The organism is Ekhidna sp., from assembly GCF_040220215.1.
GTDB lineage: Bacteria > Bacteroidota > Bacteroidia > Cytophagales > Cyclobacteriaceae > Ekhidna.
Genome location: NZ_JAVJTR010000013.1, coordinates 1 through 57,671, shown reverse-complemented (window position 1 = coordinate 57,671; position 57,671 = coordinate 1). Strand labels below are relative to the sequence as shown.

At 40.3% G+C, this 57,671-nt stretch carries 56 protein-coding genes (1 of these 56 running past the window's edge); 41 read left to right on the top strand and 15 right to left on the bottom strand.

Going from position 1 to position 57,671, the window contains the following annotated elements; genetic code table 11:
* The 11 genes from RIC88_RS07795 to RIC88_RS07745 form a co-directional block, all read left to right on the top strand.
* Nucleotides 1–781, top strand: the 3' end of a protein-coding gene (locus tag RIC88_RS07795; protein WP_350216971.1) for a DUF8614 domain-containing protein. 857 nt of this gene lie to the left of the window's left edge; only the last 781 of its 1,638 coding nucleotides appear in the window; the start codon falls outside the window, past its left edge; its stop codon occupies nt 779–781.
* On the top strand, nt 781–1,461 hold the full coding sequence (locus RIC88_RS07790) for a nitroreductase family protein (RefSeq protein ID WP_350216970.1): 681 nt from the start codon (nt 781–783) through the stop codon (nt 1,459–1,461). Before RIC88_RS07795 ends, RIC88_RS07790 begins: the two co-directional genes overlap by 1 nt.
* Nucleotides 1,462–1,479: 18 nt before the next feature.
* Complete coding sequence (locus RIC88_RS07785) at nt 1,480–2,475, top strand: NAD(P)H-dependent amine dehydrogenase family protein (protein ID WP_350216969.1); 996 nt, start codon at nt 1,480–1,482, stop codon at nt 2,473–2,475.
* A gap of 171 nt (nt 2,476–2,646) precedes the next feature.
* Nucleotides 2,647–5,514, top strand: a complete 2,868-nt coding sequence (locus tag RIC88_RS07780) for a tetratricopeptide repeat protein (protein WP_350216968.1) — start codon at nt 2,647–2,649, stop codon at nt 5,512–5,514.
* A gap of 265 nt (nt 5,515–5,779) precedes the next feature.
* Nucleotides 5,780–5,968, top strand: coding sequence for a hypothetical protein (locus RIC88_RS07775; RefSeq protein ID WP_350216967.1), 189 nt, complete (start codon nt 5,780–5,782; stop codon nt 5,966–5,968).
* 95 nt (nt 5,969–6,063) lie between these two features.
* A complete protein-coding gene (locus RIC88_RS07770) occupies nt 6,064–6,678 on the top strand; it encodes a hypothetical protein (protein WP_350216966.1) in 615 nt (204 codons plus the stop codon).
* On the top strand, nt 6,679–6,936 hold the full coding sequence (locus RIC88_RS07765; RefSeq protein WP_350216965.1) for a DUF4160 domain-containing protein: 258 nt from the start codon (nt 6,679–6,681) through the stop codon (nt 6,934–6,936).
* Nucleotides 6,937–6,940: 4 nt separating this feature from the next.
* Nucleotides 6,941–7,186, top strand: coding sequence for a DUF2442 domain-containing protein (locus RIC88_RS07760; RefSeq protein ID WP_350216964.1), 246 nt, complete (start codon nt 6,941–6,943; stop codon nt 7,184–7,186).
* Nucleotides 7,187–7,189: 3 nt separating this feature from the next.
* A complete protein-coding gene (locus RIC88_RS07755; protein ID WP_350216963.1) occupies nt 7,190–7,564 on the top strand; it encodes a DUF423 domain-containing protein in 375 nt (124 codons plus the stop codon).
* Nucleotides 7,564–7,722 (top strand): zinc ribbon domain-containing protein, encoded by a 159-nt coding sequence (locus RIC88_RS07750; protein WP_350216962.1) that lies wholly within the window; start codon nt 7,564–7,566, stop codon nt 7,720–7,722. The genes RIC88_RS07755 and RIC88_RS07750 overlap by 1 nt, the downstream gene beginning before the upstream one ends.
* Before the next feature lie 90 nt (nt 7,723–7,812).
* Complete coding sequence (locus RIC88_RS07745) at nt 7,813–9,279, top strand: CRTAC1 family protein (RefSeq protein ID WP_350216961.1); 1,467 nt, start codon at nt 7,813–7,815, stop codon at nt 9,277–9,279.
* Between the two features lie 261 nt (nt 9,280–9,540).
* Here the strand turns inward: RIC88_RS07745 and RIC88_RS07740 are convergent, their stop codons facing one another.
* From RIC88_RS07740 to RIC88_RS07710, 7 genes are all read right to left on the bottom strand, one after another.
* Nucleotides 9,541–9,894, bottom strand: coding sequence for a type II toxin-antitoxin system PemK/MazF family toxin (locus RIC88_RS07740; protein WP_350216960.1), 354 nt, complete (start codon nt 9,892–9,894; stop codon nt 9,541–9,543).
* Between the two features lie 17 nt (nt 9,895–9,911).
* Nucleotides 9,912–10,244 (bottom strand): hypothetical protein, encoded by a 333-nt coding sequence (locus tag RIC88_RS07735; RefSeq protein ID WP_350216959.1) that lies wholly within the window; start codon nt 10,242–10,244, stop codon nt 9,912–9,914.
* On the bottom strand, nt 10,244–10,576 hold the full coding sequence (locus tag RIC88_RS07730; RefSeq protein ID WP_350216958.1) for a hypothetical protein: 333 nt from the start codon (nt 10,574–10,576) through the stop codon (nt 10,244–10,246). The genes RIC88_RS07735 and RIC88_RS07730 overlap by 1 nt, the downstream gene beginning before the upstream one ends.
* A gap of 259 nt (nt 10,577–10,835) precedes the next feature.
* On the bottom strand, nt 10,836–12,182 hold the full coding sequence (locus RIC88_RS07725; RefSeq protein ID WP_350216957.1) for a S41 family peptidase: 1,347 nt from the start codon (nt 12,180–12,182) through the stop codon (nt 10,836–10,838).
* Nucleotides 12,183–12,257: 75 nt separating this feature from the next.
* Nucleotides 12,258–13,028, bottom strand: a complete 771-nt coding sequence (locus tag RIC88_RS07720) for a TIGR02757 family protein (RefSeq protein ID WP_350216956.1) — start codon at nt 13,026–13,028, stop codon at nt 12,258–12,260.
* On the bottom strand, nt 13,025–14,059 hold the full coding sequence (locus RIC88_RS07715) for a LysM peptidoglycan-binding domain-containing protein (protein WP_350216955.1): 1,035 nt from the start codon (nt 14,057–14,059) through the stop codon (nt 13,025–13,027). Before RIC88_RS07715 ends, RIC88_RS07720 begins: the two co-directional genes overlap by 4 nt.
* Entirely contained in the window at nt 14,034–14,669 is a 636-nt protein-coding gene (locus tag RIC88_RS07710) for a DUF4905 domain-containing protein (protein WP_350216954.1), read from the bottom strand. Before RIC88_RS07710 ends, RIC88_RS07715 begins: the two co-directional genes overlap by 26 nt.
* A gap of 102 nt (nt 14,670–14,771) precedes the next feature.
* Here RIC88_RS07710 and RIC88_RS07705 point away from each other — a divergent pair, with 102 nt between their 5' ends.
* From RIC88_RS07705 to RIC88_RS07695, 3 genes are all read left to right on the top strand, one after another.
* A complete protein-coding gene (locus RIC88_RS07705; RefSeq protein ID WP_350216953.1) occupies nt 14,772–16,106 on the top strand; it encodes an NfeD family protein in 1,335 nt (444 codons plus the stop codon).
* Nucleotides 16,107–16,189: 83 nt separating this feature from the next.
* Nucleotides 16,190–16,366 (top strand): hypothetical protein, encoded by a 177-nt coding sequence (locus tag RIC88_RS07700; protein WP_350216952.1) that lies wholly within the window; start codon nt 16,190–16,192, stop codon nt 16,364–16,366.
* Entirely contained in the window at nt 16,344–17,312 is a 969-nt protein-coding gene (locus RIC88_RS07695) for a DUF3667 domain-containing protein (RefSeq protein ID WP_350216951.1), read from the top strand. The genes RIC88_RS07700 and RIC88_RS07695 overlap by 23 nt, the downstream gene beginning before the upstream one ends.
* Here RIC88_RS07695 and hemL read toward each other — a convergent pair.
* From hemL to guaA, 3 genes are read right to left on the bottom strand one after another with little or no spacing between them, the layout of a single operon-like run.
* The gene (gene hemL / locus RIC88_RS07690) at nt 17,298–18,584 is read right to left on the bottom strand and encodes a glutamate-1-semialdehyde 2,1-aminomutase (protein ID WP_350216950.1); all 1,287 of its coding nucleotides are present in this window, start codon (nt 18,582–18,584) and stop codon (nt 17,298–17,300) included. The two genes, RIC88_RS07695 and hemL, sit on opposite strands and share 15 nt — an antisense overlap.
* Nucleotides 18,565–20,403, bottom strand: a complete 1,839-nt coding sequence (locus RIC88_RS07685; protein WP_350216949.1) for an ABC transporter substrate-binding protein — start codon at nt 20,401–20,403, stop codon at nt 18,565–18,567. The genes hemL and RIC88_RS07685 overlap by 20 nt, the downstream gene beginning before the upstream one ends.
* A gap of 25 nt (nt 20,404–20,428) precedes the next feature.
* Nucleotides 20,429–21,952, bottom strand: a complete 1,524-nt coding sequence (gene guaA / locus RIC88_RS07680) for a glutamine-hydrolyzing GMP synthase (RefSeq protein ID WP_350216948.1) — start codon at nt 21,950–21,952, stop codon at nt 20,429–20,431.
* Nucleotides 21,953–22,084: 132 nt separating this feature from the next.
* On the opposite strand from guaA, the gene pafA reads away from it, so the two are divergent.
* Both pafA and RIC88_RS07670 read left to right on the top strand, forming a co-directional pair.
* Nucleotides 22,085–23,695, top strand: coding sequence for an alkaline phosphatase PafA (pafA, locus tag RIC88_RS07675; RefSeq protein ID WP_350216947.1), 1,611 nt, complete (start codon nt 22,085–22,087; stop codon nt 23,693–23,695).
* A gap of 32 nt (nt 23,696–23,727) precedes the next feature.
* Nucleotides 23,728–24,378 carry a DUF4159 domain-containing protein gene (locus RIC88_RS07670; RefSeq protein WP_350217057.1) on the top strand — a complete coding sequence of 217 codons (651 nt, stop codon included), beginning with the start codon at nt 23,728–23,730 and terminating at the stop codon, nt 24,376–24,378.
* Nucleotides 24,379–24,671: 293 nt separating this feature from the next.
* Here RIC88_RS07670 and RIC88_RS07665 read toward each other — a convergent pair whose 3' ends face one another.
* The gene (locus RIC88_RS07665; protein WP_350216946.1) at nt 24,672–25,502 is read right to left on the bottom strand and encodes a hypothetical protein; all 831 of its coding nucleotides are present in this window, start codon (nt 25,500–25,502) and stop codon (nt 24,672–24,674) included.
* 150 nt (nt 25,503–25,652) lie between these two features.
* Between RIC88_RS07665 and RIC88_RS07660 the strand changes: the two genes are divergently transcribed.
* The 4 genes from RIC88_RS07660 (at nt 25,653) to RIC88_RS07645 (ending at nt 30,167) form a co-directional block, all read left to right on the top strand.
* A complete protein-coding gene (locus RIC88_RS07660) occupies nt 25,653–26,603 on the top strand; it encodes a hypothetical protein (RefSeq protein WP_350216945.1) in 951 nt (316 codons plus the stop codon).
* Nucleotides 26,604–26,605: 2 nt separating this feature from the next.
* Nucleotides 26,606–29,290 carry a CHAT domain-containing protein gene (locus tag RIC88_RS07655; protein ID WP_350216944.1) on the top strand — a complete coding sequence of 895 codons (2,685 nt, stop codon included), beginning with the start codon at nt 26,606–26,608 and terminating at the stop codon, nt 29,288–29,290.
* Between the two features lie 30 nt (nt 29,291–29,320).
* Entirely contained in the window at nt 29,321–29,893 is a 573-nt protein-coding gene (locus tag RIC88_RS07650) for a hypothetical protein (protein WP_350216943.1), read from the top strand.
* 94 nt (nt 29,894–29,987) lie between these two features.
* A complete protein-coding gene (locus RIC88_RS07645; RefSeq protein WP_350216942.1) occupies nt 29,988–30,167 on the top strand; it encodes a hypothetical protein in 180 nt (59 codons plus the stop codon).
* A gap of 15 nt (nt 30,168–30,182) precedes the next feature.
* Here the strand turns inward: RIC88_RS07645 and RIC88_RS07640 are convergent, their stop codons facing one another.
* Nucleotides 30,183–31,385, bottom strand: coding sequence for a TlpA family protein disulfide reductase (locus RIC88_RS07640; RefSeq protein WP_350216941.1), 1,203 nt, complete (start codon nt 31,383–31,385; stop codon nt 30,183–30,185).
* 204 nt (nt 31,386–31,589) lie between these two features.
* Here RIC88_RS07640 and RIC88_RS07635 point away from each other — a divergent pair, with 204 nt between their 5' ends.
* The 10 genes from RIC88_RS07635 to RIC88_RS07590 all read left to right on the top strand — a co-directional run bounded on the left by RIC88_RS07635 (nt 31,590) and on the right by RIC88_RS07590 (nt 46,537).
* Nucleotides 31,590–31,895, top strand: a complete 306-nt coding sequence (locus RIC88_RS07635; RefSeq protein ID WP_350216940.1) for a hypothetical protein — start codon at nt 31,590–31,592, stop codon at nt 31,893–31,895.
* 41 nt (nt 31,896–31,936) lie between these two features.
* Entirely contained in the window at nt 31,937–33,094 is a 1,158-nt protein-coding gene (locus RIC88_RS07630) for a DEAD/DEAH box helicase (protein ID WP_350216938.1), read from the top strand.
* A 618-nt stretch (nt 33,095–33,712) separates the two neighbouring features.
* Nucleotides 33,713–34,396 carry a gamma-glutamylcyclotransferase family protein gene (locus RIC88_RS07625; RefSeq protein ID WP_350216937.1) on the top strand — a complete coding sequence of 228 codons (684 nt, stop codon included), beginning with the start codon at nt 33,713–33,715 and terminating at the stop codon, nt 34,394–34,396.
* A 401-nt stretch (nt 34,397–34,797) separates the two neighbouring features.
* Entirely contained in the window at nt 34,798–36,210 is a 1,413-nt protein-coding gene (locus RIC88_RS07620) for a hypothetical protein (protein ID WP_350216936.1), read from the top strand.
* A 1-nt stretch (nt 36,211) separates the two neighbouring features.
* Nucleotides 36,212–37,456, top strand: coding sequence for a hypothetical protein (locus tag RIC88_RS07615; protein WP_350216935.1), 1,245 nt, complete (start codon nt 36,212–36,214; stop codon nt 37,454–37,456).
* Nucleotides 37,449–40,577, top strand: coding sequence for an RHS repeat domain-containing protein (locus RIC88_RS07610; protein ID WP_350216934.1), 3,129 nt, complete (start codon nt 37,449–37,451; stop codon nt 40,575–40,577). The genes RIC88_RS07615 and RIC88_RS07610 overlap by 8 nt, the downstream gene beginning before the upstream one ends.
* A 13-nt stretch (nt 40,578–40,590) precedes the next feature.
* A complete protein-coding gene (locus RIC88_RS07605) occupies nt 40,591–44,814 on the top strand; it encodes a DUF6443 domain-containing protein (protein WP_350216932.1) in 4,224 nt (1,407 codons plus the stop codon).
* On the top strand, nt 44,811–45,374 hold the full coding sequence (locus tag RIC88_RS07600) for a hypothetical protein (RefSeq protein ID WP_350216931.1): 564 nt from the start codon (nt 44,811–44,813) through the stop codon (nt 45,372–45,374). The genes RIC88_RS07605 and RIC88_RS07600 overlap by 4 nt, the downstream gene beginning before the upstream one ends.
* 287 nt (nt 45,375–45,661) lie before the next feature.
* Nucleotides 45,662–46,027, top strand: a complete 366-nt coding sequence (locus RIC88_RS07595) for a hypothetical protein (RefSeq protein ID WP_350216930.1) — start codon at nt 45,662–45,664, stop codon at nt 46,025–46,027.
* A gap of 189 nt (nt 46,028–46,216) precedes the next feature.
* On the top strand, nt 46,217–46,537 hold the full coding sequence (locus RIC88_RS07590) for an HNH endonuclease signature motif containing protein (RefSeq protein WP_350216929.1): 321 nt from the start codon (nt 46,217–46,219) through the stop codon (nt 46,535–46,537).
* 52 nt (nt 46,538–46,589) lie between these two features.
* On the opposite strand, the gene RIC88_RS07585 is transcribed toward RIC88_RS07590, so the two are convergent.
* Entirely contained in the window at nt 46,590–46,952 is a 363-nt protein-coding gene (locus RIC88_RS07585; protein WP_350216928.1) for a helix-turn-helix domain-containing protein, read from the bottom strand.
* Nucleotides 46,953–47,077: 125 nt separating this feature from the next.
* Between RIC88_RS07585 and RIC88_RS07580 the strand changes: the two genes are divergently transcribed.
* From RIC88_RS07580 to RIC88_RS07570, 3 genes are all read left to right on the top strand, one after another.
* Entirely contained in the window at nt 47,078–48,628 is a 1,551-nt protein-coding gene (locus tag RIC88_RS07580) for an MTBMA_p00010-related P-loop-containing protein (RefSeq protein WP_350216927.1), read from the top strand.
* Between the two features lie 79 nt (nt 48,629–48,707).
* A complete protein-coding gene (locus tag RIC88_RS07575) occupies nt 48,708–49,721 on the top strand; it encodes a tyrosine-type recombinase/integrase (RefSeq protein ID WP_350216926.1) in 1,014 nt (337 codons plus the stop codon).
* Nucleotides 49,687–50,604, top strand: a complete 918-nt coding sequence (locus tag RIC88_RS07570; RefSeq protein WP_350216924.1) for a tyrosine-type recombinase/integrase — start codon at nt 49,687–49,689, stop codon at nt 50,602–50,604. The genes RIC88_RS07575 and RIC88_RS07570 overlap by 35 nt, the downstream gene beginning before the upstream one ends.
* On the opposite strand, the gene RIC88_RS07565 is transcribed toward RIC88_RS07570, so the two are convergent.
* On the bottom strand, nt 50,601–50,810 hold the full coding sequence (locus tag RIC88_RS07565; protein WP_350216923.1) for a hypothetical protein: 210 nt from the start codon (nt 50,808–50,810) through the stop codon (nt 50,601–50,603). The two genes, RIC88_RS07570 and RIC88_RS07565, sit on opposite strands and share 4 nt — an antisense overlap.
* 772 nt (nt 50,811–51,582) lie before the next feature.
* On the opposite strand from RIC88_RS07565, the gene RIC88_RS07560 reads away from it, so the two are divergent.
* From RIC88_RS07560 to RIC88_RS07550, 3 genes are all read left to right on the top strand, one after another.
* The gene (locus tag RIC88_RS07560; RefSeq protein ID WP_350216922.1) at nt 51,583–52,002 is read left to right on the top strand and encodes a hypothetical protein; all 420 of its coding nucleotides are present in this window, start codon (nt 51,583–51,585) and stop codon (nt 52,000–52,002) included.
* Nucleotides 52,003–52,108: 106 nt separating this feature from the next.
* Complete coding sequence (locus RIC88_RS07555) at nt 52,109–52,924, top strand: RHS repeat-associated core domain-containing protein (protein WP_350217056.1); 816 nt, start codon at nt 52,109–52,111, stop codon at nt 52,922–52,924.
* The gene (locus RIC88_RS07550; protein WP_350216921.1) at nt 52,921–53,523 is read left to right on the top strand and encodes a hypothetical protein; all 603 of its coding nucleotides are present in this window, start codon (nt 52,921–52,923) and stop codon (nt 53,521–53,523) included. The genes RIC88_RS07555 and RIC88_RS07550 overlap by 4 nt, the downstream gene beginning before the upstream one ends.
* A gap of 69 nt (nt 53,524–53,592) precedes the next feature.
* Here RIC88_RS07550 and RIC88_RS07545 read toward each other — a convergent pair whose 3' ends face one another.
* Entirely contained in the window at nt 53,593–53,808 is a 216-nt protein-coding gene (locus RIC88_RS07545) for a helix-turn-helix transcriptional regulator (RefSeq protein WP_350216920.1), read from the bottom strand.
* A 117-nt stretch (nt 53,809–53,925) separates the two neighbouring features.
* Here RIC88_RS07545 and RIC88_RS07540 point away from each other — a divergent pair, with 117 nt between their 5' ends.
* The 5 genes from RIC88_RS07540 (at nt 53,926) to RIC88_RS07520 (ending at nt 57,209) form a co-directional block, all read left to right on the top strand.
* Nucleotides 53,926–54,081, top strand: a complete 156-nt coding sequence (locus RIC88_RS07540; protein ID WP_350216919.1) for a hypothetical protein — start codon at nt 53,926–53,928, stop codon at nt 54,079–54,081.
* The gene (locus tag RIC88_RS07535; RefSeq protein WP_350216918.1) at nt 54,059–55,321 is read left to right on the top strand and encodes an RHS repeat-associated core domain-containing protein; all 1,263 of its coding nucleotides are present in this window, start codon (nt 54,059–54,061) and stop codon (nt 55,319–55,321) included. Before RIC88_RS07540 ends, RIC88_RS07535 begins: the two co-directional genes overlap by 23 nt.
* Before the next feature lie 7 nt (nt 55,322–55,328).
* Complete coding sequence (locus tag RIC88_RS07530; protein WP_350216917.1) at nt 55,329–55,763, top strand: hypothetical protein; 435 nt, start codon at nt 55,329–55,331, stop codon at nt 55,761–55,763.
* Nucleotides 55,764–56,347: 584 nt separating this feature from the next.
* Nucleotides 56,348–56,602, top strand: a complete 255-nt coding sequence (locus tag RIC88_RS07525) for a hypothetical protein (protein WP_350216916.1) — start codon at nt 56,348–56,350, stop codon at nt 56,600–56,602.
* Between the two features lie 55 nt (nt 56,603–56,657).
* Complete coding sequence (locus RIC88_RS07520; RefSeq protein WP_350216915.1) at nt 56,658–57,209, top strand: REP-associated tyrosine transposase; 552 nt, start codon at nt 56,658–56,660, stop codon at nt 57,207–57,209.
* The last annotated feature ends 462 nt before the right edge of the window (nt 57,210–57,671 follow it).

Sequence of the window (57,671 nt, the reverse complement as noted above, 5' to 3'; positions counted from 1 at the left end):
GGATGCCGATCTGAATGCATACGATGTTGTCTACTATGCCGGAGATTGCAATTCCGGATCGAAAACCATCGCCATCAACCTTCCGAATGATGAAGAAGTACAATTGGCAAAAGGATCCAGAAGGCTTCAGCTTAAAAATGCGATGCAGGCAAAGTTTGATCACATCCTAATTCCTATTGCGGATGAGCTCATCCACCCTGATCAGCGAAAGCATATCACTTTTGATGCCTTCTTCGGAAACACCATGTTTCATGAAGTGGCACATGGTTTAGGTATCAAGAATACTATTAATGGAAAAGGAACTGTTAGAAATGCACTAAAGGAACATTCTTCAGCATTGGAAGAAGGCAAAGCTGACATCCTTGGATTATATATGATCACCCAGCTTCATGAGAAAGGTGAAATTGAAGGTGAGTTGAATGACTACTATGTGACTTTCATGGCCGGCATTTTCCGCTCTGTTCGGTTTGGAGCGGCTAGCTCGCATGGCAAGGCAAACATGATCCGATTCAATTTCTTCAATGAATATGGCGCATTTGCTAAAGATGAAGCGACCGGAAAATATCGTGTGGATTTTGAAAAGATGCGTGAAGCGATGGATGCACTTTCTGAGAAAATCTTAACCCTCCAGGGCAATGGCGATTACGAAGGTGTCGCACAGTTGGTGGCAGAAAAAGGAAAGATTGGAGAAGTGCTGCAATCAGAGTTGGATCGTTTATCCGAGAAGAACATTCCGGTAGATATTGTATTTGAGCAAGGCGTAGAAGTTTTAGGATTATAATGGAGAAAAAAGAAATCAAGGGACATCTGCACGTCTCGTACGTGCGGGATGTCTATGATCTAAAAGAGGCAGAATCCCGAGCACAAGCCTACTATGAGTGGCTGGATACCCGACGAACAGTTCGGGATATTTCAGATAAGCCTGTCAGCAAAGAATTAATCGAAAGCCTGATTATGGCTGGATCAACGGCACCCTCCGGCGCACATAAGCAGCCATGGACTTTTTGTGCAATTTCGAATCAAGAAATAAAGAAGGCAATAAGAGAAGCAGCTGAGAAAGAAGAGTACGACAGCTACCATGGACGCATGAGTGAGCGATGGATCAAAGATCTGGAACCCATTGGTACAGACTGGAACAAACCTTTTTTAGAAGAGGCTCCCTGGCTGATAGTCATTTTCAAACGTGTATTTGAGATGGTTGATGGTGAAAAAAACAACAACTACTATGTGAATGAATCCGTCGGAATTGCTTGCGGAATGATCATCTCTGCTATTCACAAAGCTGGCTTGGTCACACTGACGCACACGCCATCACCCATGAATTTTCTCACCAAGATTTTGAACCGCCCGGATAATGAGCGGCCTTACCTTCTTCTGCCGATTGGCTACCCAAAAGATGAGGTATTCGTTCCTGACCTTCAAAGAAAGCCACTGGAAGAAGTTGCGGTGTTTTATGAGTAAAATTCAGACTAATGTCATATGAAAGAAATACAGATAGTTCAAATAGGTCTAGGTCCTCTTGGAATTAGGATCGCTGAGTTTATCCAATCAAGGGCTGGCGTTAAAACAATTGCAGCTGTTGATAAGAATCCTGCCCTCATTGGGAAAAAGCTGAATGAAATTAGTGACCAACTTCAGTCGACAATTGAAATTAAAAGCAGCATTGAAGAAGTTTTAAAAGATAAAAAGCCCGATGCTGTAATTCTGACAACTGTATCCGACATGAAAGTGATCGTGCCTCAGATAAAAGATATCATTAAACATGGTATACCTGTGGTGAGTACCTGTGAAGAACTCAGCTACCCTTGGGAAGCAAACCCGGAACTTGCCAAAGAACTAAACGAAGCAGCGATTAATCACAATGTTGCTGTATTAGGTACCGGTGTAAACCCCGGATTCCTGATGGATGCCTTACCTTCTTTCCTAACCGGCATTTGCCAACATGTAACTTCTGTACGGGTTTCAAGATTCCAAAATGCATCCTTTAGAAGAATTCCTTTTCAAAAGAAAATAGGAGCTGGTCTTTCTGTTGAAGAATTTGAAAACAAAAAAAAGGAAGGAACCTTAAAACATGTTGGTCTCACAGAATCCATTCAATTCATTGCAAATACTCTGGGGTGGAAACTTGATAAAGTGACGGATGAAATTTCACCGGTCATTGCTGAAACAGACTATGATAACAATGGTGCTTTCGTGCCAAAAGGAAATGCCAGAGGGGTTTATCAGATCGGTTCCGGTTATATCAACGGTACCCGAAAAATTGAACTCATTTTCCAGGCTACTATCGGGGAATCAGAATCCTATGATGAAGTCTGTATCGAAGGATCACCAGGCATTAAATCGAGGATTAGTGGCGGAGTGAATGGGGATATTGCTACATGCGCCATTACAATCAATGCCGTGCGAAGCTTGCTTAAGAGTAATCCTGGACTTAGAACAATGGCAGATATCCCAATGGTTTCCTTTTTTGGTTAATCGTATAACATTGGCAGGATATTGAAGTTTGTTGGCAGAAATAATAAAAGCACCTCTTCTACCTTCACTATCGAAATCCACCTAATCTCGAAAGCACCGTGGGTAGAAGTAAAGCTCCTTTGATCTATTCAGGGGAGCTTTTTTATATCTTTAGTCATCAACGATACCACCATGTCAAAAAATCTACTTCTTTTCCTGTTCACAGTCCTTTCCTCCCTGCAGGTTGATGCACAACCAAGAGATTTCCTTGATAGTCTTAAAAACGAGCTAAAAACGGTTACAGATGATTCGTTGCGTTTTCGCCTACTAGATGAGTTAGCCTGGACATATCGAAGGTTTGATACTGACTCGGCTTTAATTTATGGTCAAATGGGGTTGAAAGTTGCTGATAAACTGGATGAAAATTTGAAGGCTATCATTTTAGCAACTATTGCAGTGACTAAAACAGAAAACCGAATTGATGATCTGGGCATTACCGAACTCCAACAAGCAGTAGAACTCAACACCCGGTTGGGAAACGAAGGAAGACTTGGATCAAATTATCACAACATCGGAAATGCATATGAAATCAAAGGTCAACTTGAAAAAGCAACCGATTACTATCTCAAAGCGGTCAACATTCAGCGAAAGCTTGGAGACAAACGCCGACTTGCCAATGCGCTAAACGGACTTGGTTTGGTGTACGAGAAACTCCGTGATTTTGATAAAGCGGTTGAAATATTCAACGAAGCACTATCGAATTATGAAGGGAGTGAAAGTGGGAAAAACAGATTCTATAATAACCTTGGCATCACTTACATCGGCATGGGTGATTATGAAAAAGCAAAAATTCAGTTCCAAAAAATCCTCAAAGACTCATCACTTCGAGAACATGAAACAAGATATGCTTTAGTTACAGGTAACCTCGGAGAATGCTACTTCAGACTTGCTCAATATGATTCTGCAATATTCTTTTCTTCTCAATCGCTGGAAATAAAGCAAAGAACAAAACGTGTCGGCACAATCTCCTTCCCGGCCTTCACCCTGGCTAAAACCCATCGGGAGCTAAATGAATTTGATGAAGCTATCCTATTTGGGAATATTGCGCTACAGGATGCCATCACCACAGGTGATCTTGAGAATATGCAGGACGGATATGTGATTTTGGAAGAAACTTATTTCAAGAAAGGTGATTACAAACAAGCCTATGACCTGCTTACCAAAGCCTATGAACTCCAGGACTCCCTGGCCGGATCTAAAACCATTGAAGCCGTTAATGACGCACAAGTAAAATATGATACGGAGTTTAAAGTTTATGAAAATGAGTTGTTGAAGAAGGATTCCCAATTGCAGGCTCAGACCATTCAATCTCAGCAAAATATCATAATTGGTGTCGTTATTTCCATAGTACTAATTCTCATCATTGCCCTTTTGTTGCGCAAACAACTTCGTGAACGAAAGAAACTGGTACTAAAAATTGAAGGGCAGGCTGCCAAACTTAAAGAACTGGATCAGGCAAAGACCCGATTCTTTGCCAACATCTCTCATGATCTACGCTCGCCCCTTACGCTGATTCTGGGAGCTTTGGATAAAATCACCGAACGTGATTATGAAATACTGGATAAAGAGTCTAAAGAGCTGTTGGACATGGGGATCAAAAACGGGAAACGATTGCTCTACCTGGCTGATGAAATCATGGATCTGACCCGGCTGGAAGAAGGTAAGGTCAACCTGGAGCTTCAATATGTCAAGATTGTGCCCTACCTGCGACTACTCACCAAAATGTTTAGCAGTGCAGCAGACATCAAATCCATCCAATTGAAGTTCACGACGCATGCAGAGGATGAGACCACCCTTCGGATTGATCCGCATCAGTTTGAGAAGATCATCTACAATCTACTTTCGAATGCAATCAAATTCACTCCCGCAAACGGTGTTGTAGATGTTCAGCTAAATACCAATAAATCGGATCTGGAAATCACTATTTCTGATTCCGGACCGGGCATTCCATCTGACAGTCTGGATCTGATTTTTGATCGGTACTACCAGTCATCGAAAGCTCAAACCTCACAGGCAGGTGTGGGTATCGGATTGGCTCTTGTAAAAGAACTGGTGGAGCTACACGGTGGAGCTATTACTGTGGCTAGTGGCGAAGAGGGTTCCGTTTTTACCATTCGTTTTCCTTTCAAGAAAAGCGATTGGATATCAAAAGCCATCATACCCGAACGATCGCTGGATGTAGTAACCCGTAATTCCCTGTGGATGGACTTGCAGGAAGAGAAAGAGCGACTACAGGTACCGGGCATCAAAAATGCCGATCCTGATGCCAAAGCTGTGCTCATTGTAGAAGACCATCGTGAATTAAGAACCTATCTTCAGAGTATCCTGAACAATGATTTCAGGGTTTTTCTTGCTTCCAATGGGACCAATGCACTTGACTTATTGCAAACAAAGAAAATAGACCTGATCATCACTGATTTGATGATGCCATACATGGACGGGTTTGAACTGGTGGACCACCTGAAGAAGGATAAAGAACTGAAAAAAATACCGGTGATGGTGGTGAGTGCCAGAACCGACAAAAAAGAGAAACTGGATTTAATTTCTAAAGGTGCTGAAGATGTGATCAGCAAGCCTTTTGATAAGGAGGAATTGATGCTGAAGATCCAGAATATCATGTCTCGGGACTGGGACAGCAATGAAATTCTCTCAAAACTATATGCTGAAACAGCTGAAGAATTTGAAAAGAACATCATGAACCGACTGGAAAACCTGATCATCAAACGCATCGATGATCCGCATCTTTCAGTGCTTGACCTTGCAGATGAGATGGCTGCCAGCGAGCGAAAGGTATACCGCATGATTAAGAAGATCTCAGGGCTCACGCCTTATGAGCTTATCAAAGAAGTCAGGTGGCAGTACCTGGAAAACTACCTAAAGAACAACAACGTGCGTACCGCTACAGAAGCCGCCCAACTTATCGGTATGAACAACGTTAGTTCATTCGCCTCACAATACGAAAAGCGCTTTGGGCATTCGTTTAAAGAGGTATTGAGTTAAAGTCACCTCCCTGAAGGGGATTTAGGGGTAGGTTGGTTGGTATGAAAAATATAGAAATCTAATCCCTCCTTGGCGTTGGCTGATGTTCCTGAAATTTGAGAGAGATTCTTCCTGGGTCAGAATGACATTTAAATTTAAAAAACACCTTTAAATGCTTGTATTGCATAAATTATCCCAATTGGCAGGATTTAAAAGCAACTTGGCGGGATTTAAAAATTAAACCTTTCCACCTTCGGATTGTCAAACCAAAATAATACCACCGCTTATGCAAGTTATTTGGTACAATACAACCGCCGGATCCTATCAGTATGGAAGCTATGAAGAGTTCCAATTAAAGATTTCCAAAAGACCGGATGAGATATTAGCTCTCGAGCGATTTCGGGATGCGTCTCAACGAACTTTAATAAAAATTGTCTCGGAGTTGAACAAGTGTCAGATTTCGAGGTTAAGATAATCCCCTGACTAGGGATTGACTATAGCTGGTTGACAATCCCGACGGTTCTCGTCGGGATTTTTTTATCTTTGATAAGATTAAACCCACACCCTACCATGAAATCATTCATCAACCTGCTTGTATTGATACCTTGTCTGGTCTTCTCACAAGCCAAAACAGCGGAAGAGCTTCGTGCTCAGGATTTGAAAAAGTATCCCATTCAAAGTGCTGAAATAAAATATGAAATTACCGGTGATGCAGATGGTGAAGAATTCATGGTTTTCACGGATTATGGCTGGATCAGCCTTAAGCAGCAAACGATGACCTTTGAGCTCTATGGGATCACCAGCACACAAAGCGTGCACGAGATTACAGACGGAGATTTCGTTTATCGCCTGAATCCTGATGATTCTACCTACACGATTAAAAAGGATTACAAATGGAGCCAGCAGGCCTCTTATAAAACACCGGAACAGGTTTCCGAAGCAATCCTCTTTTCCATGGGAGGACAGCAACAAGCTGATGCTGCACTTCTGGATAAAAAATGCCAGGTATGGACATTTGAAGGAAAAGCCATTCAGGAACTGTGGGTATGGAATGGACTGGTGCTGAAAAGAAAAGCCAAGCTGGGAGACCGCAACATTGAAACGACCGCTACTGAAGTAAAGCTGGACGTCTCTCCAAATCCGATTCTCTTCACCTACCCGGAATTCTATAAAGAAAAGAAATAGATGCCAGAAATTTCAAGATTTTTTGGAATCATTATCTATATGTACGGGTACGATCATAACCCTCCACATTTTCATTTTACCTACGGTGAGTATAAGGGTATCATGTATATAAATGATGGAGTTGTAGAGGGCAAGGTTCCAACTAAAATTGTGAAAAAAGTAGCTACCTGGCTCGAATTGCACAAAGAAGAGCTTCTGGCGGACTGGGAACTTTCTCAAAAGGGAGAAGAGTTATTTAAAATAGACCCATTAACTTAGAGATATGCTACAAATAATAGACGTAGAATACCTGGGGAATCACTCACTTGAAATTCATTTTGATAACGGGGATGAAGGAGTAGTCGATTTCACCAAAATATTAAAAGGGAAAGTATATGAACCTTTGAAAGATGTTGACCTATTTAAGCAATACGGACTTAAAAACGGCACATTAGAATGGGTCAATGGGGCAGATTTTGCACCCGAATTTCTCCACAAAAATCTTTCGCCCAAACTGGTGAAAGCTTAAAAAATGCACAAACTCTTCCTAATCATCTCTTCCCTATCCGGTGCGATAGCTGTTGCGCTAGGTGCTTTCGGTGCGCATGCACTCAAAGACAAACTTCAATCAGAAGGCACGCTGGACACCTACCAGACAGCCGTACAATACCAGTTTTATCATACGCTTGCTTTGCTGGGTATTGCATTCCTGCTGACCAAATATCAAAGTCAATGGCTGCACTATGCCGGTTACAGTATGACCTTCGGCATTCTAATATTCTCCGGATCGCTTTACATCTTATGTTTTACGGGAATGAAATGGCTGGGCGCCATCACTCCTATCGGTGGGTTGTTATTTATTCTTGGCTGGGTGTTTTTGCTAATGACTGCTGTAAAGACCCTGTAATGAACACCAAAGAATGTCCCTCCTGTGCTATGGAAGTAGATGCTGACAGCAAAACCTGCCCCATCTGTCAGTATGAATTTGCAGAAACCAAAACCAGCTACAAATGGATCGCTATTATTCTTGCAGTGATTATGCTGTTGTATCTGGTCGTTTTTTAAGAATGTTATCGATCCGTTCTGAAAATACATGATTAAAACCCCATCTCTGACTTGTTCGTTAGCACTAGCTAAACTCAAACACTCAGTACCTTGATCAAAACCAATCTCCTACAGCTGATCTTATTGCTACTTTGTCTCCATATAGCCAAAGCTCAAAATAACACTTCTCCCCTATTTATCACCTATGACAAAGGTCGCATTGCAACAGATGGTGGAGCTACCCGGGGAGTTGGATGGGGGGACGTGGACCAAGATGGTGCTCCCGAACTTTACACCTCAAATTCATCCGGTCAGTGGAATGCCATGTATAAAAACAACGGCAAAGGAGGACTTAGCAAAATCACTATTGGCAAGCCCTTCGCAGAGCTAATCAATAAAGGAGGCACATCAGAAGGTGTCAGCTGGGTAGATTATGACAATGATGGAGATTTAGACCTATATCTCTGTAGCAGAGGTCTTGAGCCTAATCAGCTTTTTCAAAACGATGGAAACAAACAATTCAATCAAATAGATAACCATGCCCTTGTTAACGATACCCTTAGTACTTCCATGGCCTGCTGGGCAGACTATGACCTGGATGGAGATCTGGATGTATTCTTAATCGGCTACCGATACAATGGAAATCTGTTTTTTGAAAATCTGGGTGATGGCAATTTCAAGGCATTGTCAAACCATGTACTTTCAGAAGGGCAGGGCAATGCCAGGACATGCGCCTGTGGAGATGCAAACGGCGATGGCATGGCTGAAATCTTTGTTGGCAATGCCAGACAGCCAAACTTATATTATCAAAACCTGGGCAATCTCAACTTTGAGAAAGTAACAAATGGCCCTATCATAGAGGATTTAGGCTATGCCTATGGCTCTTCCTGGGCAGACTATGACGATGACGGTGACCTGGACCTTTTCGTGGCAAACTTTGATAAAGAAAATCTTCTTTTCAATAATGATGGAAAAGGGCAATTGACACAGGTAATGGAGGGGGTTCTTGTCAATGAAAAAGGAGGCGCCTCAAAAGGACACTCATGGGGTGATTATGATAATGACGGAAACCTGGATTTATACATTGGTAGTGGAACCTATGGCCCGGATATGTACAATTTCCTTTATTTAAATGATGGAAATGGAAGTTTTGAATCGTATACTGAGGGTGTAATATCTCTTCATGCCGATACCACGGCCGGAGTGGCGCATGCTGATTTTGACAGAGATGGAGACCTTGACCTTTTTGTTGCCAACTGGGGGTCAAGTGATCAAATCAATCGGTTTTATGTAAATCAAACTACAGGGAAAAACTGGGCTGCCTTCCGGCTTAAAGGCACAAAATCCAACACCTATGGAATTGGCGCGCACTTGATTCTGCGCATGTCAGGAAAAGAGATGCATCGGTGGATGTATCCTATTACAGGCTATGGAAGTCAAAATGACTATGAGCTTCATTTTGGTCTTGGCGATGAAGCTAAGATAGATTCTCTTATCGTTGAATGGCCCTCCGGGCAGGTGGATACCTACTTAAATCCCGAAATCAATCTTCACCGTACTTTGACTGAAGGTGGTTGAAGTAGCCCAAAAATAATATTCAACTACGCTGCTGTATCTCCTTGTTTTTTTAATAAAACGGTATATTTGAAATAGCCCTTTTTATATAAGGGAGTGCGTGTTATACCCGTGGTACAAGCCTGCCTCGCCGGGCAGGCTGGCGACTACAAATGCTTATTTGTCGTCTTTATCACTGATTATCAACACGTTAACAAAATAATATCTTAAAATATATAAGATAAATAACGCGCACAGTGCGCGTTACATTAATGTTGGTGATAATTACTGCTCGAGATCAAACATCGATTGAATCCTAGAAAGTACATCTCTTTTTTTAGAGTCTTCCTTAATGGCTGTGATCTTCTTCTGAATTAAGCTCTTATCAATAACAGCTACTTTTTTACAGTATATAAACTGTCGGTTATGAGGTGGTTTGAAAGGTGTAACAACATCGTTATTATCTATTTGAACCGCTAGAGGTCCATAAATTTCTTGAGTAGTTAATTGGGCAATGATAAGGTCGTTAGAATTATTAACTAACGAATTTGATACAACAACTGCAGGACGTCTTTTACTTCCTGATTGATCTGTAAAAGGAAACGGAACTAGGATTATATCACCTTGACTATAGCTCAATTTACTGGGCAGTTTATTTAGTATGAATCCCAGTACGCATCATCCTCCTTACTCCACAACTCGTCAAATGACTTTTGAGACATTTCCATTGACATTTGCGTCAGTCTCAATTCATGAGTACTGTCTTCTAACGAGATAACTTTCCAAATATTAAAGTGAGAATGCTCAATTGAACTGAAATGTGGCTTCAAGCCTGCATAACCAAAGGCTACAGTCGTACCCATTCCGATTGTTTCAACTTTAGGACTAACCAAAATAGCCTCTGATCCAGCTGAATTAAGGGATTTATTATAAAATATCGACTCAGCACCTCTACTGATTGTCAAACATGAATCTTCTAAGACACGCATTACTTTTGTTCTTTTAACGCTTTTTCTAACTCTGAAAGTTTATTTCCAAGCCAATCATGAAAACTTTTTGCAGTATTGTAATCCATAATTGAGCAAGACGTTACCTCTCTTACGCTCACTACTCCACTACCAGAATATCCTTCCTCAATCAATTTACCATCTTTTTGAACCTGAACTTGAACACTATCTGGGATGGGAACTCTATCAATATAAAAATTCATACAAATAGTTCCATTAATAGCAATTCCGCCATAAACACCATTCGCAACATTGCTTGTGAAGTCATTGGATTTAGCGTAATGGATATTAAGTTTTTCCTTCTTGTCTGACATTATGACAACAATAATACCACGAAAATAAACTATCGCCAACAATATGTATAAGGCATGTGCTTACGTGCTTTTTATAAGCTGCATCAGAACTTGACCGTTTCGTCTACCGCCGAGATAGTTTTGTGGTGTTTAGAACTTTTGCTTGCGGGATTTTTTTCACTTCAGAGCGCACTGCTTTCTACAAACTTTGGAAGCACCGGCAGACTTCACTATCTTGGAGCTATTAGCCAAGTGTGAGCACACGCCTCATACATGGGCGTTACTCCCCTTCTATCAACTCCTTCGCCTTCTCCAAAACAGCATCATACCCATTACTAAACTCTGTCCATGTTTGCTCAATTTCATAATCCGGGATCACGCCTCTTGCGGGATATTCGTGTCCAACATTTGCGGTGGTGTACATCCACATCGGGACATTGACAGTAATGCCGGAGTTAGGTAATGTGATGGTTTTCGAATGTCCGTTGGTGTTACCGTCATACCCGCCTCCAGTCTCCTCCCCTATAAAAGTAGCCCATCCATGATGGTGCAGCACCGTGGCTACATCAGCGCAAGTAGAGAAACTAAATCCATCAATCAACACATACACCTTTCCGTCAAAACGATCTTCGCTTGGCTGCCATATGCTTAGTCCATTATGTGTTGTAATATGATAATTTTCCCCAATTCGCTTAGCATTACCAGGATAGTTCTGAGTCACTTCAATACGGTCAAAATATCCATAAGGCTCTTTCGCCAGGTAGGAAACGAGCAAAGCACCATAATCGTCCTTCCCTCCTCCGTTTCCACGCAAATCCAGGATCAGGTTTTTGGTTCCTTTGGTTTTCAATTCATTAAAGCTTTCTGCCAGAAATCGTTCGTAATCATATCCATTGCCATGCAGTGACTGGTTGCTAAATGTTCGGATGCGCATATACGCATAGTCCTCCGAATGCTCCAGCGATAACAAATTGCCCGAAAAAGATGTCCTGATGGCATTCATCTCTTCATACGACACACCTTCTAAATTTGCGGTGAGTTTCTCCCCATTGACGTCTATCATTTCTAGCTGATAACTGGTAGCTGTTGTATCGATATACATTTGATAATAAGCATCAAAAAGTAGCTCCGTGCGTCGTTCTTTTCCTGTTTCAATCACCCCATCAGTAGGCAGGTACTGATAAATCTGTTGTTTGATGTCCTCAATGGATTTTCGATTGATCGCTGTGATTTGTGCGCCTACAGGCACCTGATCATGCAGCGACTGACGGACACATACTTTATCTCCCAGGAACTTTACACTCAAAGGAAGAAATCGCTGGTTTTGCTCAAATTTAGTACGCATCGCATCCGACATCCGCGATCGGGTATGCCCACAACCAATCTTACTCAACAGATAGTTTACCCGCTGGTACAGTCCAATATCATTTAACCCGGGACTTTGTTTGGCTTCAAGAAAGTAGCCAACCATCTCTTCCTTGTCGGTATATCGATAAAACCCGGGATGGTAATCCTCTAGCTGCTGTTGAAGGTATTCAATATCCTCAAGCACCTCTTCCTGACTGTATTGCGTTTGAGCAGGTGCACATGCAGTAAGAAGTGCAAAGAGTGGTAATAGCTTTTGCATAAAAACCTAAACGAAGAATGCTATTAGTAGGAATATGAAAACAGTAAGGCCGGAAAATATGCTTTACGAGTGGGATTAAAACTTCTCCTCCACTCCCAGCCCAAACAACGCGAAATCATATTTTACCGGGTCAGTTGGATCAAGCTTTCTAAGATTTTCAGTCAGCTCAATAGCCGTCTGCCAGTCAGTTTGCTTCCGCTTAATCAATCCAAGCTTTCTTGCCACTCTGTCCACGTGCAGGTCACACGGACAGATGAGTTGATTAGGTTTGATCGTATGCCAAATCCCAAAATCAACTCCTTTATCATCCTGACGAACCATCCAGCGCAAAAACATATTGACACGTTTACAAGCAGACTTTCGGGACGGGTTTGGAATGTGCTTATAGGTTCTGATCGGATGATCAGGCAGTGAAAAGAACAGCTCGAAAAAGTGGGTGAGCCGTGCGTCCATTGAGGCATCTTCACTTAGTCCTTTGGTATATGCTTCCTCCAGCGAATCATGTCGCTCATAAAACCATCGAAAGAAATGAAGGAAATAAAGTGCATCGGTGCTGTTAAACGTCCGGTGCTTGAAGTTCAGAAAGGGTTTTAAGTCCTCCTCTGAATAATTAAGTACAAACTGATGAGGTTCGTTTCCCATCAAGTGCAAAAACTCGCGACTTTTATTGATGATGGTCTTTCGCTGACCCCAGGCAAAAACGGCTGCCATAAAACCTGCAATTTCAATATCCTGCTTTTTCGTGAATTCATGCGGGATGCAGACCGGATCATTGGGAATGAACCCCGGCTGGTTGTATTGCTCAACCTTTTCATCCAGAAAGGACTTTAGCTCCTTTTTGTTCACAGCTTATTGTAAGAAACCTCCACGCGCGATTTGGAATCGAGGATGCCTAGTTGATCGTAGGCCGGTTGAGAAAGTCTCAATAACAAGTTTTTGTTCAATCCCGTATTCGGAAGCTTGCCGACCACTTTTACATGCACCACCTGGTTGTTCATCAGGTTACGCACTTCCAGATTGGTACCGATTGGTAAAGTACGATGCAGCGCCAGAAAACGAGAAGTATTCATCGATTGAATTACGGAAGCCACACCTTCCTCATAGATACGCTCGAACCCTTTCTCATCTATCTGTCTACGAACATTCTCCTTTGGTTCGTTAAGTTTCACTGAGTCGGTTTCCTCCTCCTCTTTAAACCAAAGCTTTTGTCCTATTTTCAAATAATCTCCTTCTAGTCCATTCCAGGCCCGCAGGCTGTCAATGCTGACTCCAATCTTTCCTGCAATGGTAGAAAGTGTCTCCCCGGTTTGTACCAGATACTGCTTAAAGTCCTCAAACGGATCTTTATCCTCAACCGTGGCACTGGCTTCTTCCACACGTTCAATTACCTTGGGTGTATCCGTCTCTTTTTTTGGTTCTTCGGCTTTAACCTGAGAGGAAGCTTTCGGGGTTAACTTCAATTGCATTCCGGGTGAGATGTTATTGTCAGGTAGATTATTCCATCTTCTTAAATCTTTAAGCTTAACATCATGCTGCTTTGAAATACCATAAAGCGTCTCTCCCAGCTGCACCATATGGACATCACTGTCAGTAGTCACATCCTCCACAACAACGGCCCTGGCCGGTTTCTCCTTTTCTACCAAAACATAGATCACCTGCCCGATTTCAATTCTGTTGTCAACGATCTGATTATGTTTGATGATGCTAATCACTGACCCGCCATATCTCCTGGCAATCGAATAGATCGTCTCTTGTTCTTCCACCTCATGTACGACGAACAGTCCCTCCTCTCGCTGCTCAGCCCTGATGCTATCCATCGGATTAGCAAACGTGAAGATCACCATCAATAAACTACCCAGTGTACACACAAACCTCATTTTGATCCTTTATAAAAATTAACTGATTCTTAAATACAAAAAATGCGCCAGGCGAAAATCCTTTCATGGATTCGTCCTGTGTAATCTTCCATTCTTTCGCTCCGTCCTTTAGAAGCAAAAGAAATCTTTCAAATACTTTACCAGAACGAAGATAGTAGCTGATTATGATTTTATCGTTCCATTCCAAATATTCACAGGAAAGTGGCAGCTCCAAACTCAAAAAGTCAGCTACCGTCCGATGATACTCCGTACCATGCTCGTAAATCTCAGGATACTTTATATGCTCCTTATCCTTCGGTACCTGCTCTATCTTCTTTCGTTTTTCTGTTTTCCAGTCAATAACGAAATGATTTTTGCTGGCTGGATCCGATTGATCCTCATATTCGATGAAATATAAAGCCCCTTTAGAAACACTAAATAGTTGACTCCACCACGAAATATCAATCGCTTTGGTAAGTGCTTTTAGTGACGATAAATCTAATTGCACAAATTCAATGGAATTCTTTTCTCGATCCCTTACATCCAGGTATAATTGATTAACTCCATAATCAATCGCTGTACTCCAGATCTGTCCGCTTAGTTGTACATGCTTGATTGATTTTGGGATCATGGAATAAAAAGAATTTTAATTGTCGCTCAATTTTAAGATAACTTTAACTGCCGAACGACAGTTTCAAAGTTGGAGCTTTTGTTCTGTTTTTAGCAATCAATTATGAGAAAACTATTTATCCTCTTTGGATTCATTTTTACCACTCTTTTACTAGCGCAGGAAAAGGAGAAACCACTTGTTTTACACCTCAAAATCAATGATGTCATTGACCCAAGAACCAATCGCTATTCTGAGTTGGGGCTGGAAAAAGCGGTGGAGCTGAATGCTGACTATGTGATCCTGGAATTGGATACCTATGGCGGTGCTTTGAATGACGCAGACGATATCAGGACACGTATTCTCAATTTTGATCGACCAATTTATACTTACATCAACAAGGATGCTGCATCTGCCGGAGCTTTGATTTCCATCGCATGCGACAGTATCTATATGGCCAAAGGATCAAGTATTGGTGCGGCCACTGTAGTCACACAAGATGGAGCAGCTGCCCCCGATAAGTACCAATCCTACATGCGATCTATCATGCGATCGACAGCCGAGGCTAAAGGCCGTGACCCACGCATGGCGGAAGCTATGGTGGATGAAGATATCGAGTTGGATAGCATTGCAACTGAAGGAAAAATCCTAACACTTTCCACCTCTGAAGCGATCAAGTTTGGCTTTTGTGAAGCTGAAGTCAGCAGTATTGATGATATTATGAAGCGTTCAGGGGTTGAGGATTATGATATAGAAGAATTTAAGCTTGGCGCTACTGAAAAGATCATTGCTCTTTTTCTGAATCCCTTTGTAAGTGGAATACTCATTCTGATTATTATCGGAGGCATATATTTCGAATTGCAAACGCCCGGTGTTGGTTTTCCTATTCTCGCCTCTCTTGTAGCGATCATACTATACTTTGTTCCGAACTATCTGAATGGTCTGGCGGAAAACTGGGAGATTATTTTATTTATCGTAGGAATTATTCTCATTGGATTGGAAGTCTTCGTTATTCCGGGATTCGGGGTAGCCGGAATATTGGGGTTAATATGTACACTTGGCTCATTGGTTTTGGTGATGCTTAATAACGATATGTTTGATTTTTCGTTTGTGGCGGATCAGCAAATATTCATCTCCGTGACTACAGTATTGGCAGGTATGTTAGGTGCTATAGTCGTTATGTTCTTTGGTGGAGCCCGACTTCTAAATAGCAATGTGTTTAAAAGAATCGCTTTGCAGGATGTTCAAGATAAAGACATGGGCTATACCTCCACTTTCTACAAAGAAAAATCTTTGGTTGGAAAAAAAGGAACGGCCTATACACGCCTTAGACCCAGTGGTAAAATAGAAATAGATGGCGAAATCTATGATGCATTTACCCGAGGTAATTTCATTGATGAAGGGGCGGACGTTGAAGTCATCTCTGATGAGGGGACGAGCTTGAAAGTGAAGGAAGCTTAGATTTTTAACCTCAGAGAAATCTGAGAAATACTCAGAGCATTCTGAACTATTCTCTGTGTTCTTTGTGGTTACATTTGCTAATAATGAAATTATATCCAACACTCATCTGGATTTTTACCATTTTGGCTTTTGTTTTCCTTTTCTTCTCTCTAAGGACCGAAACCAATCAATTAATATATAGTTTAGTCGCGCTTGGATTGTGGGGGATGGCATTTTTACTCAACAAGTTCAAACCTGGTGAAAAGGAGAAGGAAACATAAAGCCTGCCTCAATTGTGGCGAGCTTCTACAACAAAAACATAATTATTGCCCTAACTGTGGACAGGAAAACACTGACAACCATGTGAGTATTGGACTTTTGATTAGAGAGTTTACTTCCAATTTCTTTTCACTGGACTCGCGGTTTGCGCATACATTTAAACCATTCCTGTTCAATCCGGGAAAAATCACGAATGCCTTTTTAGAAGGTAAAAGGGTATACTATGCCAATCCTATACGCTGGTACCTGGTTATCAGTATTTTTCATTTTTTCTTCATGGCGAAGATGTTTTCTCCTACAGTTAAAGACCGTCAGCTAAGGGGCTTTCAGGATGAAATGGAAGAGCTAAGTCAGCATAAATTTGACAGTCTTTTTCATCTCACAGATACTACGAATAATGGATGGCCTATCCCTAGTAGCAAGTCTCCCCTGGTCGATCATCTCATAGTGAGTACCACCTTGTCTCCTATTGAAATAATGGATACACTTAATTTTGAATTTGAATCCTGGACCAGGAGATACGCCGCTGAGAAAGTGATTAAAATCTCTCAGGAAAGTACCGCATCTCTTAATACATATATCATGCGTCAAATTCCGGTAATTGTTTTTTTCATCTTACCCATTTTCGCCATGCTTTTAAAGCTTTTTTTCTGGCGGAAAGGACTGTACATCAAACACCTCATCCACTCAATCCATATTCACTCATTCTTTTTCTTTCTGCTCGGATGGGTCTGGGTTCTCGCGCTTTGGATTGAGGATTTTGAGGATTTCGGACTTGGGTTAACTCTACTCTTGTCGAGTATTTACATCGTAATAAGCTTCCGTAGTGTCTATGGTGTAAAGTACATATGGAGTGCCTTCCGATTAATGATGATTGGATTTTTGTACACAATAATCATTTCGTTTTCGCTAGTGATAGGAATTGTATTGTCTCTAGCTCTGATTTAGAAAATCTTCAAAAGTCGAAATGATCTTGTTTACTTCATCGCCTCCAATGCATGTAGAGATGAACCAGGTTTCAAACTGTGATGGGGGCAGATAAACCCCATTATCGAGATTATATCTGAAGTATTTTCCAAATAAATCAGTGTCACATGTCTTGGCCGTTTCAAAATCTATCACCTTCTGATCAGTAAAAAATAGACTAATCATACTTCCGATCTGGTTCATGGTATAATTGAGCTTATGCTTTTTCAGCACCTTCTTATAGCCATCCATGATTTTCAAAGTTGTTTTCTCCAATTTCTCATAAACCTCCGGATGATCATTTAAGTAACTAAGCTGCGCATAGCCGGCTGCCATAGCCACTGGATTCCCAGATAAAGTTCCGGCCTGATATACCGGGCCTTGCGGAGACACAAAATCCATGATGTCTTTTCGGCCTCCATAGGCTCCTACCGGCATACCGGCACCAATGATTTTACCCAATGTGGTCAAATCCGGCCTTACTCCAAAAACTTCTTGAGCTCCTCCAGACGAAAGCCTGAAACCTGTCATTACTTCATCGAATATCAGGAGGATTCCTTCGCCATCACAAATCGACCGCAAACCCTCCAAAAACCCTGGTTCAGGCAATACACACCCCATGTTTCCAGCCACAGGTTCCACAATAATAGCTGCAACCTGATCCTTATTTGAAGCTACCACCTCACGAACCTTTTCAAGATCGTTAAAGGGTGCAAGAAGCGTATCCTTTGCAGTTCCTTCCGTAACTCCCGGACTGTTAGGTGTACCCATCGTCATGGCACCACTACCAGCGGCTATAAGAAATGAATCTCCATGACCGTGGTAGCACCCTTCAAATTTTAAGACTTTATCTCTTTTGGTAAACCCTCTGGCAAGACGAATTGCAGACATAGTGGCTTCTGTTCCGGAGTTTACCATTCTCACCTTTTCAATAGAAGGAACCATTTCTGTAATTAACTCCGCCAACTCAACCTCCATTCTACTAGGCGCACCAAAAGATGGTGAACCAATCACCGCCTTAAAAATGGCCTCCTCTATTCCCCTATTCGCATGACCAAGGATCATTGGGCCCCAGCTATTAATGAGATCGATATATGCATTCCCATCCTCATCATACATGTAGGCACCCTCAGCTTTAGCAAAAAAAATGGGGTCACCCCCCACTGCTTTGAATGCTCTAACAGGGGAGTTTACCCCTCCAGGAATGTAGTCCTTCGCTCGTTCAAAAAGTTCTTTACTGGTCGCTATATTCATTTGATTCGTCCTGTTTCGAATTTTGATTTTGTAGTGTTAGATTTTTAAGGGTTGTAATCGGCACTACCTGATTGTCCTTGTATGGGCCATACTGAACCCCCTCCATAATATACCCTGGAAAATAGTCATCAGAGATCCAGCCTCGCTGAAAGTATTTTCCGTGTTTTTTAAGCATCAGACCCAAGTGCAGGGTTAGTTCATACCCATATATGTGATACTCACTTGGCTCTCTTCCAACCCTTTCAATAAAAAGATCCCTTAGATCATTATAAGATTCACTCTCCATATCATAAAAAGATGGACTCAGGAAGTTCACCTGCAATCGCTCCAACTGATCATACGCTACCAGCGAGAAGTTCAGCCAATCCTGATAGCCTATCAATCCAATGCTATCTCTTCTCACTTCCACCATACTAATAAAATTGTTTGCCAAAAGGTTGCTGGAAGTAGCCGCAAAAATGTGTCCTATACTATCCGGCTGTACCTTAAATTTCACTTCGTAATGCTCAATAATATCATCGCCATTTGCATCCCGCATGATTCTGCCTGTTTGCTCATTCCTTAAACTCCTTGTTCTTACAATTCGCCCAGGAAGTAGCGCAATTGAATCTATTTCTGATTGGTGATAAATGGTATCTAAGCGAACCTCATACTGCTCGGTGAAATCCTTCTGAATTTGCTGCGCATCTTCATTGGTCAATCGCTCAAACCTTACAACAAAAAAACTATCTCGTTCGATTGTTTTCAGGTAGGCATCAGCAACGATGCTATCACGTTCTGTCTCATAAAAAATGAATAGTTTCTTATTTTTAGTAAACTTCTTAGCTGCAAACTCTGCTGCTTTTCTTCCCTGTGTTGCATATGAAGGTTTGAATAGATAAGCATAAGGGTTATCTCCGATGATCTCCTCATTGGATGAAAGCGGATTGACCATGGTTATTTTTTTCTCCTTGGAGAAATCAGAAATATACTTGTTCGGATCGGAGTAAAGTGGTCCTACAATCACATCCGCTTTTTCAAGTTTTTTATCTCTTATGAGCTGATAAGTAACAGAACCTTTCTTTTGTGTATCGAATGGAAATAGGTTTAACTTAATTCCATCATTTTCAAGGTCTTTTTGAGCCAGCTCCATCCCCTGATACAAATCAAAAATGATGGAATTTCTCATTACTGATTGTGGACTCTCCAGTGATTCAAACATGAATGGCATAACCACTGCTATTGCGTATTCATCTTTCTTTACTAATGGGAGGCTTTCATTGTTCCCTATTTCAAAACCAAATTTTTCAGCAAGCTCGATGAGCATTAACTGATCTCTTTCCTCGTAAGGTTGTGCTTTTATTGCTTCTGTATAATACTCTGCTATATATCGATTATTTGGATTCAGCGCATAAGCGGAATCTAATGCATCTACACTCAAATCTCCTATGAAAGTGTTGATCAAGTAGTTCTTCCATTGCTCAGGTAATAATTCAGCCTGGCGGAACGCTTCCCACAGCTTTCCCTGATTGAAGTTGACATAGGCCAACCAAAAATCAACTTCATGTCTTTTGTCCCAGTCCGGATATTTAATCTTGATTTGTTTCCACATATCAGCCGCAACATTTGGCTGACCCAACTTTAATGCTGACAATGCATAGTAAAATGAAGCGTATTCCCCGAAGATTCCATCATTGCTTAGGAGTTCAAAAGATTGCATAGCAACCTTATAGTTTCCCATGGAAAACTGACGTTTGGCCTCCAGGTATTCGCCCTGATTTGACTGTGCAGAGCCAAAGAGGAATGAGATGATGAGTATGCTGAATATGGTTGTCCTCACTGATTTTTTATTTCAAAGCTAATGATTATTCCCACTCGATTGTGGCCGGCGGCTTAGAGCTGATATCATAAACTACTCTGTTTACACCCTTCACCTGATTGATGATTTTATTGGAAATTCTTCCAAGAAACTCATAAGGCAAATGAACCCAATCTGCTGTCATGCCATCCAAACTAGCAACTGCACGGAGAGCAACCACATTTTCATAGGTGCGCTCATCACCCATTACCCCCACTGACTGTACAGGTAGTAGCATGGCTCCTGCCTGCCAAACCTCATCGTATAGTCCTTCATCTTTCAATCCATTAATGAAGATAGCATCCACTTCCTGCAGGATTCTCACTTTTTCCGGTGTTATATCACTTAAAATTCTGATTCCCAGCCCCGGTCCGGGGAATGGGTGTCTACCTAAAATGAAACCCGGTATCTCCAGACTTCTTCCCACATTTCTTACTTCGTCTTTGAAAAGTGTATTGAGCGGCTCCACCACTTTCAGGTTCATTTTTGCAGGAAGCCCCCCAACGTTATGGTGAGACTTAATCGTAACGGATGGACCATTCACTGAAACAGACTCAATCACATCCGGGTAGATGGTGCCCTGACCAAGCCATTTGACATCTTTGATGCTTTTAGCTTCTTCATCAAAAACCTCAATAAATACTCGTCCTATAATCTTACGCTTCTTCTCAGGGTCACTTGCTCCTTTCAACTCATCATAAAATCTGGACTTTGCATCAACACCTTTCACATTGAGTCCCAATCCCTCATAAGACTTTAATACATCCTCAAATTCATCTTTTCGAAGTAACCCATTATCCACGAAAATGCAATAAAGGTTTTTCCCAATGGCCTGATGGATAAGCATCGCTGCAACGGATGAATCTACCCCGCCGGACAAGCCCAATACGACCTTATCATTTCCAAGCTGCTTTTTCAAGCCAGCAACAGTCTCTTCTACGAAAATATCAGGAGTCCAGTCTTGCGAAGCATGACAAATATGCACGACAAAGTTTCTCAAAACCACTTTCCCCTGTGTGGTGTGAGTTACCTCCGGATGAAACTGAATTCCGTAAACAGGCTTATCCTTGATTTTATATGCCGCGACCGGAATTGACTCAGTAGCTGATATTAATTGAAAATTATTGGGAAGGTTGGTGATTGTGTCACCATGCGACATCCAAACCTGGCTTCCTATTTCTATTTCTTTGAGTAAATCGAAATGAGAATCAACTTTTTTCAGATTGGCCCGTCCATATTCTCTGTGATTGGACTTGGCCACTGTTCCTCCATTTTTCTGAACTAAAAGCTGAGCACCATAGCATATTCCTAAAACCGGCAAATCACCCAGATCCTCCATATTCATATCCGGAGAGCCCTGATCCAGCACCGAGCATGGACCCCCGGAAAGGATAACGCCTTTCACATCAGGTGTTAATTCAAATTTGCTGAAGGGATGAATTTCGCAATACACATTTAGCTCACGAACTCTGCGGGCAATCAACTGGGTGTATTGGGAACCAAAATCAAGGATCAGGATTTTATCTTGCATGGCCGCAAAATTACAGGCTTCATCTGATTCCAACAGGGTGAATATTCATCGAAAATTCACATAACCTGTTCAACAATTTAACTCTGGAATAATTTTGGTTTAATACCTTCACGTTTTTTAGAGAATTCAGCCATGAAAAAATCGCTCTCCATTTTATTAATTATACTTCTAAGCAGTGCTTTCGCACAGGAAAAACCGCGATTGGTTGTAGGGATCGTAGTAGATCAGATGCGCTACGATTACATCTCCAGATTTTATAACGATTTTGAAGAAGGTGGTTTCAGGCGATTAATAGATGATGGTTTCCTTTTTAAAAATGCTCATTACAATTACATCCCTACCAAAACCGGACCCGGCCATGCCTCTATTTTTACCGGCACAACGCCAGCCAGGCATGGGATCATAGGCAATGACTGGTATATCCCAGCGATAGGAAGAAGGTTTAATTGTGTAGAGGATACCACAACAAATGTGGTTGGAGGCGTTTCTAACGGTGAAGTCTCCCCGAGAAATGTAAGGTCTACCACCATCACTGATGAGTTAAACCTGTATTATAATTTCAATTCGAAGGTGGTTGGTGTTTCACTAAAAGATCGTGGTGCTGTGATACCATCCGGCCACAATCCCACGGGAGCATACTGGTATGATCTCCAGAGCGGCAACATGATTACAAGTACCTACTATTCGGAAAAACTTCCCGAATGGGTAGCAGACTACAACAAAGAAAAGCGTCCTTCTTTTTTTCTAAGTCAGCAATGGGATCTCCTGAAAAATGAATCGGTTTACAATGAGAGTATTGAAGATGATAATCCTTATGAGCAGGAATTAAGAGACGGATCAGGGATAACTTTCCCATACAATCTGGCAAAATACAAAGACGACCTTTCCTTACTTAAATACACTCCATTTACAAATACCCTAATAAAAGAGGTATCCATGAGAGCTGTAAAAGCAGAAGAATTAGGTGCAGACACTATTCCTGATTTTCTTACAATGAGCTTTTCAGCAACTGATGACATTGGTCATAAGTTTGGGCCAAGATCAAAGGAAGTCCAGGACACCTATCTCCGGTTGGATAAAGAGTTAAGTGAGTTTCTAACATTTCTGGATGAGACAATAGGCAAAGATTCCTACCTGGTTTTTCTATCTGCAGATCATGGTGCTACAGATGTTCCGGCCTACATGTACAAAAACAAAATGCCTAGTGGATATCATAATAACAGCTTTCTTAAGTCACTGCTCAATGATGGTTTAAGTAAGGAATATGGAGAAGGAAAGTGGATTAGTTCCATCATCAACGAACAGATTTACTTAAATCATGAATTAATAACTGAGAAAGAGGTGGATCTCAGAAAAGTAAAACAAAAAACAATCCAGATTCTCCTAAGCGAAGACTACATCTATGAAGCCTTTGATTCAGAAAGCGTTGCTAAAAGAATGTTCACTGATCCAATGCTACAGATGCTTCAAAATGGGTATGACAATAAGCGAAGTGGTGACATACTATATATTTTAGCTTCTAGTGATCTAAATGACTCATGGGGTCGACAGGGAACGGATCATCGAACGCCTTATACTTACGATACACATATACCGATTATTTTTTATGGGGCAGGAATAAAAAAAGGATCTACTATACGTCCAGTAAAAATCACAGATATTGCACCTACACTTTCACACTTATTAAAGATTTCACTACCGAGTGCAGCAAATGGTGACCCGCTTGTTGAACTGTTTGATTAAACTATTTTTCACAAGTAGAGTATAATTGGATGATGAGAATATTTTATCTGCTTTTCTTTTTCATTTCTCTTTCTTCGGTTTCACAACCGGTCAAAATCGCTAAACTCAAATACGATGGTGGTGGTGACTGGTACGCCAATAAAACAGCACTACCTAACCTGATAGAATTTTGTAATGAGCAGATTAACACAAACCTGGCACTGTCTGAGGACGTTGTAGATGTGGGTAGCCCTGATCTTTTTTTGTATCCATATGTCTACATGACCGGTCATGGAAATGTGGTTTTTAATGGAGCTCAGGCAGAAAATTTAAGAAATTATCTCACTTCCGGAGGTTTCCTGCACATTGATGATAATTATGGTTTAGATCAGTTTGTACAAATCGAAATGAAGAAGGTTTTCCCTGAGTTGGAGTTTGTTGAGATTCCTTTTGATCATCCCATTTACCATCAGAAATTTGATTTTGATGAAGGACTGCCAAAAATTCATCAGCATGATGGAAAGCCTCCAAAGGGTTATGGAATCATTCATGAAGGTCGACTGGTCTGTTTTTATTCCTATGAGTCAGATCTGGGGAACGGATGGGAAGATCAATCAGTCTATAATGATCCTCAGGAAATCAGAATCGAGGCATTAAAGATGGGTGCTAATATTATTTCTTACGCATTTACATCTGCTCTTTGAAAAAAGAGAATAAAAAAGTTGCCCACCACCGCTGGTGGCCGGATGATTGGAAAAACTTTCTGAATTAGGAATCAAAATTTTATTCAAAATGACACATTAAGTCTCCTCTTGGGAGGAGAAAGAGGTGGGTCGGCAAAAAATGTCATTTAGAATAAAATTGTAAAGAACCATTTTCTTCTATAACCCACCGCTGCGGCGGACCGTCCCTACCCCTCCAAGGAGGGGATTAAAAAAGCAAAGCCCCAATCCTCCGAAGAGTCATGGGGCAATTACCTACCTGAAGATTTCTGTTTCTATCTATTTCCTCTTGGCTCCACTACTCTGGTGAATGTCTCACCATTTAATGTTATTGTCACTTCATTATCACAATCTCCATCTCCGTAATTGATCACAGCTACATTGTCGCCGAATGTGATCTGTTTGATTCCTGATACCGGAATGAATACTCTGTTAGCACGGCATGCTCTTTTGTAAACAAGTGTTTCCAATATTTCGATTTCATATCTCACATCCCTTCTATTCGACCCACTTGCTTCTCCATCTACATGAAACTCATCGTTTAGTGGATTATTGGCTCTTATCCATGTTTTGACATGGTCAGCATCCCTTGTAGCTGTAGTTCCGTCGGGAAATGAAAGTTTTCCACCTTCAAGCACGATGTTGAACGTAGGGTTATCATTCAGACTTTCTGAAATATTGGTCAATGTGCGAACACCCTCAACCTGCACTTCATCAATGAAGAAATCCTCAAACTTGATGATTCTGAATGCACCGGGCACCAACTTCCTTTCATTGTACTCAATGATGATCTTTCCCTTCAAAGTTCTTCCTCCTCTAATTTCACATCCATCACCATAGTCAATGGTGATAATTTTATTCTCCTTGTCATGCTCAATATCTGCACACTCCAGAACGGTATCTCTCTCCACTCTTCCTGATTCATCTGCAAAGGCAATTCCGGCTTCAGCAATTAGGTCGACATCTTCATAGTTGGACTCTAAAGCCGCATCTGAGTCAGCATCCATTTCTTCAATAAGGTCACTTGTACCAATCTCTTCATCCTTGCTACATGAAGTCAGAAAGGTGGCAAATGCAATCGCGGTAATAAATAATAGCTTTTTCATGATTTTCGTATTTCGTTTGTTTCTAATCGATTTTGGTTCTTTGACAGGAAGTGACCCGAAAGGTTTAATCAAAAAGAAAAATTTTATGGAATAAGTGTTTCTTCATTATGTATTATTGTATCAGCATATAATCCAAAAGTTATGCTGAAAATGCGCCACATAATCACACTCATTATTGCTCTATCATTAGCACTGAAAGGATATTCACAGGGTTGCAGCGACGCTGGATTCTGCACAATGGGAGCCATGAAACCGGATCAGAATTACAGCAAAAGAATTGCGATTAAGCTTCGTTCCGTCGAATTGAATTATTATAAAGGCACCAGCTTATTGACCCCAATAATTCAGGCTATGACAGTCGATTTCACACTCGGAATCAATGATTATAGTTCTTTCCAGATCAAGCTGCCATACCAGTGGATAAATGGGACCCTGGGAGACAATGCCGGGCTTGGTGATATTTCTCTCAGCTATACCCGGCTTTTAAAAGCAACAAATGGCTGGAACATTAATGGAACATTAGGAGCAAAAATTCCATCGAATGATTCCAACGCCAAGGTGAGTAACTCAAACACCGGTAATGTTGAAGCTCCAATCCATATGTATTATCAAACAAGTCTTGGTTCTTATGATGCCATTGCAGGAATAGCAGCTATAAATTCAAAATGGCTGTTTGCCACAGGTATTCAAATTGCACTAACGGAGAATAACAACCAGTTTGTCTGGAGTGGGTTTGCTGAGTACCCGGATCAAGACTATCTCCGGAAGTACAATCGAGGCATTGAATTAAAGCGAGGTATTGATGTGATGCTACGAGTAGAAAGAAACTGGAGGTTTACCAACTTTAATTTTTCGCTTGGAGCTCTCCCGATCTATCGCATCACCAAAGATGAGTCAATAATCCCGGGAACGAACGAACGTGGAAAACTAGATGGAACTACGGGAATGGCACTATCTATTTTAGGTAGCTTTGGTTATCATTTTGACGTTAACAACAGTGTAAAACTGATTAAAGGAATAAAAATTACAGACCGGGATTTTAACCCTGATGGGCTCACTCGCGATGAGGTGTTAAGCATTAGTTACATATACAAATTCTAGTTATGAAACTACTACTTTCAGCAATCATCATATTCAATATCTATTCACTTTCCGCTCAGGAAATGCAATTTAATCAGGCAAAATCACTATTTTCTGAAGGTGATTTTCAAGCAGCTTATGATAAATTTAAAGAAGCCGGGGATATCTTCTTTGCCAATGAAGATTATACTGCCTATGTCAATGCCCACTTAAAAATGGTAGACTGCCAGTTGGAAGCAGGAAACCCTTTCCATGCAAAAAGCTTGGCAGAAAATACACTTAATTATATCAACGCAGAATTGAATGATGAAGCGCTTTTGAAGGCAAGATGCCTAACACTTTTTGGTCTTAGTTACCTGAACCTCGGAAGAAATGATGAAGCGCTCGAACAACTAACTGAAGCGGAAAATCATTTTCCAGCGGAAGATTCCAAAGCTAAAGCGGATTGTATGGACGCTCTCGGGCTTGTTTATACCAATAATGAGAATAAGCAGTTGGCAATACAATACCATGAACAGGGATTTGTTATGCGAAGAAAGCTTTTTGGTGCACAATCCATTGAAGTGGCGAACTCCTATAATAACCTGGGACGTGTCTACCTGAAAGATGACCCACTTCAGGCCATGATATATTTCAACAGAGCGAAAAGCATTTATGAAGAGCAGCTTGGAAATAGTAGCAGAAGAGCACTGAGAGCTAATCTGAATATCGCATTTGCCAACATGGAGCAATCCAACTATGACGAGGCGTTGGATCAGCTAAATAATGTAAAGCTCATCTATGATGCCACTTATGAAGATGAGCATCCTAATAAAGCATACATTCAGTCCATCATCGGGCGGGTTTTTCTCCTGAAGAATGAACATGAAAAAGCGCTGCTGAATCAAAAAGAAGCCCTTCAGATGTATATCAGTCTATTTGGGGAAAAGCATCCAGATGTGGCAAATACATACTACCTCATTGGTGAAATCTATAAAGCTAAAAGTGAATTCAAGGTTGCAGTAGAGTTTTATCAGAGAGCCATTTATGCGAACCTACCGGAGCAGGTCTATCAGGATGTGTATCAACTACCCAAACTGGAAAATTATTTCAATGCCGATATTTTGCTGAGATCATTACAAGCAAAGGCCATTGCGCTTGGAGCACTTCATTTTGAAAAATCCTTAAATGTTAAAGACATTGTTGGTGCGATAGAAACGTATCAAAAATGTGATGACCTGATCACCATCATCCGACGAAAAAGACTGAATGAGCAAGACAAACTTCGACTTGGACAAATTGCAAAAGAGGTTTATGAAAATGGGATTGAGCTTTCCCTGATTCTCAGTGACCAAAGTTTTAACCGCAAGAAACATTTGCAAACAGCATTTGATTTTTGTGAAAGAAGTAAATCTTCCGTGCTTCTGGAAGCTATTACAGAGTCCAAAGCGAAGAAATTTGCCGGCATTCCGGAAGAGCAGATATTGCTTGAAGATAGTTTGAAAGATGAGATATCTTATTTGGAACAGCAGCTGGCTCAGCAGGAAAATGCTGACAATCGAGAGATGAAAGATTTGCTATTCACATATCAAAATGCCTATCGTGATTTCATCTACAACCTGGAGAACAACTATCCTGAATATTACAAGCTGAAATACAATCAATCAATTTCAACAGTGGCTTCAGTACAGGAACGAATATCAGGAACAGCAGCTATGCTCTCGTATTTTCTCGGAGATGATGACTTATACATTTTCATCATTACTAAAAAAGGCATTGAGGCGGAACGAAAACCTAAAGGCGAAGACTTTGATAAGCTTACCTCAGGATTAAGGAACGCCATCAAATACAACAGCAAGAGTGCATTTTATAAAACTGCAAAAGCACTGCATAGCCTGCTAATTCCAGACTTACCATCTAACATAAATGAACTGGTGATCTTGCCTGATGGAATCTTAGGAACACTTCCATTTGAGGCTTTTGTAGCAGAAGACGACAATTCAGAATCATACAATGCCACTGAATTTCTCCTCAAAAACTATCATGTGTCCTATGATTATTCAGCTACTCTATTCACTGAACGAATCGCTGATGAAAAACAAATAAATCCACAAATTCTGCTTTTCGCACCGGTTTCTTTTGAAGATAATGAAGTGAGAATGAACACACTACCCGGATCAGAAAAAGAAATAGAAGAAATCAAATATCTCTTCATGGGAAGCAATTGTGAGACGAAGCTCTGCTCAGGAAGTGAAGCCAGTGAAGCAAACTTCAAAAAGGAAAATTTGGGAAAATACCGCTATGTTCACTTTGCAACCCATGGCTTGGTGAATGAATCTGAGCCGGCACTCTCGCGTATTTTTCTGAAACCCGGAGCAGATGAAGATGGGAGTTTGTATACAGGTGAGATTTATAACCTCAACATTGATGCAGATTTGGTAACACTGTCTGCTTGCGAAACCGGATTAGGGAAAGTCGCTAAAGGAGAGGGCATTGTAGGCCTAAGCAGAGCATTACAATACGCTGGCGCAAATAACATTATCGTATCACTTTGGCAGGTAGCAGACGCTTCAACTGCTCAGATGATGATTGAGTTTTACAAATACAACCTGAGCAATGAGCATCATGGCTATAATGCAGCGTTGAGGGAAGCCAAACTCTCTTTGCTCGAATCTGAGCAATACGCCCGGCCGTACTATTGGGCGCCTTTTATCTTAGTGGGGATGTAGGTGTTTAATAAGTTTAGTTGTTCATATAATATGAAAAAGCTAACCTATCTGGTCTCACTTTTATTTTCCCTGGGTATTTGTGCACAATACAATTACGAGCCAACTGGTAAAAATCCATATGGGCAATTAAATCCTGAGGCCCCAAAACAAACAGCAGATTTTTCCCCTTTAATTGGAACTTGTATTTGCAAGTCAGTGACTCGGGTAGATCAAAACACCTGGGCGGATACGGTCATGATGAATTGGACATTCAAATACATCATGAACGGAATGGCGGTTCAGGATGAGACTTTAAAAGAAGATGGTGCTCACTCCGGTAGTATTCGCCAATACAACATCGATAGTGCGAAGTGGTATGTGCATTACTATTCATCAAGCACCCCTACACCCACACTTTCCAGTTGGGAAGGTAATAAAAATGATGATGGAAACATTGTCCTCTATAGAGATCAAGCAGCCCCTAATAGTACCCCCGGATTTTATCGATTGACTTTTTCGAACATCTCAGAAAAAGGATACAATTGGGCCGGTGAATGGGTTAACAAAACTGAGACGTTTACCTATCCCACATGGAGGATTTTCTGTCGAAAGAAAGAGTATTAAATCATAATTCTTAACAAGTAGTCACCCTTTCTTCAAGATTCTCTCAGATTTATTTATCACATTACCAGTACTAATATCCTGTAATCGATAAAGCATGAAGAGAGTTAAAATCGGTGACATGGTGGAAAGTGATTATGGTAAAGGACGTGTCCTTGCTGAAACAAACGAGTGGATTATCCACGATAATTCGGCTAATGACAGTAACGTTGAGTTTGCCATTTTGAAGTCTGACGATTATTTCAAAATTGTAGAGTTAGAGCTTCAAGCTTCCTGAATGTCCAACATATCGCTATTCAGCCAGTAGGCTGTCAATGATTGCATTAAAGCGCTGGTCAAATGCCTGGTAGTATTCTCCGGTTGCCGGGCCATTGAAATAGCTGTGCACATATCGCACATATCCTAGTTTGTCAAGGATCACAAGTGTGGGAAAGGCCTCTATGCGCTGCATAAACGGAAATGGCATAGCAGCTCCTGTTTTACTGAGCCTACCTCCCAGTACCATATCATACGGAATATTGTTCATTTCCCTGTAATCCTCTAAGCGATTCAAACCATATTCCTGAGAATAGTTTGCCTCAAAAGAAGCGGCCAGAATAGCTACACTCCTATCACTGTTTTTATCATGCCAATCCACCAGATACTTTGTTTGATCATGGCTGTTTGGGCACCAGGTACCAAATAGCTGAATGATCAAAACCTTACCCACATATTTCAAGGGATCAATCGCATCTTTTCCTTCTCCCGCACCTAATAAGTCATAATATGGTTTATGTGTGCCCGGTTCAACCTCTACCATTTCAAAGGGATTTTTCAACTCAGCATTGGCATCATAATTTGCTACCCAGGGCTCGCTGTACCCATCATCATAAATCATCTTTCCCTGCCAACCATCTTCTGATTTTTGCCCTAAAAAGGCAAATGCATGCGCACCGTCGAAACAAGATAGCTTAATTGAATCACCATCCATGATCCCTTCAAAATAACGATAATCGCTCACCTGGGTCATGATTGTGCCGGTAACTATATGTCCTTTTTGCTCAAACAGCCCCACACCTTTTGACATATCGGTGGACTCAGGAGAAAATGTAATTGCCCATCGGTTTTCGATGGTAGGTGAAGGCCTGACACTTTTTTTCATCATCCTTGGTTTTCCAAATTCTGCAGAGAATGGAATGGATGTGTTTCTATAATATTTTTGATAGGCTCCAACCCAGTTCATTGCAGTAAATTTCGCTTTGATCGCCACATCAAATGGCTCAAGGGATATGAAAATACTATCGCCATCAATCTTTACATTTTTGATGACTCGTCGCTCAGTTCCGTTAACAAAGGTTATTTCTGGTATTTCCCCGTTTGGATAACCAACTTCAAAAGTCAAAGGCACTCGTGTATCCTGATAATGTATATCTCCTCTCCACTGTCCCGATTTGATGATTTGAGCACCAAGGCTAATGGTAAGGAAAAGTAGGCTAAAGGATAGTGTCAATTTCATGGATTTGAAGATATAAAGTTCTGACTGGATTGTCAGATTTCAGGTATATTTATTGAATATACCAACCAAAATAATTATGACAAGCGAATCAGTAAACCACCTGTATGGTTTTGGGCAGTGGCAGTAGTTGCCCTGCTCTGGAATCTTGCCGGTGTTGGAGCATAACTCGGAGAAGCCTTTGCAACGCCTGAAATGCTGGAAGCAATGCCCGAAGAGCAACGGGAAGTATTGGCCAACAGGCCGGCCTGGGCTACCGCAGCTTTTGCAATCGCAGTATGGGGTGGATTTTTAGGATGCTTGATGCTTATCTTTCGAAAGAGCCTGGCCTACATCTTGTTAGTGGCATCACTACTGGGTGTGCTTGTTCAAATGATCTATAATTTATTCATCGCCGGTTCTACCATTACCTATGGACCCGGACAAATTATAATGGCACTCATGATTCCATTGATAGGCATAGGGTTAGTACTCTTTGCGAAAAAAGGAAAAAAAGTCGGGTGGCTTAAATAATATATTATCTGTGAATCCCCCGATAAAAGGGGGATTTTTATTTGGATGTATTGTGCATCTTTGCCGCAATGACATTCAATGATTTTAATCTGGACGCTCAATTAACCGAAGCGATCGATCACATGGGCTTCTCGGAAGCCACACCCATACAGGAAGAGGCCATCCCGGCCATTTTAGAAGGAAGAGACCTGATTGCCTGCGCACAAACAGGAACCGGAAAGACAGCTGCTTTCGTAATTCCTACACTTAACTACTTAGCTCAAAATCCAAGTGAGGATGTAAAGGTGCTCGTCGTTGTTCCGACACGAGAGTTGGCCATACAAATCGATCAGCAGTTCGAAGGCTTTTCGTACTACCTACCTGTTCATTCCATCGCGATCTATGGAGGCGGTGACGGGTCTGATTTTGCACAGCAGAAAAAAGCCCTGACGCAGGGAAGCAACGTGGTAGTAGCTACCCCCGGTAAGCTTATTTCGCACCTTAACCTGGGCTATGTGAAGTTTGATCAGGTCACCCACCTCATCCTGGACGAAGCAGATCGTATGCTGGACATGAACTTCTACGATGACATCAAGAAGATCATCACGTACTTACCAAATCTGAACCAGACTTCCATGTTTAGTGCTACCATGGCACCAAAAATTGAGAAACTGGCAAGAGAGGTTTTAAAGGATCCTAAAAAGATTGAGCTGGCCCTGGCAAAGCCTGCCGAAAATATTAGTCAGGAGGTTTACAGGGTTGAAGAAGGCTATAAAACGGAACTTATAAGCAAGCTAATCGGGCGATACGACGCATTTGAAAGCATTTTAATATTCAGTTCTACCAAAAAGAAAGTCTCCGAAATCGTACAAAGCTTGAAGAAAGCCGGGCTGGAAGCCAAAGGCATCTCTTCCATGCTGGAGCAGGATGAGCGGGAGCGAATTTTGTTGAAGTTTAGAGCTAAGAAGTTACGAATTCTGGTAGCCACCGACGTGCTATCCAGAGGTATTGACATTAAGGACATCAACCTGGTAGTGAACTATGACGTACCCAATGATGCGGCTGACTATGTCCATCGGATCGGAAGAACAGCCCGAGCAAAAACCAGTGGGGTTGCTATCACGCTTGTTAACAAGGACGACAATTACAAAATGAAACGCATCGAAAAGCTGATTGAGCGGGAGCTGGAGAAGGTGGATTACCCGATGCGGAGAAGGTAGAAAGATATCGATTTATCGCCTCTCAAAGTTTATATTTGATAGGATATTGGGGTAAACCAATTCCAAATCTCTCGCCCTCGTTGGTGTTGTCACCGACGAGCCTGCTGAATATTCTATCCATTACTCAAATCGGTTAATCCCCTCAATAAAAGAATTGTTGGTCACAAGACCAACAATGGCAATGAATTACAAAATGAAAACGCATCGAAAAGCTGATTGAGCGGGAGCTGGAGAAAGTGGATTACCCGATGCGGAGGAAGTAGAAAGATATCGATTTATCGCCTCTCAAAGTTTATATTTGATAGGATATTGGGGTAAACCAATTCCTCGCCCTCGTTGGTGTTGTCACCGACGAGCCTGCTGAATGTTAAATCCAATACACATATCGGTTAATCTCCTCAATAAAATAAAAGAATTGTTGGTCACAAGACCAACAATGGCAATGAAGGCATCTCTTCCATGCTGGAGAAGGATGAGCGGGAGCTGGAGAAGGTGGATTACCCGATGCGGAGGAGGTAGAAAGATATCGATTTATCGCCTCTCAAAGTTTATATTTGATAGGATATTGGGGTAAACCAATTCCAAATCTGACCTAAAACTTTCTAAACCAATCACCTTATGAAACTCACCAACTGGATGATTTATCTTATGGTAACTATCCCAATGCTAAGCTGCAATAACCCCCCAACCAAACCAACCATCCGCATTGAGGATGGGAAAGTAGGAATGATTGGCTTTGGCTCTTTGGTCTCACTTAACATGACAGAAGAAGTGTTTAATCATGACTACACAGACTCTATTTATCTAGTCCATCTGGAAGGATATCAACGTACCTGGGATTTTGTAGCATCGAATTATGACTCAGGTTATATTGAAGGAGAACCAAAATATGCCGGGTTTTATATCCAAGGCAATGACACTTTGATTTTTGATAATTCGATTTACCTGAACATTACAGAAAAGAATGGTAGTTCGATGAACTGTGTTTTGTATCTGGTGACGGAGGAAGAAATAAAAGACATGGATGTATTTGAGTTTGGATACAAAAGGATTGATGTCACTGAGAATATCACTGAATACAATTTTGAAGGGGGTAAAGTATATGCCTATATGGCTGAACCTGACTATCTGTATGATTCAACAAAGACGAAAGGAATAACCAAAATACATCAGGATTATGTGGACTTGGTGTTAAATGCTTGTGATAGTATAGGCCCTGACTTTAGAAAGGAATTTGAGGCATCAACTATTCCTTTTAACCCTGAGTTAGTAGCGCCGATTATCTGGAAAGAAGTAGAGTAACTTTTCGAATTATTATGAAGCATCCAATATGAGAAAGAAAAAATTCTCGCCCTCGTTGGTGTTGTCACCGACAAGCCTGCCGAATGTTAAATTCAATACACAAATCAGTTAATCTCCTCAATAAAATAAAAGAATTGTTGGTCACAAGACCAACAATGGCAAAAAAAAATGGAATACCAAATGCAGTGGACTTGAGTTACACTAACCTCATTTCATTTTTTTAAATATATTTGAAAAAAAATAAGAAACCACTACTCACTCTACTCACTATTTCTGTACTTGTTAAAAAAACCTAACATTAAGATAAGAGATTGATTCTATCGCGAATCAAGTTTTCACTACTTCTAAGCGATCAGTGACATGGATGAGTTGTGGCTTTACGAAAGGGATAAAGCACAACTATGAAGTACTCATTATTTACAATATCAGTAATATTTCTATTTATAGGAAATTTAATTTTTGCCCAACATGATATTGATGGTGCAAGACCATCCGGAAGCTCCAATGATGGAGTGAATCTTGGCAAATCAGGAGTGACTAATATTCAATTCACTCATCATTCTCACTCAGGTTCGCATGGATTGTTATTCAATGCCTATAAACCATCATCAACAGTTTCAGGGAGTTTGAAAGCCTCCGGGAACACGAAGTTTGTAAATAATGAAGGCAGTTATAAAAACGGGGCAGGAGCTATCATGTTTTTTGGGAATTATGGTACGATGGATTTTTTGATTTCTGACAAATCAACCGGAGCAAATACTGATATTGAATGGGGTGAACCAAAGCTAAGAATTAAAAGAGATGGCACAGTAGGAATTGGTACTTCCTCACCGTCTATGAAGCTTGATGTTTATAATTCTGAAATAGAGGAATCATTCAAGTTGACTACTGGTACAGACGGAAGAGTTTTAACAATGCGAGGAGAAACCATCAATTTTAAAAGGGCTGGTTCAAACTACATTGCTGCTAGTAGCTTAACCGGTGCTTTGAATTTCAGCACAGGCGGATCGGACATTTACAATGGTCAAATTAGAATGAAAATTACACCTAGTGGGAATGTTGGCATTGGCACCACTTCACCTAATCATGAGCTTGAAGTGAATGGAATAACGCTAGCTAGCAATTTCCGAACAACAACAAGTTCATCCTACAATCATTTTATAAGAAATGGAACAGGGGCAGCTGTTTATATTAATCAAGTATCAAACAACCACCCTATTCTTCGCCTTTCAAGTGGCACTTCAGAACCAAACGAACAAGTGAGGTTTACCGTCGAAAATGATGGATCAGTAGGAATAGGCACCAGCTCCCCTATCCACAAGCTAGATGTAAATGGCACCATCCGCTCCAAAGAAGTAAAAGTAGAAGCGAACAACTGGCCTGACTATGTCTTTGAAGAAGATTACAACCTTCGCTCCCTCGAAGAAACGGAATCTTACATCCAATCCAACAAACACCTTCCTGAAATCCCTTCCGCCAAAGAAATGGAAGCCAATGGCGTACAACTTGGTGAAATGAATATGCTGCTGCTGAAAAAGATAGAGGAGTTGACTTTGCATGCCATCGCTCAGGAGAAAAAACTCTCATCTCAAGACTTAAAAATTGATAATTGCGAATTGACAATTGACAATTTAAGCCAACAGCTAAAAGCCAACAGCCAAAGCCAGAACGAGAGAGAAGCGAAGCAGGGTGAGTTAGAGAAAAGGATCGAGGAGCTGACGTTGCACACGATTGAACAACAGAAGCTCATTAAAACTCAAAGGAGCATCATTGAAGAATTAATTAAAGGAATTGAGAAAATTGAAGCAAACTAAAATGAAAAGATTATTCACTATAATTCTATTGAGTCCAATTTTAATTCATGCGCAAACGAACAGTCCATTAATTCTCAATCGGACGAATGAGGTTATGATAAAACTTCAAGATGGTGGTGGAGATTACACAGGATTTTGGACCATGAATGATGGTATTGGGAATATGGCCATTAAACTAGGAAATGACGGAACGGGAAAACATATAGTTTCAAATGACGGGGCAGCTGAACTTTTATTTGGAGCTCATGGTCAGAATGGATATATAAGTCTGAATGCAGCGAAGAAGGGGACAGCTGGAGACGATGTAACATATTCAATTGCGTTAGTGGTTGATTCGGAGGAGGATGCGATTAAAGTAGCAGTACCTAATAATAGTTTAGGCGGTACAAATGGAGTGAAAATAGCAGATGGATCAGGAGCGCTATTTGCAGATGCCTTAAGTTTTCGCACAAATGAAGGCTTGGATATTGATTTGGGATCAGCTGGAGGAGATATTTTCCTTTACGATGGAAACGGAACAAAATATATTCTTGGAGATCAAGATAATGGGAATTCGGATGGAATCGTCCTTAGAACCACTACTAACCCAGCAAATGGTCAAGCTTTATTTTCTGTTGAATCCTCAGGGAATTCTGAACGTCTTAGGGTGGAGCATTCCGGAGCACTTTCGACAACCAATTATTTACAAGTAAGAAATACAGGCCAAAGTTATGTACAAGGCAAACTTGCTGTAAGTGGAACAACGGTTCCTGCTGGCTACCAATTTTCTGTTGATGGTAAAGCCATCATGGAAGAGGTGAAAGTTGAATTATCCGGAACCTGGCCAGACTATGTCTTCGAACCTACCTACAACCTTCGTACTCTCGAAGAAACAGAAGAATACATCAAGACCAACAAACACCTTCCTGAAATCCCTTCCGCCAAGGAAATGGAAGCCAATGGGGTAGAGCTCGGAGAGATGAATATGCTGCTGCTGAAGAAGATAGAGGAGTTGACTCTCCACTTGATTGATGTCAATAAAGAGAACACGAGCTTACGCCAACAGCTAAAAGCCAACAGCCAAAGCCAGAACGAGAGGGAAGCGAAGCAAGGTGAGTTAGAGAAAAGGATCGAGGAGCTGACGTTGCACACGATTGAACAGCAAAAGATGCTTGAAAAGCAAGGAGCCATGATCGAGGCGCAGGGAGATATTATAAAAAATCTAGAAGTAGAATACAGAAAGTTAAAACCAAATGACAGTGAGTAAACTATTTATCCTAATTGCTATTACGCTAATTATGCAAAAAGTTCACGCTCAATTTGAAGCTGAGCCAAGCGTAGAAAATTTAACCCATGTCATCAAAGCGTCTCCAACAGCATCTGAGCTTGGAAGATATGGTGATTATGGTCTAGGTAGTCCGGTTGGTATACCCTCAATTAATATTCCCCTGACTTCCATTAAAGGAAACACTTTTGAGGTTCCAATAAGCCTTAGTTATCGAGGAGGGGGAGTTAAAGTGAATGATATAAGTTCATGGGTAGGAACTGGATGGTCACTAAATGCTGGAGGTGTTATTACTCGTAGTATTAATAAACGACCTGATGACATGCCTTACTCATTAAAAGATTTGTACGATACTGGTTTTGATCCAACTAACCCAAGCAGTGGCCCTTCACCTTTTTACCTCGCAAACAATGTAAACAAATTGTATGATGGTGAGGCAGATGTGTTTACTATCAATGCGTTAGGGTTATCAGGAACCTTCTTTTTTGCTCAGGATGCAAATGGAAATTACGTGCCACACTTGATGGAGCGTTCTGACATTAGAATTGAGTACAATGAATCCACTGACGTTTTTACAATTTGGGATACCAATGGAGTAAAGTATATTTTCTCTGAACAAGAGTTTAGCACTAGTACTACTTACATTGAAGGAAATTTTTTGAACGCAGGCATTACAGCATGGTACCTCACACGAATTGAATCTCAGTACGAAAGTTTCGATTTTGAATATCAAGCGGGTGGTACATCTAATTACCAAATAGGACAGACCCATGTAGAATTCATTGCGCTTCCCTTTTCTTCGAGACATTTTTTCAGTAACCCTTCACCAAGTGAGCCCCAATTACAAATTGATAAGAAATACTTGGTATCTATTATTGCTTCTAATGGAGAGCAAATAACTTTTACGCGTTCCAATAGGTCTGATATTGGCAGCCTAAATCAGTTAGACTATTTAATTCATACAACTGGTAATGCATCCGATCTTGTAGTTGACTTTTATACGTCAGATGTGAATAATAGAATGTTTCTGGATGGGGTTGAATTGAGGGCAACAGGGGCAGACACTAAGGAGTTTTCATTTGAATATAACAACGAAACTGTTTTAGCTGATCGTTTTGGTGGGCAGGACTTTTGGGGATACAATAATGGCGGATCATATACAAACCCTGCGATTCCTACACACGGGATATCCGGGGGCGATAGAGATCCAGATACAGCATATGTAAAAGCAGGAACACTCGAAGCAATTACATATCCTACTGGTGGGACTACTGAATTTGTATGGGAAAGCAACCAATACAACGGGACTAAGACTATTGATGAGAAAGTTTCAACCGAATTAAATTATAATGAAAACAATTGGGACGAAAATGGCGAAATTAACTCGACGTTTACAGTCAATACAAAATCTAGGATATATCTGACTTATGATATCGAGGATTATCAGCCTGTACCGCATGAACCTGCCCTGGAGGGTCGAATCTTATTTTCGCTATTGTCAAACGGAGAGGTTATTCTAGAAAGTGCTTTGACTGGAGATGATTTTGATATTGATCTTGGAACAGTTTTACCAGGCAGTTACCAAATTACACTAGAAAATGATCTTGGCTCCTCAAATGTTTTTGAATTTGATTTCGAGTTAAAATATGATGAGCCAACCGGAAATACAATCATAGTTCCCTATAATAAAACGCTTGGAGGCCTACGTATACAATCAATAATTAACAAAGATGAAAATGGAATAGAACTCGGTAGAAAAACTTATGAATATCCAAATCCCGTAGCGTATGATGATGCAACTCCTCAGGATTTTGTTGAGCAGGTAATGGCTTATGAGCTTCAGAATTTTGGAACAGCTTTTTGCTCAATTCGCAAGGCACATTATGCCTATAAGGTTAGTAATAATCGATTAGATGGAACTCCCCCCGATCACCCGGCGATTTACTCGGAAATAACGGAGTATAGTGGAACTCCGAATGAAAATAATGGAAAAATTGTCAAGACATTTTACACACCATATGCACATACTTCATATCCATATTCGAGTCCTGGGTTCGTATACAATACATTGAGAATGCAACAAGTATATGATGCTTCCAATAACGAAGTAAGACGAACGACATATGACTATGAATTCGTAAATAAGAAAAGTATAACAAATCTAATAGCAGGTTTTGAAGCACGAGATGGTTGTGAGATGGAAGACGAATATTCTCCTTCACATGTTATTTCTATGGAGCTCTTCACACTGATATCGCGATGGAAAAAATTAAGAAGTGTTGAAACGATTGAGTACCTGGATGGTAATGAATTAAGTTCAACAATGAATTACACTTATTATAGGCCAAATAATCACATTAACCCCAATGAAATTCAAACCCTTTCAAGTGATGGGCAATCAAGAAAAAAGATTACACTTTTTCCAGATGACTTCAGCGGTACATCAGCTGAAGAAGTCGGTTTAAGAAATTACTTTTCAGGGCTTCCTATTGAAACTGTGCATGTGGTAGGTGACGAAATAATCAAGGGAAGACTTAATAAATATAACAGTAATGGAGAATTGTTAAACGTTTATGAAACCACCTACGAGGAAGATGAATACCCAACTAATTATACGTTTTCGAATGGAACTACTGACCCCTCAGCAAACACTGGATCGTTCAATAAAGCAGCGCATTATGATAACGAATTAGTTTCAATGGAATATTATGATAATAGAACGGGTCAGGTTAAGCATGTCATAAAAAATGGTATAACCACAGCTTATCTGTGGGGGCATAATAAGGCCTATCCTGTTTGTCAAATCTCTAATATTGACTTGGCAACCATAGAATCTATTCCTGGCTTTTCACTAAATAATTTAGAAACCAATGCTTCTGAGCAAGCTATTAAAAATGAGTTGGAGAATATCCGTAATAATACAAATAGCACGCAATCTTTCATGGGATACATTTATGAAATAGGACATGGAATGAAGTGGTCTTTAGATGGAAATGGTAGAGTAACTCAATATTCCTACGATGGGTTTGGGCGATTGCTTCAAGTTAGGGATGATCATGGGAATATCCTTCAAGAATTTGAATACAACTATGGTTCTAACTAATCAGCTAATCACAATGAAAAGAATTATCACAATAATCACCGTTGTATTCCTTGTTTTTAGTGCATTGGGACAGACTGCAACTAAGAACTATGTAAAGACTGTCACTGCCAGACAAGAAACTACCACCTCGATCATTTCAAGTGGCAGTAATAGCCTTACCAAGCAATCTGTTCAGTATATGGATGGACTTGGAAGATCAATTCAAACCATTACAAGGTGGGGATCTGGTGACGAGAAAGATATGGTTACACCGATTGAATACGATCAGTATGGGCGACAGGTCAAAAGTTATTTACCATATAGTTCAGGTCTAGCCAATATGGCATTTAGGGTCGATCCAGTTTCCGAGCAAAGCTCATTTTATAGTCCTTATGGGGCAGATGGAGATTATGCTTTCAGCGAAACCCGATTTGAAGATACACCACTTAACAGGCCGTTGGAGCAAGCTTCTCCGGGTGACGATTGGAAGATAGGAGCTGCTACAATCAATTATGAATATGGATTCAATGATGAAAATGAAGTGATCCTCTGGGATAATTCTAACCTGAGCACCATTATTGGGAACTTCTATCCAGGCAATTCTCTGTACAAGAATTCAGTAATAGATGAGGACGGTAATAAGACCGTGACTTATACAAACAAACAAGGCCAAACCATTTTGAAAAGATTGTATCTGACCCAAAATAAATGGGCTGATACCTATTATATCTACGACGATTTTGGGAATCTACGTGTTGTCCTTCCACCTGAATCGCTGGTTATATTGAATAACAGCAGTGCAGGAATCAACTGGAATAACTACACACTCATTACGTCAGACTATACAATAAATCAAACAGAGGACACGGACAAATTTGTTTACATGGGAGACATAACGGTAACTATCCCTAATAACGTTACAGTCAAACCTGGCTTTGAACTTAAAGCTATTAACTCAATTATTACTTCGGAAACGTTAGATGCATATGCCTTCCAGTATGATTATGACGGCAGAGGCCGCATGATCTCGAAAAAAGTACCCGGATCAGAAGCCGTTCATATGGTCTATGATAAATGGGACAGACTCGTCCTCTCCCAGGATGGCAAACAGCGTGAAAACAATGAGTGGCTGTTTACCAGCTATGATGCTCTAAACAGGCCCGTCATGACCGGGATCATCACGGATAATGATCCAAACCGCCAATCACAGGAAGGCATGCAGGCACATATCATGACCATTGACAACCGCTACCTGGCCTATGATGGAAGTGGCGAGCATGGATATGACAATCAATCTTATCCCTTTGTGACCGAGAGTGGTGGCACAGTAAAAGAAATTCTTACCGTCACGTATTACGACAACCATAGCTTTGTAGACGATGAAGGTGTTTTAACACACCTTGCAGGATTTAACTTTGAATTAGTCCCGGATTTCGACCCCACGGTAGACCCTTCAAATGTAGATGAATTTCACTTACTCCCAGAGGAGAACCTCCAAGTAAAAGGACAAGTAACAGGAATGAAAACTCAAATGGTTGGAACAGAAGGTTACATCGAGAGCATAACATACTACGACAACAAATACCGACCCATACAAATGGTTTCCGAAAATCACCTGGGAGGAACAGATATCACGAGCAACCAGTATGATTTTGTTGGGAACCTTCGTAAAACGCAGACCGCTCATTCGGATGGAAGTACTACAACCACTATCAAACGGCGATTTACCTACGACCATATGGATCGGTTGGTCAATACGTTTCATAAGCTAGACGACAACCCAGAGGAAAGAATTGCTCATAATGAATACAATGAGCTGGGTGAGCTAATTACCAAAGACTTACACGAAGGAGAGCAATTCCTGGATTATTCCTACAACATCCGTGGCTGGCTTACAGCTATCAATGATCCGGCAAGTACGGACGATACGCACCTGTTTGGGATGAAACTCCACTACAATGACAATCCACTGGATTCGAGAAAAAATTTCAACGGCAACATTTCCGCCATGGAATGGAGCAACTACGATGCTAATGGTTCTGGCTATAGTGAGCGTGCCTACTCGTATGCATACGATGGACTTAACCGTCTAACTGATGCACGGCATTATCAGGATAAATCTTCAGGTTCCAACGCTTTCGATGTACAGGTTCCGGGATATGACCTCAATGGAAACATTAAACGCCTGATACGAAAAGGAGAAAATGGATCGAACGTAGACAACCTTACTTATACCTATAATGGGAACCAGCTTCTCAAAGTAACAGACTCAAACGGCTCTGAAGGTTTCGACAATGGTAGCTCAGGTTACGGTACCGACTACACCTATGATGCCAACGGCAACATGATCTCAGATGCCAACAAAGGCATCACTTCCATTGAATACAACCATCTGAATCTTCCTACGGCTGTCACCCTGAGCACCGTCGAAGGGTCAGGCCGTATCGAGTATTTATACGACGCAGCAGGCATCAAACTACAGCAAAAGGTGTATAAGGATGGAACCCTTGAGAAAACCACCGACTATGTAGGAGAGTTTATATACGAAGATGGTGAATTGCAGCTGATTCAGCATGAAGAAGGCCGCATAGTCCCTAAAAATGATGAATGGGACTACCAATACCACCTAAAAGACCACCTGGGTAACGTACGTGTGACGTTTAGTACTGAGCCTGAGAATTATACGATGGTGGCTACCATGGAGAATAGTAATGAATCTGAAAGTTTCTCAAACTATGTAGCTGAGAGTGAGACCGTTTCTGGGGAAGCCAATAGCGGGACATATGTGTCAAAAAATAGCAATCTGTTGAATGACGGTTTGGATCTCAACACATTTTTGCAAATAAATAAGCGTGATACTGTTAAGGTAAGTGCATATGCCTATTACAACGATGCGGGATCATCTTACGATCTAGCAGCTGGATTAATAGAAACAGCTCTTTTTGGAGCATTTAGTTCAAGCTACGCGGCTGAAGGATCAACAGTTACTCAAACAAACTTTGACAATGCATTTGGAAATGGAACGCTATTAGGAGGAAGATCTACTTCGACGACTGCTCCTCCTGCATTTATCAATTACATCTTCTTTGATCGAGAAATGAATTATATCACTGCAGGATTTGAGCAGATTACAATGTCATCAAATGGGTCATCTGTACAAGTGATTGCAGATAATTTCATAGCAGATCAAGATGGATATCTACTTGTTTATTTATCGAATGAAACAGATCAGTCAAGTGAGTTGATTGTTAGCTGGGATGACCTGGAGATCTACCACGGCAAGACGAATGTTGTTTCGACGCAGGATTACTATCCTTTTGGTTTGGCTTTTAACTCCTATAGAAGAACTGCTTCAAGCCCTCAGAATTACCTTTTCAATGGAGGTGCAGAGTTAAATCCAGTTACAAATACATATGAGACTTTATTCAGAGGGTATGACCCTGCTATTGGCAGGTTCATGCAAATCGATCCTTTAGCTGACTTCTTACCTGGAATAAACCCTTATCAGTTTGCGTTCAATAACCCAATTGGGTACAATGACCCGACTGGATTAGCTCCTAAATGGTGGATAAGACTTAGGGCAACTGTTAATAGAATTGGAAATGCCTTGAAAGGGAGTAATGCAGCTGGAGTTGCAGTTGGCAAGCACAAAGGGGAAGTATTTGTAGCCCAAACAAGAGGTGGGAGTCGTAGAGGAACCTCAACATCACGTAATAATACATCTGCAATTGCAAGTACTCCTGTGGGAAATATTGATAAACCTTCCTTTGATCCGCCAGAAATTGATTGGGGCGGTAGAAAAGATCCACCAGAGTTAATAGCACAGAAAGATTTTCCTAAACCAACGCCAATACCACCTAGAGGAAGGGATGTTGTACCCGGTAGTACTTTGGAATTTAGAAGTAATCTATTCCATGGCGGATCTGATGAGTTCAGGCATCCGCAAGGAGCAAAGAGATCACTTGCTGATGCTTACAGATCGTTGATGAGCAATAAAGATATGAGGGTAATTATTAGAGCATCAACAAATCTTACTTGGGGAAGACATGCTGGCACGCCTGTTGTTAGAAATGGGAAAGCCCTGAATGGTTATAATTTGGAAAACTTATTAAACGATAGAGCGAGAGCTGTTAGAGATGCATTGATCGAACTTGGTGTACCTGAAGATCAAATTGAGATTGGTGGTAGACCGCTATATCAAGATTTAGATGGTGTTACAACTCCTGGGTTTAGGTTAGACTTTAAGAGAAAAGAATGAAAATAATACTTGTGCTTATCATATTGCTACCTCTAAAAATGTTAGGCCAAAAGGTTGATAGTGTTATTTTTTGGACGGATAGCTATGACTTAACCTGGGATGATTTTCAAGGCAACTCTGATTCATTGTCTTTTGCAATTGAAAGCAATCGACTTGCCAATGCAGCCTCTTCGGTTGGTTTGGAGTTTGTTGGGGTAGATTCTATGGTTGGCTGTTATTTACTAAAATCTGTCTTTTACAGAAACACATCTTGGACTACAGATACAACAGATTTACTTTTAAGTCACGAGCAAGTACACTTTCATTTGATTGAATTATCAGCACGAAGATTTAGAAAGAGGTATTTAGAAGAATATAGAAATTGTATTAATGAGGATGATTTGAATGACCTTTTTGACTTGAGTTTTAAAGAATTTACTGATAACTCAAGCTTATATGATGCTCAAACCAACTACGGTACGGTTGTCATCAATCAAAAGCTTTGGAATGAGAAGGTAAAAACAAAACTAGACAGCCTTAAAGACTATACAGAAAATGTAGTAATATGTTACTGTGACTAATTATTAAGAAAATAGATATAAAACCCTCGCAGAAATGTGAGGGTTTTTTTATGCTCTTTTTCAATCAGTTTATACACTATTTAAAAAGTATTTAAAAGGTATTTAAAAGGATTTTAAAAAGTATTTAAAAGCGCACTCCTAATGATATTAGGAATTATTTTTTATAAAATATTTTTATATATAAAAACATATATACAATATGCGTGGAAAAGTGGGTATAATTTGTGGATAGATTAGAGAATGTACTTGTATGATTATTAGAATTTGTATATATCTTTGTAAGGACTATGATAAAATTTGACATAAAAGAGCCGCAAGAGTCCATAGGGGTAGTTAAGGCCACCGTTCACAAGAATGGTAAACTAGGCTTCTCAAGTGGTGCAGCTAAGAGGTTGAAGCTGGATAGTCAGAACTATTTTCAAGTAGCTACAAACGCAGATGACCCTGATGATGACAACCTGTATCTAATTCCTTCACATGAAGGAGCAGATAAGGTTTTTAAAGTTAGTAAGGCTGGAGCGTATTACTACATGAGAATAAAGCACATACTTGATGATGCAGGTATGGACTACAGAGAAGAAAAGATCATCTTCGACATAGTGAATATGGAGCAAGATGGAATGACATTTTATAAACTGACAAAAAGAAGGTGATAGATAAGCACAAATTGAAATAAAACTCATAAAAAACCCCAGAACAGTTGCAGCCGGACTGGGGAATTTTGGAATATCAAAGTGTCTTTTGAGTCACGGAGGCTTATCACCTCTGTGGATATTCCTTTTTTGTTGAAAAACAAATATACAGGCTGCCATTGAATTATTAATAAATAAATATTAAAGCCAATGGTAAATTTTAGACGAAGAAGCACCACTACGAGAGGTGCAAATTTTGATGCCGTCACTGTAGAAGCAGTATGGCGGAAGGGACAAACGGTTCCAGGTTATGACAGTAGTTCTGTAAGAAAGGACACTTGTGGTGCTTGGATGAAACGTACTGAGTATGGTAACACAGACTCAGAATACGGTTGGGAAATAGATCATATTATACCTGCTTCCAAAGGAGGAACAGATGCTCTATCAAACCTACAACCGTTACAATGGGAGAATAATCGCTTTAAGAGTGATAATCACCCTCGTTGGAGTTGTAAAGTGAAAGCAGCGTAAGCTGTATTTGATAAGTAAAAGAAAGGGGCAGCTGTTTTAGCTGTCCTTTTTTTTATGCTCCACTAAGTGCGTTGCTAAGTGTGTCCTTTAGCTTCTTTTTAGAAATCAATCCGTCAATGATCTTGAATATAGATTGCTTCTCATCTTCATCCAGCTGTTCGAGAATCTGAAGTTTTTGCAGTGTAGACTTATCAATAGAGTTTACATCTTCCAGCGGATCATTAGAAATAAAGAAGTCGGCAATCTCTACACCAATCGCTTTAGCGATCTTATCCAATGTAGTTGTGGTGGGATCGGTTTTACCCTTTTCAATCTTAGAATACTGTGATTGATCCATTTTGAGGGACAGGGCGACTTCTTTTTGGGTCATCCCCCTTGCTTCTCTTAACTTCTTTATACGCTCTCCGATGTTCATAAATGGATTTTTGTATCCATAAAACTATTGTTTTAAGTGCTAAGTATCAAAATAGATAAATCTGTATTGGATAAATATATCCAATAAGGTATGTTTGTTGAGTGGACATATTATTCCAAAAGTTTATGAATACAGTTAGCAAGCTCGACACCACCAACTCCGATCACATCATTTACAAGCACACTCCAATGGACATAGCAGTTTTGGGCGGAATCCGCTTAGAAGGCTTAGACAGAATGAGAGTAACATTAAAGGTTCAGGTAGAGCATCTGAGTATCAGGCACAATCTGGACTTGTACAATGACAACCAAACGGAGAAGCTGATCCGGAAAATAGCAGAAAGGTTAGAGATCGGAACTAGTGTAGCGGCAGCAGCACTGACAGACCTGACTGATGAGCTAGAAAAATACAGACTAGAAGAAATTGAGCGGCAAACCAGCAAAACAGACAAGAGAAAGCTACTATCAACGGAAGAAATCAAAGAAGCTCAGAAATATCTAAAAGCTCCAAACCTGATGGCTCGAACAATGGAGGACATAGGAAGATCAGGAGTGATTGGAGAAGAAGACAATCGGCTTTTAATGTATCTGATCTTCACAAGTAGGAAAAGGGATAATCCACTTCACATCATCAGTTTAGGAAGTTCAGGAAATGGAAAGACACATTTACAGGAGAAAGTATCAGCTCTGATACCAGATGAAGATAAACTGGAAATCACCACACTATCAGGAAATGCCTTTTACTACTTCGGACAACAGGAGTTGAGAAACAAACTGATCTTGATAGAGGATCTGGACGGGACGGATGAAGTACTGTATCCACTCAGAGAAATCAAATCGAAAAGACAAGTAACCAAGACGGTAGTAATCAAGAACACCAAAGGAGAAACTCGAACAGTAACACTAAAAGTAGAAGGGCCAGTGTGTGTCTCAGGATGTACGACAAAAGAGAGCATCTATGAGGACAATGCAAATCGAAGCTTCCTGATCTATGTGGATGAAAGTGCTGAACAGGACGAACGAATCATGGATTATCAGAGGAAGTTGAGTGCTGGTAAAGTTGACTTATCAGAGCAATGGAGCATCATTGAGCAGTTCCAGAACATGCAACGAGTATTACAGCCTGTGGCCATTAGAAACCCTTTTGCTGAAATGCTTCACATCCCAAAAGAAGTGTTTAAACCAAGAAGGACAAATGCGCATTATCTGGCCTTCATTGAAGCAGTAACCTTTTACCATCAATATCAGAGAGAACGAAAGGCAGATGAAGAAACCGGAGAAGAGTTCATTGAAACAACACTGGAAGACATAGAAGAAGCGAACAAGTTGATGAAGGAAATATTGCTCAGGAAATCAGATGATCTGAATGGAGCGACCAGGAACTACTTCGAGCGATTGAAAGACTGGCTACAAAAAGAGGATAAGAACAGCTTCACGAATGGAGCAGCAAGAAGAGAACTTAGAGTGAATGCCAGTAATCAAAAGCGGTACATGATCGCTCTGCAGGAATGGGGTTTGGTTCAGAAAGTAAAGGGAGATAAGAAGAACGGCTTCAACTATGAAGTAACAAGCTATGAAGATCAGAAGCAAAGGAACCAACGGATCGAAAGTGTGCTGGATAACATCGTGAATGAGATTAAGAAGTTCAGTAAGTCCAAAAGAAGTTCAAAGGCATAAATGAACTTCTTATCAACGAATACAATCCATAAAGCCAGAAAATAAAAGTAGTTCAGTTCAAAACAGAAACACCAACCGAGTGAAAAAGCTAATCCTACAAAATGACTCTTATCGTTACCTAGAGCAGAGTTTTAGGGAATGGCTGGATGTTCAGGGTTATGCACCAAGTACGGTTTACAATCTTCCTAATCACATCCGGGAGCTACTTCACTATCTGGAATCCAAAGACATCCACAACATCAAAGAACTGAACCAGAAACTGATAGAGAGCTATTACCAAAGACTGAAAGAACGGAGCAATCAAAGACGTGGTGGTGGGTTGAGCAATGCACATCTGAACAAGCATATCCAAGCGATTAGAAAGTTTACGACATACCTAAGAAGAGCAGGAAGGTTAGAAATACCGGAAGTGAACCTGAAAGATGAAGAGACAGAACACAAGCTCATTTATCTGACAGAAGAAGAAATCAACGAACTGTTCAAAGCAGTAAAAAAAGCGACAGGGACTTACAACAAATCAGCAGAAGTAGTAGAAGCAATACAGGCAAGGGATCGGGCAATGTTAGCAGTGTTTTACGGGTGTGGATTAAGGAGAAGTGAAGGTGTAGCGCTGGATGTTGTTGATGTGAATTTTGATCGATCTGTGTTGCATGTTCGGAAAGGAAAGAACTACAAAGAGCGCTTTGTCCCAGTCAGCAAAACCAACCTGAAATACCTATCCGATTACATCTACGATCACAGACCAGAATTATTAAAAGGCAGCAAATCAGATGCGTTGTTCATTGGTTCTAATACGATCAAAAGAATGCAGGGACAAAGCTTGTTCGTGAGATTAAAGCGACTGCAATACTATACGGGAAATGTAGACTTGATAGAAAAGGAAATCGGACTGCACACACTCAGGCACTCAATAGCAACTCACTTACTCAAAGCAGGAATGAAGCTGGAAAGTATCAGCAGATTTTTAGGACATGGAAGTTTAGAAAGCACACAGATCTACACCCACATTACAGGCATCAGGCAAGAACGAGAACAACCATTTAATAACATCAGCAACTATGATCCAATCCGACTATCAGAAGATGAGTTTTGAAGAATACCTGAAATCCAAAGCGTTTACAAATGGCAGCATAAGATCGGGAATGAATGTGATCGATCAGTTTAAGGTGTGGTTGAAAAAAGAGAATCTGAGAGCTGAAGAAGTGGGTTATAATGATCTGATGCTGTACATGAAATACAGGAGTAGAAAAGGAGCTTCACAGCGAACAATCCAAGCTTACATGAGTGTAATCAAACACTACTTCGAGCACTTGTTGAGAGAAGAAAAGATCAGCAGTAACCCAGCTTCGGAGATAGAAGTGAAAGGGGTAAAAAGAAAGGTATTGTACCACATCTTGGAACCACACGAATTACAGAGCTTGTACCATAAGTATCAAGACGAATCGCCCAAAGGGATCAGGAATAAAGTGATGTTAGGACTGTTAGTGAATCAGGCATTAAATACAAGTGAACTGGCAAAACTGGAAGTGAAAGACATTGATCTAAGACAAGGAATTATTGATGTGAAAGGTAGCAGGAGAAGCAATGGAAGGAAGTTGAAACTGGAAGCTCACCAAGTGATGGAGATGTACAATTATGTGTTGAAAGTGAGAGAAGAAATCAAAGCAATCCAACCCAAGCGGAAATATCAGGAGCGACAGGAAAATGAGAATCTGTTTATAGGAGATGGTGGAAATGCAGACAACTTTAGCAACTACATGACCCAACTCATGATCAAGGTTAGAAAGATCAATCCGAGTGTAAAGAATGCAAAACAGATCCGAGCTTCTGTGATCACCAAATGGCTAAGAATGTATAATCTAAGAGAAGTTCAATATCTGGCTGGCCACCGCTACATCAGCAGCACAGAAGGTTATTTAGAAAACGAAATGGAAGGGCTGATAGAAGAAGTTCAGCAGTTCCATCCGTTGGGCTAAGTTCCCTTTTTTAGCACCGAGGTAACACCTATCAAAACCAGTAAAATCGTAATAATCCCAACTATCGTAAAATCAACATCAAAGAATCCAATCGGCTCTTTTTTAGCGAAAGAAGCAAATGCATTAATGAGCTGTTGATAAAGGAAAGCGACTACTAAGAATAAGCCCAATCCACCTAATAAAAACCAGAGTATCTTTTTTTCCATACGACTAATCTAAGGTATCTGATAAAGAATTTTATTGATAGGTAAGTTGCCCCCGCTTCGTTCGGCTTAAGGCCTTCACCCCACAGGTAAAGCGGTGTTCGTCATCAGTTGGCTTGCATCCTTCACGCCAGACCTGTTCAGGAGCTTACAGCACCTTCCAGCCCTTCGGGTCTACGAGTCTGTCATGTAGGTTGCTTAGCCTGCCTTCTTCCTCACGGCTGTTACTGTGTCTGATGTCAGAGCTGACAACCCACAAACCCACCTCTGCCAGCACTGGCCACATCCACTCACAGCCTGTGTTAATGCGAGCCTGCTGGCTCAGTCGGACTGGCTAAAGCCACATTGCCAGGCGGGCTAATCGCCCTTCATCTGGCAGGCCTCCTTCGCACTCGCAGACGGCTCGCCGCACAAAATCCCAACGCTAGCTCAAGGCTGTTTTACCTGTCTGTCGCACAGGCCAGATCATGCAAGCATGCCGCGCATCTGATCAATCACCACACAGAGAAAAAGAGTAGCTGCTTGGCCCATCACCCCAATCAATGAATCCGCACAGATCAACGCACAGACCAAAGCTTCATTGATCGGTCTGATGTCGAAACCAAAGAAGCCCTGAACTGGACACGGGTATCCCGAAGGGTACTTTACATAATATGCTTATACAACCCACAGGCCAAATGAAAATCAAACCAATCCGAGGAGCTTGTATAAGAGCATGTTATGTAAAAGTGGAAGGTAAGGGGTTCTTTGGGTAACTTGACTTTAAAAACATTATATGAGATGGACTGAACTTAGATATCCATATAGGCAAATGTTTATCATGCTTCAAACGATCGGTGATACTCAAAAGCAAAAATCAATAGACGAGTTAAATCTTCGAGTCGAAAGAACTGTGGCAAGAGAAATGCTCGAATGGCTTAGAGGACGTGGGTATATAAGGGAAGTAGTTAAAGATGAAATTAGCTTCTTCTCAACCACTAGAAACGGTGATAGACTGATCTACAAGCATAGAGATGCTGTTCAAAATGCAGTAGACAAAGAGGAAATGGCTAAGAAAGCCTTTAAAGAAATAAAGCCTATCCCACTTGATCTTTATTACAACAAGTTTAGAAATCACTTCCAAAAGCATCAAGGATTGTATACGATCATTGGAATCATCATTGGCCTCATTGGCTTATACATTGCTTTTGGATAGCACCTCACTCAACTGAAGAAATTACTACCTTAGCGGTAGGCAGAAGGCCTAAAAAGTTCTTTAGTTTTTTGTTTGGATGGCACTAGGAGAAAAAGTGTGATCGGTAATTTTTTGCGATAGTTATACTCCCTTTGGGCTGGAATTTAACTCGTACTCCAGAACGGCAAGTACGCCTCAGAAATACAAGTACAATGGAATGGAAGAGCAAGAAGAAACTGGATGGTTACAACCAATGGAGTATAGAATGTATGATCCTGCTATTGCTAGGTTTTTAATGATTGATCCAATTATAAAACATCATGAATCTCCTTACGCATGGAATACTAATAATCCCCTTTCATTTGCTGATCCACTTGGTTCTGATTCCACTCAAAGAGCTAATGCTTTAGCAAAAGCAGAAGAATTTGTAGATCAGAACCCCGGAAGTTCATGGGTAGAGGGAGCTAAAGGAGGTCCCGGAGAAAACGTTGACTGCTCTGGAATGACATCAGCATGTGTAGTAGCAGGTGGTGAGGCAGATCCAATTTCTCAAAGTGATGAAGGAGGTGGGGTTCAAAGAACAAATGACGCATTGACATCTGTAGATGAGTCGGATGTAGTTCCTGGAAATTTAGTAATACTTGACAATAGTAAGTCTGGGAAAGATAACCCTACTGGACATACTGGAATTATTACTGAAGTTGCTTTTGATAAGGATGGCAATATAACTACATTGAAAATGATCGATTCAGGAGGTTCAGAAGGGCCAAGGAGAACAACATTAATGGAAAAAGGCAATAAGGAGTATTGGGGCAAAAGAATTACTGGTTTCAAAAAATGGGATTCTAAACCGGATAAGAGGCCTCCCGGACAGTTAAAGGAAGTGATCATTCAAACCAGTGGTACATTTGGACTTCAGAAGAAAGGAATTCTTGACAAATGAGACTAATATTTATAAGCTCTTTAATTTTTATTTTCGGATGCAGTAAAGTGGCCTCTGAGGCTGATCAAGGGCATCAAACAACTGAAAAGATTGAAAAGGAAGAAGCCGTTAATAGTGCTTCTTTAGCTTCAATAACTATTTACCAAAAAGATGTAAATCATATAGAAAAAGATGAATTAGAAGAGCTTGATTCTTCACTAATAACATCCATAGCTAGCTACTTAGGGTGGTCAGGAACCAAAATTAGAGCTTATACATATAAAAGTATAAGTTCAAATGCCAAGGTAATACTATTAAATTCAATTAGAGGAAAATCATTTTATCTGCTTTTGCATGAAGAATCTGAGTTAATAGAAGTTGTCAATATCACTAAAGACCAATGCAGATTAATGAAGCAATATGCCGAATATGAGTTAATTCATTGTGAGACAAAAAGTGCTTCTGTTAATGATATTGAATTAATAATATTTGAAAACAAGTATGAAATCAAGGAATATTCTGATTATACAGAAACAGTCCAAGATTCATTAACATATACTTTTAAGATCAGAAATGATATTGAGTTGATTGATATTGACAGTGTAAGATTAAAATATTGATACCTCTGTTCTCGTCCTCATGCTACGAGAGTTCCTAGAAAATTTTAAAAGCCCACCACTCGGAGGGTTTTATTTGGTGGGAACTAGGAGTTCTCGTATATCTACATCAAGAATTTGAGCGATTTTTTTAAGCACTTCAATGCTGGGTTGAGTGTTGTTGTTACAATAATTTGTTACCACAACGTAACTTTTTCCAATCTGGCTTGCTAGCCAAGTCTGGGTTCTTCCTTGCTTAGTCAATACTTCTTTAATTCGATTCACTTGGCTTTTTTCTACAGCAAACATAATAACTGTGTTTGCATCAAAGAATAAACATGAGATGTATTGTGTGATAATATAAAATATTATTAAATTATAATATAATTCAATATATATTTGTATTGTATTTTAATATAAAAATCAATGAAAGAACTCGAGCTATCTCAATTCCTCCAAAATCAATCCCTCGAAGAAACCATTGAAGTACTGGATGATATGCTTTACCTGTTGGTATTGAAAACACAATGCCTATGGAAGTGGAGCAGAAGGCAGTGCGTTGATCAATCCAGATCAATCTGAACTTGATCAGGAGCTTGCAGGCATGGGTGGAAAAGGTGGTTCCAGTTCAGCACCACGCGCTTTTCTCAATTACATCTTCTTCGATAAAGACATGAACTATGTATCTGCAGGTTTTCAGCAGATATCAACGGCAGCACAAGGAGTAGGAGCTCATGATTCGGTCACACTTGATCTTCCTCCGTTTGAACAAGACGGATATGTTTTGGCCTACTTAAGTAACGAAAATCAAGAGGCTGTGAATGTCAACTTCGACGATTTCACTATTTATCACGGCAAGACGAATGTAGTTTCGACGCAGGATTACTATCCTTTTGGTTTGACGTTTAATGAAAGTGTGAGGACGGCTTCAGAGCCTCAATTGTTCCAGTTCAATGGTAAAGAAACAATCGAAGAGCTAGGTTGGATAGATTACGGAGCAAGAATGTATATGCCTGATATAGGTAGATGGTTTAATGTTGATCCGCTAGCAGGAGAATATATGATGCATAGTCCGTACCATTATACTTATAATAATCCTATCAACTATATTGACCCAGATGGAAGAAGAATCGATCCAGTAAAAACTAAGGATGAAGTTGATGAAAACGGTGTAAGACAAATTGAGGTTACTTTTAATATTTCAATTAAAATACTTAATAATAGTAGATCAGGTGTAAATATGAATGAGCTTAAAGGCCAACTAAGATCAATGTTGAAAGAAGCTTTTTCAGGATCATATGGAGTAGCTGCTGCTAATCTGAATTATACTTTTAAAGCTGGAGATATTAGTATTGATAACGTAAGTTCAATGGATCAGGTGTCGGAATCCGATCATGTGTTAACTATTGTTGATGATGTTGAAGGTAAGGCAGTTGATAAAAATGGTAACGTTAGGGACGCTGCTGGAATGGCAGAGTATGGAATGAAGAATTTATGGAGTGAGGGTGGATCAGCGGGTGAAGTTGCTGAACGTACAGTCCATGAATTAGGTCATAGTGCACGAAGAAATCATAGTTGGCAAGACAATGATGAATCAACAAATAATTCTCAAAATTATATGTCATATGATAGAGATTGTCCTTGTGATTTTAGTGGAAGTCAGTTGTTGGATATGTTTGCCAATAGAGATAAATTAAATCAAGGGAAAAATTGGACAAGAGCTACTGGAGAAGAAGGTAAGGTTACAAAAACAACTCAACTCAGTCCCGATAGTGATGCATACAAAGGAAAGAAAATACCTAGACCAGTAGGAAAACAATGATACCATTATGAAAAAATATTTTTTAATAATTAGTTGCTTGATTTTTGGATGCAATACCAAAGATCAGGAAAACGCATATTTATTGTTTAGCAATACAATAGATGATCCAAATGAATTAGAAGTAATTGTAGCCCTCGATGAGAGCCAAGTTTTCAATGGGAAAATCAAAACTGCCAACTATGCTGATAAGTATAGTTTGCTAAAGGTTAAAATGAAAGCTGGAGACAAAAGCTTAAATATTGCTTTACCTAATTTATCCGTTGACGAAGAATTTCAGTTTGAGTTTGACTCTATAGGTGTTTACTTGATTACTCTGACTCATAAGCCTATAACAACCCATGAAGATTCTTTAGAACCAGTAATTCTTTTTAGAGAGTTTGAGGATGTAAATGATTTAAGTGCTTATGATTCTTTAGACCTAGATTATTTAACAATTGATTGAATTAGATATTAAGAATAATCAAAACCCACCTTCATCAATACGGTTGGGATTTTGGTTTTTTAGGGGGTAATCTTCAAGGGGCAATTAAGGATATATCCAAAAGCATGTTGAAATAATGTAATTCAGCTTAATTCCTCTATTTACTACTTGAATACAGACGGGCAGATGAAGGGGACTAGGTTGTTTGATTGTCTGATGAGTAGGTTGTTTGTTGAATGATACGATACGCATCATAGTATTAAATTCTATGCTCTCTCATTTTCAGGTAGTTACATTTTTTGAGTATTGACATGGTAGAATATTTGGTAGAGATCAGAATGATTTCGGCAGATCAACAGATAGAATATTGGAGTTTTCTTTGAAAGAAAGTAATGCTAATACTATAGGGCAGATGAACAGATATTAAAACACAACTTCTTGAGAAATTTTATTGATATCAATCTACTATAGATTGATTAAGTAAAAAATAAACCCTCAAAAAGTATCTATCATCTGTATGAACACTTAATTATTATCTAAAAACATTCATTTTTTCATCTGTTCATCTGCAACTTCTATCTTCATAGTTTCAAATTTCACTACAAATGCAGGATGAAGAAATGATTATGATTGAACCTGATGACAATATCAGGTATTCGAATGACTCTTGGAATACTGAAGATTACACTCTTGTTGAGAGATCCATCATTGACTCTTGTAAGCATATTATAGCAGAAGATGGAAAAGATCCAGAGTTGAAAGTGAAGCTTGACAATCTTGCATTTCTACTAGTCAATCTGAAAAACTATTACAGTATACTTTCAGAGTATCCCCCACTGGCGCGGAAGTTACTTCCGTGACAGACTAGTAATTAAACTTTTGTGACTAGTAAAATGAGGTTCTTATTTTTGATGTGTGAGCGAAAAATACAAAATCAGAGATCAGGACAAAATCTACTTTGTGACTTTTAGTGTAGTTCAGTGGATCGATGTTTTTACTCGTCCTGTTTATAAAGAAATTGTTATTGAAAATCTGAAATACTGCCAGGAGCATAAAGGATTAGAAATATATAGTTGGTGTTTGATGCCAAATCATATTCATTTAATAGTTGGTAGGAATGGTCAGGAACATATCCAGGATATCATCCGTGATTTTAAGAAGTATACCTCAGTTAAAATAACCAAAGCAATTGAAGAAAATCCCCAGGAGAGTAGAAGGGATTGGCTTTTATGGATGTTTAGAAAACTGGCAGAAAAAAGCAACAAGCACCAAAAATATTGCTTTTGGCAAAATGAATATCATCCGATAGAACTTTCTGACTCAAAGATGATGCAGCAAAAATTAGATTACATACATAATAATCCTTTAACTGAGCAAATTGTAAACAATCCTGAAGATTATCTGTATAGCAGTGCAATCGACTATGCTGGAGGTAAAGGTTTGATTGAAATCAAATTCATAGAATAAGTATTAATTCCCCTAAGAGTCACCCTAGGACAGGGAGATGGAATAGCGGACTCTGAGGAATACAGGTAGCAGTATATTTGATCATGCCTACGCATCGAATACACGAAGAGAAGGAGGCCTTCTATTTCTGCACATTTACTTGTCACAATTGGCTTCCTTTGCTAGAAAAGACCGAGATTCATACGTATCTGCCCAACTAGATAAATCAATTCATCAATGCCAAGCAAATCAGAGCTTCAGTAATTACCAAATGGCTAAGAATGTACAACTTGAGAGAAGTTCAACAGTTTCATCCGTTGGGGTAATCTGTTAAATATAATTTAACCTCAGTTCGATATAAAACCAATAAAAAACCTACCCTAAGGTCACTCAGAGCCTTTTTTAGTTGGAAGTGCGAGGGAAAAAAGGCGTGGAGTCTTTCTTATTCGAAGAGATTCCACGGCTTCCAACCCACTATCAGCC

Bases quoted from the DNA above. Each gene is read 5' to 3' on its own strand.
- RIC88_RS07770 (WP_350216966.1), top strand. From the start codon at position 6,064: ATGAAATCATTCATCAACCTGCTTGTATTGATACCTTGTCTGGTCTTC.
- RIC88_RS07645 (WP_350216942.1), top strand. From the start codon at position 29,988: ATGAAGAGAGTTAAAATCGGTGACATGGTGGAAAGTGATTATGGTAAA.
- RIC88_RS07755 (WP_350216963.1), top strand. From the start codon at position 7,190: ATGCACAAACTCTTCCTAATCATCTCTTCCCTATCCGGTGCGATAGCT.
- pafA (WP_350216947.1), top strand. From the start codon at position 22,085: ATGAAAAAATCGCTCTCCATTTTATTAATTATACTTCTAAGCAGTGCT.
- RIC88_RS07660 (WP_350216945.1), top strand. From the start codon at position 25,653: ATGCGCCACATAATCACACTCATTATTGCTCTATCATTAGCACTGAAA.
- RIC88_RS07715 (WP_350216955.1), bottom strand. From the start codon at position 14,059: ATGAGGTTTGTGTGTACACTGGGTAGTTTATTGATGGTGATCTTCACG.
- RIC88_RS07615 (WP_350216935.1), top strand. From the start codon at position 36,212: ATGAAAAGATTATTCACTATAATTCTATTGAGTCCAATTTTAATTCAT.
- RIC88_RS07650 (WP_350216943.1), top strand. From the start codon at position 29,321: ATGAAAAAGCTAACCTATCTGGTCTCACTTTTATTTTCCCTGGGTATT.
- RIC88_RS07590 (WP_350216929.1), top strand. From the start codon at position 46,217: ATGGTAAATTTTAGACGAAGAAGCACCACTACGAGAGGTGCAAATTTT.
- RIC88_RS07525 (WP_350216916.1), top strand. From the start codon at position 56,348: ATGCAGGATGAAGAAATGATTATGATTGAACCTGATGACAATATCAGG.
- RIC88_RS07600 (WP_350216931.1), top strand. From the start codon at position 44,811: ATGAAAATAATACTTGTGCTTATCATATTGCTACCTCTAAAAATGTTA.
- RIC88_RS07560 (WP_350216922.1), top strand. From the start codon at position 51,583: ATGAGATGGACTGAACTTAGATATCCATATAGGCAAATGTTTATCATG.
- RIC88_RS07670 (WP_350217057.1), top strand. From the start codon at position 23,728: ATGAGAATATTTTATCTGCTTTTCTTTTTCATTTCTCTTTCTTCGGTT.
- RIC88_RS07760 (WP_350216964.1), top strand. From the start codon at position 6,941: ATGCTACAAATAATAGACGTAGAATACCTGGGGAATCACTCACTTGAA.
- RIC88_RS07570 (WP_350216924.1), top strand. From the start codon at position 49,687: ATGATCCAATCCGACTATCAGAAGATGAGTTTTGAAGAATACCTGAAA.
- RIC88_RS07725 (WP_350216957.1), bottom strand. From the start codon at position 12,182: ATGCAAAAGCTATTACCACTCTTTGCACTTCTTACTGCATGTGCACCT.
- RIC88_RS07530 (WP_350216917.1), top strand. From the start codon at position 55,329: ATGAAAAAATATTTTTTAATAATTAGTTGCTTGATTTTTGGATGCAAT.
- RIC88_RS07700 (WP_350216952.1), top strand. From the start codon at position 16,190: ATGAAATTATATCCAACACTCATCTGGATTTTTACCATTTTGGCTTTT.
- RIC88_RS07665 (WP_350216946.1), bottom strand. From the start codon at position 25,502: ATGAAAAAGCTATTATTTATTACCGCGATTGCATTTGCCACCTTTCTG.
- RIC88_RS07580 (WP_350216927.1), top strand. From the start codon at position 47,078: ATGAATACAGTTAGCAAGCTCGACACCACCAACTCCGATCACATCATT.
- RIC88_RS07635 (WP_350216940.1), top strand. From the start codon at position 31,590: ATGCCCGAAGAGCAACGGGAAGTATTGGCCAACAGGCCGGCCTGGGCT.
- RIC88_RS07730 (WP_350216958.1), bottom strand. From the start codon at position 10,576: ATGTCAGACAAGAAGGAAAAACTTAATATCCATTACGCTAAATCCAAT.
- RIC88_RS07625 (WP_350216937.1), top strand. From the start codon at position 33,713: ATGAAACTCACCAACTGGATGATTTATCTTATGGTAACTATCCCAATG.
- RIC88_RS07545 (WP_350216920.1), bottom strand. From the start codon at position 53,808: ATGTTTGCTGTAGAAAAAAGCCAAGTGAATCGAATTAAAGAAGTATTG.
- RIC88_RS07785 (WP_350216969.1), top strand. From the start codon at position 1,480: ATGAAAGAAATACAGATAGTTCAAATAGGTCTAGGTCCTCTTGGAATT.
- RIC88_RS07585 (WP_350216928.1), bottom strand. From the start codon at position 46,952: ATGAACATCGGAGAGCGTATAAAGAAGTTAAGAGAAGCAAGGGGGATG.
- RIC88_RS07565 (WP_350216923.1), bottom strand. From the start codon at position 50,810: ATGGAAAAAAAGATACTCTGGTTTTTATTAGGTGGATTGGGCTTATTC.
- RIC88_RS07780 (WP_350216968.1), top strand. From the start codon at position 2,647: ATGTCAAAAAATCTACTTCTTTTCCTGTTCACAGTCCTTTCCTCCCTG.
- RIC88_RS07705 (WP_350216953.1), top strand. From the start codon at position 14,772: ATGAGAAAACTATTTATCCTCTTTGGATTCATTTTTACCACTCTTTTA.
- guaA (WP_350216948.1), bottom strand. From the start codon at position 21,952: ATGCAAGATAAAATCCTGATCCTTGATTTTGGTTCCCAATACACCCAG.
- RIC88_RS07540 (WP_350216919.1), top strand. From the start codon at position 53,926: ATGAAAGAACTCGAGCTATCTCAATTCCTCCAAAATCAATCCCTCGAA.
- RIC88_RS07620 (WP_350216936.1), top strand. From the start codon at position 34,798: ATGAAGTACTCATTATTTACAATATCAGTAATATTTCTATTTATAGGA.
- RIC88_RS07655 (WP_350216944.1), top strand. From the start codon at position 26,606: ATGAAACTACTACTTTCAGCAATCATCATATTCAATATCTATTCACTT.
- RIC88_RS07605 (WP_350216932.1), top strand. From the start codon at position 40,591: ATGAAAAGAATTATCACAATAATCACCGTTGTATTCCTTGTTTTTAGT.
- RIC88_RS07710 (WP_350216954.1), bottom strand. From the start codon at position 14,669: ATGATCCCAAAATCAATCAAGCATGTACAACTAAGCGGACAGATCTGG.
- RIC88_RS07640 (WP_350216941.1), bottom strand. From the start codon at position 31,385: ATGAAATTGACACTATCCTTTAGCCTACTTTTCCTTACCATTAGCCTT.
- RIC88_RS07765 (WP_350216965.1), top strand. From the start codon at position 6,679: ATGCCAGAAATTTCAAGATTTTTTGGAATCATTATCTATATGTACGGG.
- RIC88_RS07735 (WP_350216959.1), bottom strand. From the start codon at position 10,244: ATGCGTGTCTTAGAAGATTCATGTTTGACAATCAGTAGAGGTGCTGAG.
- RIC88_RS07790 (WP_350216970.1), top strand. From the start codon at position 781: ATGGAGAAAAAAGAAATCAAGGGACATCTGCACGTCTCGTACGTGCGG.
- RIC88_RS07750 (WP_350216962.1), top strand. From the start codon at position 7,564: ATGAACACCAAAGAATGTCCCTCCTGTGCTATGGAAGTAGATGCTGAC.
- RIC88_RS07595 (WP_350216930.1), top strand. From the start codon at position 45,662: ATGATAAAATTTGACATAAAAGAGCCGCAAGAGTCCATAGGGGTAGTT.
- RIC88_RS07775 (WP_350216967.1), top strand. From the start codon at position 5,780: ATGCAAGTTATTTGGTACAATACAACCGCCGGATCCTATCAGTATGGA.
- hemL (WP_350216950.1), bottom strand. From the start codon at position 18,584: ATGAATATAGCGACCAGTAAAGAACTTTTTGAACGAGCGAAGGACTAC.
- RIC88_RS07550 (WP_350216921.1), top strand. From the start codon at position 52,921: ATGAGACTAATATTTATAAGCTCTTTAATTTTTATTTTCGGATGCAGT.